General features: G+C 39.4%; 39 protein-coding genes, 2 pseudogenes and 1 CRISPR repeat array (1 of these 42 running past the window's edge). Of the genes and pseudogenes, 23 read left to right on the forward strand and 18 right to left on the reverse strand.

Annotation, left to right across the window (positions count from 1 at the left end):
- Positions 1 to 276 precede the first annotated feature (276 nt).
- Positions 277 to 747 (forward strand): hypothetical protein, encoded by a 471-nt coding sequence (locus tag KG708_RS09920; RefSeq protein WP_213609391.1) that lies wholly within the window; start codon positions 277 to 279, stop codon positions 745 to 747.
- A gap of 508 nt (positions 748 to 1,255) precedes the next feature.
- Here KG708_RS09920 and KG708_RS09925 read toward each other — a convergent pair.
- Positions 1,256 to 2,299, reverse strand: a complete 1,044-nt coding sequence (locus KG708_RS09925) for an IS110 family transposase (RefSeq protein ID WP_213609393.1) — start codon at positions 2,297 to 2,299, stop codon at positions 1,256 to 1,258.
- 175 nt (positions 2,300 to 2,474) lie between these two features.
- Here KG708_RS09925 and KG708_RS09930 point away from each other — a divergent pair, with 175 nt between their 5' ends.
- The 3 genes from KG708_RS09930 to KG708_RS09940 all read left to right on the forward strand — a co-directional run bounded on the left by KG708_RS09930 (position 2,475) and on the right by KG708_RS09940 (position 3,855).
- Complete coding sequence (locus KG708_RS09930; protein ID WP_213609395.1) at positions 2,475 to 2,864, forward strand: hypothetical protein; 390 nt, start codon at positions 2,475 to 2,477, stop codon at positions 2,862 to 2,864.
- 123 nt (positions 2,865 to 2,987) lie between these two features.
- The gene (locus tag KG708_RS09935) at positions 2,988 to 3,284 is read left to right on the forward strand and encodes a hypothetical protein (protein ID WP_213609397.1); all 297 of its coding nucleotides are present in this window, start codon (positions 2,988 to 2,990) and stop codon (positions 3,282 to 3,284) included.
- A 109-nt stretch (positions 3,285 to 3,393) separates the two neighbouring features.
- A complete protein-coding gene (locus KG708_RS09940; RefSeq protein WP_213609399.1) occupies positions 3,394 to 3,855 on the forward strand; it encodes a hypothetical protein in 462 nt (153 codons plus the stop codon).
- 487 nt (positions 3,856 to 4,342) lie between these two features.
- On the opposite strand, the pseudogene KG708_RS09945 reads toward KG708_RS09940, so the two are convergent.
- Together KG708_RS09945 and KG708_RS09950 are read right to left on the reverse strand one after the other, a co-directional pair.
- Positions 4,343 to 4,687, reverse strand: a pseudogene (locus tag KG708_RS09945) (IS110 family transposase); the annotation flags it as partial.
- Positions 4,612 to 4,902: pseudogene (locus tag KG708_RS09950) on the reverse strand (DUF1778 domain-containing protein). The pseudogenes KG708_RS09945 and KG708_RS09950, both read right to left, overlap by 76 nt.
- Positions 4,903 to 5,295: 393 nt before the next feature.
- Here KG708_RS09950 and KG708_RS09955 point away from each other — a divergent pair.
- A complete protein-coding gene (locus KG708_RS09955; RefSeq protein WP_301003376.1) occupies positions 5,296 to 6,873 on the forward strand; it encodes an L-lactate permease in 1,578 nt (525 codons plus the stop codon).
- A 422-nt stretch (positions 6,874 to 7,295) separates the two neighbouring features.
- Here the strand turns inward: KG708_RS09955 and KG708_RS09960 are convergent, their stop codons facing one another.
- On the reverse strand, positions 7,296 to 8,879 hold the full coding sequence (locus tag KG708_RS09960) for a sulfotransferase (RefSeq protein WP_213609403.1): 1,584 nt from the start codon (positions 8,877 to 8,879) through the stop codon (positions 7,296 to 7,298).
- Positions 8,880 to 8,989: 110 nt separating this feature from the next.
- Entirely contained in the window at positions 8,990 to 11,404 is a 2,415-nt protein-coding gene (locus KG708_RS09965; RefSeq protein WP_213609405.1) for a TonB-dependent receptor, read from the reverse strand.
- Positions 11,405 to 11,732: 328 nt separating this feature from the next.
- On the opposite strand from KG708_RS09965, the gene KG708_RS09970 reads away from it, so the two are divergent.
- Positions 11,733 to 13,997, forward strand: a complete 2,265-nt coding sequence (locus tag KG708_RS09970; RefSeq protein ID WP_213609407.1) for a patatin-like phospholipase family protein — start codon at positions 11,733 to 11,735, stop codon at positions 13,995 to 13,997.
- Positions 13,998 to 14,024: 27 nt separating this feature from the next.
- On the opposite strand, the gene KG708_RS09975 is transcribed toward KG708_RS09970, so the two are convergent.
- From KG708_RS09975 to KG708_RS09985, 3 genes are all read right to left on the reverse strand, one after another.
- Positions 14,025 to 14,885: a DMT family transporter gene (locus KG708_RS09975; protein WP_213609409.1), complete on the reverse strand. Its 861-nt coding sequence runs from the start codon at positions 14,883 to 14,885 to the stop codon at positions 14,025 to 14,027.
- Positions 14,886 to 15,077: 192 nt separating this feature from the next.
- Positions 15,078 to 16,079, reverse strand: a complete 1,002-nt coding sequence (locus KG708_RS09980; protein ID WP_213609411.1) for a Gfo/Idh/MocA family oxidoreductase — start codon at positions 16,077 to 16,079, stop codon at positions 15,078 to 15,080.
- A 37-nt stretch (positions 16,080 to 16,116) separates the two neighbouring features.
- Complete coding sequence (locus tag KG708_RS09985; RefSeq protein ID WP_213609413.1) at positions 16,117 to 17,118, reverse strand: AraC family transcriptional regulator; 1,002 nt, start codon at positions 17,116 to 17,118, stop codon at positions 16,117 to 16,119.
- An 89-nt stretch (positions 17,119 to 17,207) separates the two neighbouring features.
- Here KG708_RS09985 and KG708_RS09990 point away from each other — a divergent pair, with 89 nt between their 5' ends.
- A complete protein-coding gene (locus KG708_RS09990; RefSeq protein WP_213609415.1) occupies positions 17,208 to 18,806 on the forward strand; it encodes a GMC family oxidoreductase N-terminal domain-containing protein in 1,599 nt (532 codons plus the stop codon).
- Here KG708_RS09990 and KG708_RS09995 read toward each other — a convergent pair.
- The 3 genes from KG708_RS09995 to KG708_RS10005 all read right to left on the reverse strand — a co-directional run bounded on the left by KG708_RS09995 (position 18,798) and on the right by KG708_RS10005 (position 20,488).
- Positions 18,798 to 19,607 carry a class I SAM-dependent methyltransferase gene (locus tag KG708_RS09995; RefSeq protein ID WP_213609417.1) on the reverse strand — a complete coding sequence of 270 codons (810 nt, stop codon included), beginning with the start codon at positions 19,605 to 19,607 and terminating at the stop codon, positions 18,798 to 18,800. The genes KG708_RS09990 and KG708_RS09995 overlap by 9 nt on opposite strands.
- 1 nt (position 19,608) lies before the next feature.
- Entirely contained in the window at positions 19,609 to 20,001 is a 393-nt protein-coding gene (locus tag KG708_RS10000; protein WP_213609420.1) for a hypothetical protein, read from the reverse strand.
- A gap of 67 nt (positions 20,002 to 20,068) precedes the next feature.
- Positions 20,069 to 20,488, reverse strand: coding sequence for a DUF3429 domain-containing protein (locus KG708_RS10005; protein ID WP_213609422.1), 420 nt, complete (start codon positions 20,486 to 20,488; stop codon positions 20,069 to 20,071).
- 295 nt (positions 20,489 to 20,783) lie between these two features.
- On the opposite strand from KG708_RS10005, the gene ahpC reads away from it, so the two are divergent.
- Together ahpC and ahpF are read left to right on the forward strand one after the other, a co-directional pair.
- The gene (gene ahpC / locus KG708_RS10010) at positions 20,784 to 21,353 is read left to right on the forward strand and encodes an alkyl hydroperoxide reductase subunit C (protein ID WP_213609424.1); all 570 of its coding nucleotides are present in this window, start codon (positions 20,784 to 20,786) and stop codon (positions 21,351 to 21,353) included.
- A 162-nt stretch (positions 21,354 to 21,515) separates the two neighbouring features.
- Positions 21,516 to 23,093 carry an alkyl hydroperoxide reductase subunit F gene (gene ahpF, locus KG708_RS10015; protein WP_213609426.1) on the forward strand — a complete coding sequence of 526 codons (1,578 nt, stop codon included), beginning with the start codon at positions 21,516 to 21,518 and terminating at the stop codon, positions 23,091 to 23,093.
- Between the two features lie 86 nt (positions 23,094 to 23,179).
- Here ahpF and KG708_RS10020 read toward each other — a convergent pair whose 3' ends face one another.
- The 4 genes from KG708_RS10020 to KG708_RS10035 all read right to left on the reverse strand — a co-directional run bounded on the left by KG708_RS10020 (position 23,180) and on the right by KG708_RS10035 (position 27,249).
- Positions 23,180 to 23,371 (reverse strand): DUF3185 family protein, encoded by a 192-nt coding sequence (locus tag KG708_RS10020; RefSeq protein WP_013463077.1) that lies wholly within the window; start codon positions 23,369 to 23,371, stop codon positions 23,180 to 23,182.
- Positions 23,372 to 23,419: 48 nt separating this feature from the next.
- Positions 23,420 to 25,444, reverse strand: a complete 2,025-nt coding sequence (locus tag KG708_RS10025) for an ATP-binding protein (RefSeq protein WP_213609428.1) — start codon at positions 25,442 to 25,444, stop codon at positions 23,420 to 23,422.
- 385 nt (positions 25,445 to 25,829) lie between these two features.
- Positions 25,830 to 26,282: an NfeD family protein gene (locus tag KG708_RS10030; RefSeq protein ID WP_213609430.1), complete on the reverse strand. Its 453-nt coding sequence runs from the start codon at positions 26,280 to 26,282 to the stop codon at positions 25,830 to 25,832.
- A gap of 13 nt (positions 26,283 to 26,295) precedes the next feature.
- A complete protein-coding gene (locus KG708_RS10035; RefSeq protein ID WP_213609432.1) occupies positions 26,296 to 27,249 on the reverse strand; it encodes a slipin family protein in 954 nt (317 codons plus the stop codon).
- Positions 27,250 to 27,627: 378 nt separating this feature from the next.
- Here KG708_RS10035 and KG708_RS10040 point away from each other — a divergent pair, with 378 nt between their 5' ends.
- The 7 genes from KG708_RS10040 to cas6f all read left to right on the forward strand — a co-directional run bounded on the left by KG708_RS10040 (position 27,628) and on the right by cas6f (position 36,478).
- The gene (locus tag KG708_RS10040) at positions 27,628 to 28,641 is read left to right on the forward strand and encodes a J domain-containing protein (protein ID WP_213609434.1); all 1,014 of its coding nucleotides are present in this window, start codon (positions 27,628 to 27,630) and stop codon (positions 28,639 to 28,641) included.
- An 86-nt stretch (positions 28,642 to 28,727) separates the two neighbouring features.
- Positions 28,728 to 29,573, forward strand: coding sequence for a WYL domain-containing protein (locus KG708_RS10045; RefSeq protein ID WP_213609436.1), 846 nt, complete (start codon positions 28,728 to 28,730; stop codon positions 29,571 to 29,573).
- A 104-nt stretch (positions 29,574 to 29,677) separates the two neighbouring features.
- The gene (cas1f, locus tag KG708_RS10050; protein WP_213609438.1) at positions 29,678 to 30,658 is read left to right on the forward strand and encodes a type I-F CRISPR-associated endonuclease Cas1f; all 981 of its coding nucleotides are present in this window, start codon (positions 29,678 to 29,680) and stop codon (positions 30,656 to 30,658) included.
- Positions 30,659 to 30,706: 48 nt separating this feature from the next.
- Positions 30,707 to 33,640 (forward strand): CRISPR-associated endonuclease Cas3'', encoded by a 2,934-nt coding sequence (locus KG708_RS10055; RefSeq protein ID WP_213609440.1) that lies wholly within the window; start codon positions 30,707 to 30,709, stop codon positions 33,638 to 33,640.
- Positions 33,641 to 33,643: 3 nt separating this feature from the next.
- Complete coding sequence (cas7fv, locus tag KG708_RS10060; RefSeq protein WP_213609442.1) at positions 33,644 to 34,645, forward strand: type I-Fv CRISPR-associated protein Cas7fv; 1,002 nt, start codon at positions 33,644 to 33,646, stop codon at positions 34,643 to 34,645.
- 1 nt (position 34,646) lies between these two features.
- Positions 34,647 to 35,918 (forward strand): type I-Fv CRISPR-associated protein Cas5fv, encoded by a 1,272-nt coding sequence (gene cas5fv / locus KG708_RS10065; protein ID WP_213609444.1) that lies wholly within the window; start codon positions 34,647 to 34,649, stop codon positions 35,916 to 35,918.
- An 8-nt stretch (positions 35,919 to 35,926) separates the two neighbouring features.
- A complete protein-coding gene (cas6f, locus tag KG708_RS10070) occupies positions 35,927 to 36,478 on the forward strand; it encodes a type I-F CRISPR-associated endoribonuclease Cas6/Csy4 (protein ID WP_213609446.1) in 552 nt (183 codons plus the stop codon).
- A 130-nt stretch (positions 36,479 to 36,608) separates the two neighbouring features.
- A CRISPR array of direct repeats spans positions 36,609 to 42,336; the repeat unit is 28 nt; unit sequence GTTCACTGCCGCACAGGCAGCTTAGAAA.
- Positions 42,337 to 42,892: 556 nt separating this feature from the next.
- Here the strand turns inward: cas6f and KG708_RS10075 are convergent.
- Positions 42,893 to 44,305, reverse strand: coding sequence for a diguanylate cyclase (locus KG708_RS10075; protein ID WP_213610197.1), 1,413 nt, complete (start codon positions 44,303 to 44,305; stop codon positions 42,893 to 42,895).
- Between the two features lie 241 nt (positions 44,306 to 44,546).
- Here KG708_RS10075 and KG708_RS10080 point away from each other — a divergent pair, with 241 nt between their 5' ends.
- A complete protein-coding gene (locus KG708_RS10080) occupies positions 44,547 to 45,440 on the forward strand; it encodes a cation diffusion facilitator family transporter (protein ID WP_213609448.1) in 894 nt (297 codons plus the stop codon).
- 48 nt (positions 45,441 to 45,488) lie between these two features.
- Here KG708_RS10080 and KG708_RS10085 read toward each other — a convergent pair whose 3' ends face one another.
- Positions 45,489 to 49,985: an EAL domain-containing protein gene (locus KG708_RS10085; RefSeq protein ID WP_301003377.1), complete on the reverse strand. Its 4,497-nt coding sequence runs from the start codon at positions 49,983 to 49,985 to the stop codon at positions 45,489 to 45,491.
- 159 nt (positions 49,986 to 50,144) lie between these two features.
- Between KG708_RS10085 and KG708_RS10090 the strand changes: the two genes are divergently transcribed.
- From KG708_RS10090 to KG708_RS10100, 3 genes are all read left to right on the forward strand, one after another.
- Positions 50,145 to 50,699, forward strand: a complete 555-nt coding sequence (locus KG708_RS10090) for an isochorismatase family protein (RefSeq protein ID WP_213609450.1) — start codon at positions 50,145 to 50,147, stop codon at positions 50,697 to 50,699.
- 492 nt (positions 50,700 to 51,191) lie between these two features.
- Complete coding sequence (locus KG708_RS10095) at positions 51,192 to 52,658, forward strand: methyl-accepting chemotaxis protein (protein WP_213609452.1); 1,467 nt, start codon at positions 51,192 to 51,194, stop codon at positions 52,656 to 52,658.
- On the forward strand, positions 52,642 to 53,166 hold the full coding sequence (locus KG708_RS10100) for a DUF6436 domain-containing protein (RefSeq protein ID WP_213609455.1): 525 nt from the start codon (positions 52,642 to 52,644) through the stop codon (positions 53,164 to 53,166). Before KG708_RS10095 ends, KG708_RS10100 begins: the two co-directional genes overlap by 17 nt.
- 105 nt (positions 53,167 to 53,271) lie before the next feature.
- Here KG708_RS10100 and KG708_RS10105 read toward each other — a convergent pair whose 3' ends face one another.
- Positions 53,272 to 53,829 carry a TMEM165/GDT1 family protein gene (locus KG708_RS10105; protein WP_213609457.1) on the reverse strand — a complete coding sequence of 186 codons (558 nt, stop codon included), beginning with the start codon at positions 53,827 to 53,829 and terminating at the stop codon, positions 53,272 to 53,274.
- An 819-nt stretch (positions 53,830 to 54,648) separates the two neighbouring features.
- Between KG708_RS10105 and KG708_RS10110 the strand changes: the two genes are divergently transcribed.
- The 3 genes in view from KG708_RS10110 to KG708_RS10120 are tightly spaced (at most 17 nt apart) and all read left to right on the forward strand, a layout consistent with a single transcriptional unit that may run on beyond the window.
- Positions 54,649 to 55,575, forward strand: coding sequence for a response regulator (locus KG708_RS10110; protein WP_213609459.1), 927 nt, complete (start codon positions 54,649 to 54,651; stop codon positions 55,573 to 55,575).
- Positions 55,576 to 55,592: 17 nt separating this feature from the next.
- Positions 55,593 to 56,183 carry a cysteine hydrolase gene (locus tag KG708_RS10115; protein ID WP_213609461.1) on the forward strand — a complete coding sequence of 197 codons (591 nt, stop codon included), beginning with the start codon at positions 55,593 to 55,595 and terminating at the stop codon, positions 56,181 to 56,183.
- Positions 56,180 to 57,671, forward strand: partial view of an ATP-binding protein gene (locus KG708_RS10120; protein WP_213609463.1) — the 5' portion only. It continues 1,265 nt past the right edge of the window; 1,492 of the gene's 2,757 nt are visible here — the first part of the coding sequence; its start codon is at positions 56,180 to 56,182; the stop codon falls past the right edge of the window. Before KG708_RS10115 ends, KG708_RS10120 begins: the two co-directional genes overlap by 4 nt.

A 57,671-nucleotide genomic window follows, 5' to 3' on the forward strand; every position in this document is an offset into this window, starting at 1 on the left:
TATACAGAAGCCATGATCTGCCCCAGTTTTCACTGTATATATAAGCAGTAGTTGTATTTAGTTTTTTTCAACAACTCGCGGGGTTATTTCTTGTATTTTACAACAACAAAAAAACAACAAAAAAACAATAAAAAAACAATAAAAAAACAACAAATATAAATCCCTTGATTTACATTAAGATACAGAGTTAGACTGGAAATATTAAAAAACTAAAAGGATTTTCTGTCTGCAACTTGTGGGTTTATATCCTTTGAATAAGCTGTTAGCTGCACAAAGATGAAATTCGAACTAATTAAATATACAGACTTAAATCGGAAGTATTTCGAAGAATCTCTTACTTGGGCTCAATACTATGAGCCGGAAGACATCGATACTCTCGAAGAACTTGGTTTTGACCGTAAAGTGGTATCGGCGGAGTTGGAAAAAATTGGATGGTCTGACGAGTACTGGTTCGCCGTCCCAGAAGATACTAAAATTGGTTCATTTATGTTTGAGCACCGAAAGGCCGATTTCATAACCAAGTCAGGTAAGCATTTAAGTGGCTATGTCGTTAACTCGGGACATTGTGTTTGCATATTTGGTGCAGAAAGGGAATGGGATATAAATATAAACCTTCTTGATCTGCTTGAAGAGGAAATTGGTGAACTTAAAGATGATGTGGGTCTAGCAAAGAGTGAAGAGCTATTGCCTTTAGAGGTAAGAATTCCGTTTAAAGGTGTTCAATTTACATTCGCAGAGAGCAGCTAACACATATGAGCCTTAACTCTGTCAACAGGCACTAGTATTTTTTTTGACCGTTTTAATAAAGTGACGGTCAATTCTAAATCAATAAACAAATTCGTTTACTTCGTCTGTCGATGCGGCTGTTAAGCAAGTAGCTTACGGCAAACACATATAAGGTGCGTTACGCAGTAATCGCTTATTACGATCTCATCGCAGCCAGATTTTTCCCATATCCTTTTGGGGTTGCTGGGGCACTAGACATTCATCGGTTAACCTAATCATGGCACTATTCAAGGCGGCTGGTTTCATCATTGTGATCCAGTTAGATTAAGGTGCGTAACGCAGTTATCAAGTCAGGTGTAAGCGACTTTGTTTATTGTATTAATGCACGCGTACTGAGCGTCTAATCAAGGCAAGTGGCTTAGGTCTGTAGGCATATAATCAGGTTAAACCTTGTTGGTTATTAACTCACCCAATTGATTGATGCTCAGCCTTATATCCAGTTAGATGTTCAGCTCACTCAGTACCGTGACTAACTCTTTAAGAATTTCGCTTCATCGAATACCGTCTCTTTTTTAAGCATATAATAAACACAGCGACCAAGCTTATGTGCAAGCGCTGACAGTGCTTTGGCTTTGCTCATTCGCTTTTGTAGTTTTTCAAGGTATTTGTTGGCGTTGTGATTGTGACGCAGCAGCAATACAGCGGCTTCGGAGAACGCCCATTTTAGATGTGCATTGCCAATTTTATTGCCTTGTGTGCCGTAAGTTTTACCAGCTGACTCCGCTTTGCATTTGACTAACCGACTGTATGAAGCGAACTTTTGTACGCTTGAAAAACGATTGATGTCACCAATTTCGTAAATGATGGTGAGTGCTAGAATGCGGCCTATACCATTAATTGTTTGCAAAATATTAAGGTGGACAGGGTTGTGCTGCTTGGCCATTTGTTCAATATAATGCTCTAAAGGCTTAAGCTCCTTATGATAGCAATCAAGTATAGCCATGTTTAAATTAATAGAGCGTTGTACAACGGGATCAGGAAAGTAATAGCGCATTTTTTCTCTGTCGCAGACGTTCTTTAAATTGACATTATGGGCAGGTAAATTGTACTGGCTGGCAGTATTGGCGACATGGGCTTTTAAATCAGCGCCATGACGGACGATTTTAGTTCTGCGCCTTAATAAGTCGCGTGTTGCACGCATATCTTTGTCATAAACATAAGCAAGAGGGAAATTACCACCACGGATGAGTTTGGCAATTTTATGTGAATCTATTTTATCGTTTTTAGCTTTACCGCCATGAATCGCTTTCATATACAAAGCATGACCAAGGATAAAATCGATAGTGTGTTCTTTGCAAAAGTCAGCGACCCAATACCAACAGTGCATGCACTCTACGCCAACCACAATGTCACCGATATACGGTTTAAGTAGTTTTAGCAGTGCGTCAGGATCATCTTTAATTTTCTTGTGAACAAGGATAAGTCCTGTATTATCAATGATACAAACATAAAGTAATCGCGCGTGTAAATCGATTCCACAATAATATGGATGCATGTTATTGTAAAAGTTCATTGAGCTTTCTCCTGTAAGGTTGGTTGCCATTTCAGCGTAGCGAATAATCGCGATGCTGGGGAGGAGGCTCAATGAGTATCAAGCAAATTAATCAGGACTAAAAAACGTTGGCTAGTTTCGCTACGCTCACTATTTTAGCCAACATTTTTAGCCCATTATTTGGGCGTTATGAGCCATGAGCACTGATAGAGAAAATGCCAATTACTGGTACAACGAGCTAGTGGAAGGCCTACGCTTAATTGCTAGTGAGTTTGATGTTCAAGAAAGAGCGCTGCCAGACTTTGTTCACCTTCCCGATGAAGTCTTGAACGCTGTGGACCTTGATACCTTAAGCTTGGTAGTCGAGCTCGGTCTTGTAACTCAGGAACAAACCGAAAAAATCAAACAGCTTGATTGTGCTCTGGAGAATATCGAATTGCCTAGCAATTACGAGGCAATGATAGAGGATATGAAAAATGGAAATAGCTTTAATACTTTAAGGAAGATGGCGCATGAGGTGTTAAATAGCTTGGGTCAAACTTACAAAGAACCAGCTACGAGCGCGGTCTATGTCAAAAGCTCATAACAAAGCAAGTCAATCTGACAGCTTACACTCCGCTTTGTTTTATGCGGGAAAAGCATCGCATAAAACCAAGCTCCATTACAGCTGCAGTTGCTTGCGGCGTTATGTTTTTAAGGGAGTATACGAATGAATAAGTGGATGACAAAGAAAAGAATTATTACGTTGGCAACGTTGCCAGTGGCAGGCTTGAGTTTCACAATTCTTTTAAATTTTCTCGCCGGACCCGGATACTCAACTTCAATAAATCAGGGGGCAGTTGCTGTGTACCTCCTTGGTTCTGTCTTATGGTCTGTTGCCGCAATTACTGCTGGCGTGTATATGTATTCAAAGTGCAGCTCAATGAATACCAAAAAATTTATACCAGGAATTTTCTCAGTTTTTATAGGTGCAGGCTTGCCGTGGATAGTTGGCATGCAACTATGACAGCCAAACATAACAATCGCCATCAAAAACGCGCCCGTTGGGTGCTCGACTCGCAACAAGTTGCTCGCGTTTTTGGTGGCGTTATATTTCTTTAGCATGGAGCATACCTTTGAAGAATTTTGTTTTAATTATATTTTGTTTGTTTTTAATTAGTTGTAAATCAACTCAGTCTAAATCCGATAGCCTTCAGTTTGGAGTTAATTTAAATACGCATCCTGAACTTACAAAAGCTGAGAGATCTCTATGGTTTGGTTTCAGTTTTGGTTTAGGTACTTGTATTCAAAATGAGGGTGCCTCATATAATAACTTTCCAATTTCTTGTGAAGTTACAGCAAGAACAATTATGGCTCAAATGTATGAGAATGAACCTGATAAAAGTGCCTATAAAGATGTTTATGCTAGAGAGCTTTATTCCGTATATAAAGCTGGGTTCATAGAGCAATATGTGTGGTTCTTCCATAACCAAAAAGAATGGAACAAGCCAAGAAACATCGAAAAGTATAAAATATGGGCATCTAAAAATTTAACGACACATAATCAACAAACGAAGTTTGTGGGTAAATATCAATAAATATAACAAGCACCTCAAAAAAGGACGTAAAAAGCTTGGCTTGCGTCACTTCGTTTCTAATTTTAGCCAAGCATTTTACGCCTGTTAGGCGAACGTTTTGGTATGACTCCCACTGTCAAGTTAAGCACACTGATCCTTGCCTAACTTTTTAAGCCATAATTACTTCAGCTCGAATTAGAGCGAGTTAATACATAGGATAAAGCAAGTAATGTCGTCGGTTATCTTGCTGATATGACTATAGGCGTCCTGCCTTTCGTAAATCAGCTACGCTGTTCAAAATTGTTCCATACAATTTTGTCGTTGGTTATTACTATTTCTAGTAACAGAGCAAACCTTACTTAGTACGTCCTGTGGGGGTCACCGATGGCCCCTGTCTTCAGTCTATGTTCGTGGTTCAATGCAGTGTTAGCTGCATTGCCATCCTAACGCCGTCGGTGGTTGTGCCACATCCGATGCTTGATCCCATGCATTAACTCTAATTCGTTTATCATGCGGGTACTCTTGCCAATCTAAGTTTTGTATTCACTGGCGTAAGTACCACTTCTTTTGCAATGGTCTGTATGTACGCAATCATTTCTCGGGCAATTTCGGTGAAAACCAAGTTGTAGTGTTTTCCTTTGGCTATCATTTTTTTATAGCGCTTGCAGAGCCTAAGCTGTGCTTTCCACGCAATATCAATAATGTCTTTTGGTAAACCTTCTTGTCGTTTTTGCATATCTGTGGATATATTTGCTGCATACCGATAAGTGTGCACCTTCAAGAGAAGGCGTCTTGCTCGGCCGTTTCCGCACTTTGTGATGGCGCCAATATGGCGTTTGCCACCACTCGAGTATCAGGGCGGTCTAAAGCTTCCATCAGCAACATAGCATCCGCTTGGCTCAGTTTTAAAGTCTGTTCACGTTCGATGACTTGTTTAGCTTTTTAGATTGCAGCGCTTAGAACAAACGAGTTGATGTTAGACATGCCGGCGATCGCGGCGGCCTTATTAAGTAAGTCTTGTGTATCGACATCAACTCTAGCGGTGATGCGAAGCAAAGTAGTAGCCATAATTATATCTCCTATTGTGCCAAAATGTCACATAGGTATTAGGGTCTTAAAGTGTGTAATAAACAATTATTGTGTCACTTTGGCACGCAAACTAATCGGGTAGCCGGCGGTTTCTAAGCTCCACATCACCCATCATGGGCTTTTTATTTACAGGAAGCAAAACAGTAAGGTCAGGTCTTGCGTTTTATTATAAAAGTCAAAAAGAAAGATCTGATCCTGCCTCCGCCACAGTGCCAACTTAGCCTTAATGGTATATTTTTATTAAGATGCCAGTAAAAAACGGCTCTGGTTCTAAAATTGGTGTACGCTTGTCTTATTCGCTATTCGTAAGCTGCGCTTTAAACTGTTTTAGTTGCTGACAGTAAATAGATCGATATCACTAAGGATGTGTTGATGAATACCGTAATAGCGGCTTTGCCGATTATTATTTTAATTTGGTTAATGACTAAGCGCGATCCGCTTCCTTCATATATTGCGCTGCCAGCCATGGCGTTATTAACTGGGCTTTTACAGCTAGTTTATTTTCGTGCTGATTGGCAATTAGTCGCCGCTAATATGCTGGCTGGTGGTTTATCGGTTGCTACGCCTATTTCTATTATTGCCGGTGCTATTTTGCTCAATAGGTTGTTAGCTATTTCTGGTGCTGAAGCAACGATTAAAAGCTGGTTAGAATCAATAAGCAGTAATCCTGTTGCGCAACTAATGATCATCGGTTGGGCGTTTGCCTTTATGATTGAAGGTGCCTCTGGATTTGGCACTCCAGCTGCAATTGCAGCTCCTTTATTGGTTGGTCTAGGTTTTGCGCCGCTTAAAGTCGTGGTGTTTACGTTGATATTAAACTCTGTGCCTGTGTCGTTTGGTGCTGTGGGTACTCCCACATGGTTCGGTTTTTCGAGTTTAAATTTAGCACCAGAGCAAATACTGGCTATATCACAATGGACTGCGTTATGTCATGTTGTTGCGGCAATGGTCATTGTGCCCATTGCCTTGCGGTTTGTGTTATCTGCAGAGGTGATCCGTCGCAATGGGATCTATATTTACTTAAGCATTTTTTCCTGCGTGTTACCTTATTGGTGGATAGCGCAATGGAATTACGAATTTCCTTCTTTACTTGGTGGCGCTATCGGCCTAGTACTGAGCGTTGTGTTTGCTAAATTTAATATTGGTTTAAGCACCGCAGACAAACAGATAACGCACAGCGTGAACATTTCGCGCAAAACACTGCTTATTGCGTTATCGCCATTATTGTTACTGATAATTGTTTTGTTGCTCACGCGAATTCAGCAGTTAGGCATTAAAGACTGGTTAAATAACGACAGTGCCTGGTTAGCGGCCGATTTGAGCTTTGCGCAATTTCAACTTAGTGCAGCCTTAATAATCTCACTGCAAGATATTTTTGCCACAGGGGTTAGCTGGTCGTATAAAACGTTGTATGTACCTGCCATTATTCCGTTTGTACTTGTGGTGGCGGTGTGTTTGCCGTTATTAAAAATGAATACTAAACAAGTTAAACAAATGTGCAACGAAACAGCGCAACGAATCGTTTTACCTTGTGTTTCGTTATTGGGCGCATTGATTATGGTTAATTTTATGATGCTAGGTGAACACAACGCACCAATTTTTTATATGGCACAATCGTTTGCGCAACTGAGTGGTGAGAATTGGACCTTGTTTGCGGCTTTTCTCGGTGCTTTAGGAACATTTTTTTCCGGCTCAGCAACGGTCTCTAACCTAACTTTTGCTGGTATTCAATACAGCATAGCGCAGCAGGTGGGCTTACCGACTACATTAATACTTGCACTACAGTCCGTTGGTGCAGCAATGGGTAATATGGTCTGTATAAGTAATATTATCGCGGTGGCAAGTATTGTTGGTTTAAATAACCAAGAAGGCGTGGTGATCAAAAAAACAGTGCTGCCGATGCTGATTTATGCTGCAATTATTGGCATATTTAGTTATGTGTTTTTTTAATGTCTGTTAACCTGCTCGTGTCATGCTAATAACGCTTTTCGGTAGCTATAGGGGAAATTTTGATATTGACAACGTATTTGTGCATAATTTTTTTAAGATCTTATTTGCACAAAGAAAAGGCAGTGCGAGGTTTTAGGTTTGAGGTTTTAGGTTTTAGGTTCGAAGCCCGACGCCCGTAACCCTCTGTGTGAATAATTCCTTTGCGCGGCATAAAGCCCCGCCTACAATAAACCTCGATGTTGACCTTATCCGTAGGCGGGAGTTTACCTCGCGCATATTTGACAGTTCTAGGTGCGTTGCTCGATGCTCGATGCCCGTTGCTCGATGCCCGTTGCTCGATGCTCGATGCTCGTTGCCCGTTACTCGAGGCCCGTTGCTCGATGCTCGTTGCCCGTTACTCGAGGCCCATCGCCCTGAACTTTTTATCTAATTGATATATTTTGTTTTAAAAGATAAGCCTGTGCTTCATCTGTATGGGGTTTAAATTTTTTCCAGCGGCCTACGGCCTTGTTGTTAAGCGGTTGGCGCACTTGCATTTTGCTGGCGGTTGATACCGGTGCAGTGTTTAAATGAAAGTCTAGGCACTGTGGTTGCCAGCCTAAATCGCAATAGCTCACTAACTCTTTGATTATTTGCTCAGGTGCAGCCACGAGCTGTTCGTATTTTACTAGTTTAATATTGCTGTGCAGGGCGCTAAAGTGCTGCATTAGTTTATAAAAACGGCTGTAAAATTTAGCGGTGTCGAGTAAGTTTAACGAGTAAGCATAATACGGATTATTAATGGTAAATAGCTGACGATAGTTACCAATACAGGTGTCCATGGGGTCGCGCAGTAGGCAAATTATTTTGGCGTTTGGCAGTGCTTTGCTAATTAAGTCGATATAAAAAAAGTTAAATGGTAGTTTATCAATAAAGTGTTTATGAGTGCCGGTAACTACGCGGGTGGCTTGTAAATATAATTCGCCGAGCTGCTTATAATCTTGTTGGTAAGCATTAGTTAAGGTTTCTTCATCAAGCACATGCGGTGTTTGAGTTTGGGCAATTTTTTTTACGCTTAGGCCAAAATCTTGCAGCTCGCCCGCCGATTGTACGTCGCTGTGACTTGATAAAATTCGCTCAACTAATGTGGTGCCTGAACGTGGCATACCTAATACAAAAATTGGCTCACAGCTTTGGTTGCCAGCTGTTTGTTGGTTTTTGTACTTATCACTGAGCTGTTTAATATGTGCGAATAGTGCCTCAGACGCTTGATTATCAAACGCCTTATTAGCGAGTTTTGCTGCTTTACCTTGTTGTAACGCGGCAAAGGCTGCTGAAAATTCTCCTAGGTCTTGATATTCTTTTGCCAGCGCATGGCCAATATGTAGTTTAGCGTCAGGGTGATTAACCTGTTCAAATACGTTTTTTAATCGCGCTATGTGGTTATTTTGCTCGGTCACTTTAGTTAAATCGGCTAAAGCAAAATGGCTTTGATGATGAAGCGGATGCAGTGCTATGGCATGTTCAAACGCGTGTTGCGCTTTATCAAACTGGCCTAAAAATTTAGCGCATACTCCATAATTATAATAAAACTGTGGTTGGTTGCTGTTACTCGCCTTAGCTAAATGTAACGCGCATTTAAAATACTCAGCCGCTTGCTGATGTAAACCCGCTTGGGTGAGCGCTACGCCTAACGTATCGGCATCGAGTGCTTTACTAATATCTTCAAGTTTAACGCTGAGTGCGGTGCTTTTCGCTTTTTTTAAGTCACCCGTTAGGGCATAACATTTAGCAAGCTGCGCGGAATATTCAATAGATTGCGCTAAACTAAGTGCTTTTTCAATCAGCTTTATTGCTTTATAAATTTGGCCAACTTGTAAATTAACCATGGCGAGCAAAAAGTAGCCATCAGCAAAGTCAGGTTTTTGTGTTACTAGCTCAACCAGTGCTTTATGCGCTTGCTGAATATTGCCTTGGTTTAAGTTGTTTATAGCGCTTTGGTGAAGTTGCTTTAAGTTTGGCTGCATGAATACTCTTATAAATAATGTACTTATGAAATAAAAAGGCCCAAATTAATTTGAGCCTTTTGATTGTACTTAAACTTATCGTTTAATTACATTTCAAACTTGTTGCTTAATTATATTTCAAACATATAGTTAAATTTAATGCCAACAGTCAGCGGGCGATTAATATAGTAGCCATAGTTACGTTGTATTTCAGCACCATTGGCCGTGGTAATGTCTGCATCTGAGCGACGAACTGAGGTAACCGCATATTTATTAAACAGGTTATCTATATATAACGTAGTCGACCACGCATCGGCGGTTAATTTAGCTGAAATATTACTTAAGCTATAACCTGGGAGTACTTCACCGTTGTCACGTAGGCCTACTTTTGAAATTACATCACTTTGTGCAGTTAAACCGTAGTTAATATCTAAGGTTTTATCATTTAATATTTCTGTTTGGTAGTTAATCCCCATAGAGAACTGATGCTCTGGCGAGCCTGGTAAACGGTCGCCATCTTGCGCGCCATCAGTGCCGTCGGCATTAAATAAATACGGGGCGTCTGAGGTTAGTTCTGCCTTTGTATAGGCATAAGTGGCATAGGCTGTAAATGCGTCTGATAAAATGGCACGGGTGGCAATTTCAACCCCTTTCGCATTTGCGCTACCTGCATTTGACAGGTACGGTAATTGACCAACGGCGGTAGCGCCAGCAATTTGTGCGTTATCCCAATCAACATTAAATAGTGCGGCGTTAAAGTGTAATTGGCTTCTCATCCACGTACTTTTAAAGCCGAGCTCGTAGTTAGTGGTGGTATCAGCGTCGTACAGCATTTCGTCAGGTGTACCACAACCTGTTTGTTGATCTGTAGGCAAAGGAGTTGGGCAAGGTACTAGCCCATTTGAGCCACCAATTCTAAAGCCTTCGCTAATGGTTGCATACGCCATTACTGAATCTGTAAATTGGTACTTAGCATTAAATTTGAAAAGGTTGCCGCTATCACCGGCTTCGTTTTCTTCAAAGTTAACTGAAATTGCATCAGGAGCAGCACCTTCATACAAGGTATTTGCTAACGGAAAGTCAAAGGCCGCTTTTGATTCTACATCGTATTCGTAAAAACGTGCACCAATGGTAATGTCGAGTTTATCGGTTACTTGGTAACCCACTTCACCAAACAGTGCAGATTCAGTGACTTTGCTGCCCGTAATTTCTAAATACTCTAATGAGTCTGGTCTTAGTTGCGCACCGCCAAAGTTATCAACCGCGAATTGATCAAACCCTGGAGTGTACTCTCTGCTTGATGCATCCGTGTCGGTTTTGTTGTAAAAACCACCGACAATCCAGCTTACATCGCTATCACTTTGTGAGACTAAACGTAGTTCTTGGGTGAAGGTGTCTTTTTCGTCAATTTCACGGGTATACGCTGAAAACGAAGGGAACTCTTCGTAGCCATAATCTAAACGAATTAACAGGTCTGTTTGGTCGCGCTGCCCATCGGCGTCAAATTGTGAAATACCGGTAGCCGATACCAGCTCGGCAAACCCTAAGTCGGCTTTAAGTTCAAGGCTCAATAATTGATCTTCTTTTACCCGTGGTTCTGCATAACGGTACGCAGACTCGTATTTGCCAATACGATCACTTAAACCATTATTAGCATTAAGACTGTTATGATGAACAATAGAACGACCTTCGGTGTCTTGCTTTTGGTAGAAGTAATTTAATGTACCTTCGAATGACTCATTTGCTTTATAACGCAATGAAATACGGCCAGTTGTGGTTGTTTCACCGTTGGCGTCTTTTACATTTTTAAGATTGCTGTTTATCGCATCAGAGTTTGTCCAATCAGGATCGGTAATCGACACACCGGGTTCGCGCACTGTGTAGGCATAATCAATAAACCCGGGATCTTCATAAATATTTAAGCTGGTACGTACAGCAAGTTTGTCTTCAATTAATGGTAAATTTAAGATAAAGCCCGCTTCACCACCGATTGAATCACTTTCTTGGGTTTGAAAAACATCACCGTAAACTTCACCTGAGGTAAAATCAAGCTCTGGCTCTTTAAGCATGTAGCGAATAGCACCGCCTAATGTACCGGCTCCATAAAGTGTGCCTTGTGGGCCAATAAGCACTTCCACTCGCTCTACATCAACTAAGCGCATATCAACTGATACTGGAATTTCGTTAATATAAGTGGCCACTGTACCACCATCTGATGAAGGACCTGATGAATTTGTATTCAAACCACGCACTATAATAGGTGAGCCAGAACGACCACCTTGATCGGTTATGGTTAAACCCGGTACCCAACGTGCAACATCAGCCAGTTCACTGATGTTTTGATCTTTCATTACATCGGCATCAAGTGCAGTAATGTTTAATGGGGCTGCTTGAATAGAGCCACTTCGGCGAGTTGCTGTTACCTCAATCACTTCGAGTGATTTATTTTTTTCAATAACTTGCTCTTGCGCTACTGCATTAGCGCTAAATAAAACTCCGCTCAGTGCGCTTGATACAGCCAAGGTTAACAGGCTTGGTTTAAACATAAAAAATGATCCCAGTTAGATTAGATGTGTTTTGAATAAGCGATAATAATATCAGGAGGGGTGAGTGATTAAAATAAAAAAGTGAATTTTAATTCACCTTTAAAGAATAATAATTAAATTTGATGTGGCGCAACGTATATACATGTATTTTTAAATCCACTTGCTAGGTATTTTATTAGCACTTACTCTATGAGCTATGTGTGCTTAACACGTTTTTTATCTCGTTTTGTACCAATTTCATTAAATGAATAATTTTTAACGCAGATAGCGAATTACTCAATACGCTATTAATAAAATTGGTATTACTATGTTATTAAAAGGATTATCAATGACGCGCTTGGCATTAAGCATAATCATGTATAGCTTATGTTTATTTATTTGTATGTCTGTTGCTGCTGGGCAATCGCAACAGCCCCAATTAAATGAGCGTGCCAAAATTGGTTTAGTACTCAGTGGCGGGGGAGCAAAGGGCGCTGCTCATGTAGGTGTATTAAAAGTACTAGAGGCGCATAATATTGCAGTTGATTATATAGCCGGTACAAGTATTGGCGCTTATGTAGGTGCTATGTACGCACTTGGATATAGTGCTGATGATATTGAAACTATTATGTTACAAGGTGCTTGGGATACAGGCTATTCCGACTCAATACCCAGAGAGCATTTAAGCTATCGAGATAAACAGTTACGCGACCGCTATAATATTCCAATCAATATTGGCATTAGCGAAGGTAAAATTAAAATTCCTAAAGGGCTGATTCACGGGCAAAGTGTGTCGCAGCTACTTTATTATTCAACCGATAGAGTGAAACAATTCGATAGTTTTGACGATCTTGCTATTGGTTTTCGGGCTGTAGCGACAAATTTAGCAACGAATGAAGCCGTCATATTAGATAAGGGGAGTATAGTAAAGGCAATCCAAGCTTCTGCTGCTGTACCCGGTGCCTTACAGCCTATTGTTATTAATAATCAATTATTAGTTGATGGTGGTATCGCGAACAATTTACCCGTTGATGTTGTTAAAGCCATGGGGGCGGATATTGTTATTGCTGTTGACATTGGCTCGCCACTTGTTAGTACAGATAAGCTAAACTCCACCGTTGCTGTATTAGAGCAGCTATCAACTATGCTTACGCAAGCGAGTACCGCTAAACAAAAAAAATTATTAAATGACAGTGATATATTGTTACGTCCCGATATAGACGAGCTTAGCACAACCGACTTTAGCATAATGGCGCAAGCATTAGCACTTGGCGAACAAGCCGCACAGGAGCAGCTTGGTCAACTAACAAAATTATCGCTCAATGAGGGTCAATATCAGTATTATGTTAATAATAAAAAGCAAAAACGCGCACTATGGCTAACCTCCGTTGGTAAACCAATTTATAAAGTTGAAGTGCAGGGGGCTTCAGCAGTTAACGAACAGCTAATAAAACAACGTTTAAATATTAAAGACGGGCAAATTGTTAATAAAGAAGAGTTAGACGCAGCCATTATGCGTGTTTACGCTTTAAATCAATTTGAACGAGTTGAAGCTGAATTTATTGATACGCCTCAAGGGCGTAAACTGGTTGTTGCGCCTAAGCCTAAATCGTGGGGGCCTAATTATTTTTATGCTGGGTTTAACTGGGAAGACGATTTTAACTTTGATTCTGCAGTTTCATTAAATTTAGCCTACACAATGAGCGACATTACAGCAGATGGCGCACAATGGCGAAACGAATTAGAGTTTGGTTTTCAAAAGCGTTTATCAACTGAGCTTTATCAACCCCTTGATATAAACAAGCGCTTTTATGGTATTGCTAATTTTCAATACGAGAGACAGCGATGGGACTTTTTAGCATTAAATTCACTGGATTACGATTTGAAACATCGTTCATCCTCTTTACTTTTTGGATTAGGTTTTAATTATTCCCATTACACAATCTTTGAAGCTGGACTGATAGGTGAACGAGGCTCAGTAGCAAATAGCTTTTTATTTAACGATGACGTAGATTACAAAACACTAGGCGGATACTTTAAAATAGCGCATGACACCTTAAACAGCATTAGTTTTGCAACACGAGGTAATCGATTTAGCCTAACAACCTACTATCGCGATGAAACATACGAAACATCCACCTTAGATCTTGCCTTAAAATTAAATAACACCCGCGAAAAAACATGGCAAATTAATGCAGACTGGAAGGGCGCTTTTAGTATTGGTAACAACACTATTTTAGGTAAAGTGGAAATGTCTACGGTTGAGAGTGATGCCGGTCTATCGGTACACTTTAGCCAGCTTGGTGGCTTTTTAAACCTATCAGGGTTTCGTAAAAATGAATTGGTTGGCGCGCATAAACTTTTTGGTGCAGTGATTTATCAGCATAATTTAGGGCATAAAATGCCTTTATCTAATATGCCTGTTTATTTAGGTCTCAGCCTTGAGGCGGGTAACGTGTGGTACAAGCAAAAAGATATAGATTTAAATGATCTAATTTATTCTAGCAATCTTTATTTAGGGACCGATACCTTACTTGGTCCCGCTGGGTTAGGCTTTGGTTATACTGATAGCGGCGAAAGCGCGCTTTATTTTTTCATTGGTACGCGCTTTTAATACCACCTATACCGACAAAACTAACGCCTAAGCCTTTGGTTTTGAAGTCGATAAAGAGCTACCTAAAGAAGCAATAATCACTAACGCAATAGCCAGCCATTGTAAAATGCTTAATAGTTCTCCTAAAATAATGAGTCCCGCTAATGCTGCAATGGCCGGTTCAAGGCTCATTACAATACTAAAGTTTTGAGGAGACATATTACGCAGTGTGATCATTTCTAAAGTGTAAGGCAAAGCGCTTGAAAGCACGGCAATTCCAATACCCAACGGGATAATACCCCAGGTAAAAGCAGCACTTTGCGATATGCCACCATAGGGCACAAGTACAATAGCAGCAACGGTCATGCCCATAGCCACCGTTGCCCCCCCAGAGCTTTGGCTGCCAGTTTTTTTGCCAAATAAAATATAACCTGCCCAACACGCACCCGCTGCAAGGGCTAAAATGACGCCAATTGGGTCTAAACTTTCTTGGCCTTTCATATCAGGCAAAAGCAATAAAATACCAGCCACAGCACAGGCAACCCAAAATAAATCGCGTTTTCTGCGAGATGAAAATAAAGCAACAGCCAGTGGCCCGGTAAATTCAAGTGCAACACCAATGCCCAGCGGAATACGCTCGATGGCGTAATAAAATAGAATGTTCATGCCGCCTAGGCTCAAACCATAAATTAATATGGGTAAGCGTTGGCTTGCAACCGGAAAGTGTCTCCAAGGTTTAAAAATTAAACACAAAATAGCAGCAGAAAAACCTAAACGTAACGCGGTTGTACCCTCAGGGCCAACAATAGGGAAAAGCTGCTTAGCCAGTGAAGCCCCAGACTGAATAGTGATCATTGCAAGCAATATGCATAAAATAGCCAGTAATAGCTCTTTGGTTGATTTTTGCATGGTCGTCCTTAAATATTGCCATTTAATTGCGGCGCATATTACCTGCTTTTACCTACGCAGGTAAATGTAAATTAGCGTTTTACATGGAGTTCCCAGTGATGAGTGGCTATCACTGGGCTGAATAAAAACAAGCTTTACTCAGTTTTAAGATTGAGATTGCGGGTACTGAGGGCTGACTGATTGAGTAAAAATTTATAGTTCAGTTTTACTATCTGCAGGGTATATAACGCCCAATTGTGCGCGGGCGGTATCGAGTACCGTCATCACATCACGTGAAAGTTGGTGGTTGTTAATATGTGACTCTGATGTATTTTGCTCAATCATCTCAATAAAGTGCGCCACTTCATACTTCATAAAATGCTCATCAAAATCTGCACTTATTGTTTCTTTTTGGCCATTATTAGCGATGAATTCCACTTTTTTTAGTTGCGATACAGCTTCAATACGAATACGGCCAAACTCACCTTGTATTTCGGTTATGTTCTCGCCTTGCGATATTTTTGAATAACTAATTACCGCTTGTTTATCTGCATAATTTAAAAGTACATCGCCGGCACCATCAACACCGGTTTCTAGTAATACGCCACTGGCATGCACACTGTTTGGTGCGCCCCACAGTGCTATAAGTATATAAAGCGGGTAAATACCCAAGTCTACTAATGCGCCGTTAGCAAATTCAGGTAAAAAGGTATTAGGGCGCTCGCCGTTTTTGAGCTTATCGTAACGTGACGAGTATTGGCTAAATTGACCAATAAATTTACGCGGTGTACCAATTCTTTTTAACGCGTTTTTTAAAACAGCAAAGTTAGGTAAATGCGTTGTCATCATCGCTTCCATGTACAAACGTTGATGTTTTTGAGCAGCCGTTAAAATAGCAGTAAGCTCATGGCTATTTGCTGCTGAGGGTTTTTCGCCAAGTACGTGTTTGCCCGCAGCTAAACATTGCACAGCATAATCTTTATGCAGGCTATTTGGTGCGGCAATATATACTGCATCTACAAGCTCGTCTTGGCAAACAGCGTCAATGGAGGTAAATATTTTTGCTTGAGAGTGAGTGGGGTGCTTAGCTAAAAATCGCTCAGCGCTACTTTCTGCCCGAGAACACACACCGTATAAATTAAAATTACTCAGAGTACTTGCCGCATCGAGTAGTGTGTCGCTAATAAAATTGGTACCTACAATCACAAAATTCATGTTTAGCCTTTTTATGTATTTTACGCAGCTTTGCAGTTTAACAATGTTTTGCTCTAAATGCGCGGGCAGAGCAGTTAAACCAGCGTTTTACACTGGCACTTAATGTGGCTTGTTCTTGATAACCTAATAGCTCGGAAATATGTGAAATAGAAAATTGGTTTTGCATTAAATAGTGTTCACATAATGCGCGGCGAGTGGCATCTTTTAGTTTTACAAAACTGGTATTATGTTTTTTAAGCTCACGGTGCAAGGTCCGTGGATGCATATTAAGTGCCGCTGCTATCGTTTGGTTTGAGCATTGAAAAAGGGGCAGCATAGGTCGAATAAGTGCACTTACTTGCGCTGGTAACGACTGAGTATGCGCATTATTGGTGGCTAAAAAGTTTAACGCGGCTTGTGCTTTGTGTTGATCGGAAACATTAAGTGGCAGTAATAAATCGTTTTTGGCGATTAAAATACCGGCGCTGTTTCTGTGCTCAATAACGTTACAGCCAAAATGCTGATGGTAAGCCCGTAAATTTGCATCAAGCTTTTGCGGTAAAAATACCTTAATGGGTTTGCATTGATTTTGGCTCACTTTTTTTAAGGTGGCGAGCGCCAGTGCAATTGTTAATTCAATAACTTGATTTATAACAGGTAATGGCTTGAGTTTTATTTCGAATGATAAAAATATATTTTGGTTATCTTCAAGTGTATGCGTGGTTAAATTAAGTGCGGGTGTATGTAAGTGCAGGTATTTAATTACCCATGTAAGCGCTTCACCTAAATCAGTTCCACTTTTAGCGGCGATAGCGATATGCCCTAAAATATCAAAACTTTGTTTGCTAGCGAGTTTAAGACCAAAACTTGGGCAGTTTAAGCTATGAGCGCAGTATTCTAAAAGTTCGGCATAATGGCGATAAGTTAAGCTTTGGGTTTCAAGGGAGTTTAACGTTACCTCAATGGCGCAATGGCGCATAATGCTTGCTGTATCACCACCTAGTTCGGTAATTAATGTATCAATTCCCTGTAAAGAAGTGGCTTTAATTAGGCTGCTCATAACAATTGCATTAGTGAAAAGGTGTCTAAAAATATCAAGTTTTTAGTAGGTAATCCATGCAAAGTAGTTTTTTTAATGGGAGATATTTTATGCATACCACCTCATTTGATTACATTGTGATTGGCGCAGGCAGTGCCGGCTGTGTTGTTGCCTCGCGATTATCTGAAAATAAAAATGTGAGTGTGTGTTTAATTGAAGCCGGCGGCCGTGACCAAAGTGCCATGGTGCAAATGCCTGCGGGAGTTGCAGCTAGTGTGCCTTATGGCATTAATAGCTGGCATTACAACACGGTGCCACAAAAAGAGCTTAATAACCGCTGTGGATTTATGCCCAGAGGTAAAGTGCTTGGTGGTTCAAGTTCAATCAATGCCATGGTGTACATTAGGGGGAATAAAAAAGACTACGACAACTGGGCCGCTATGGGAAATACCGGCTGGGATTATACCAGTTTGCTGCCTTATTTTATCAAAGCTGAAAACAACAAAACCTTTACCAACAGCCCATATCATGGTGTAAATGGCCCCTTACATGTGCAAGAGCTAAGTTTACCAAGCCCGGTTAATCAGCTGTTTTTAAAAGCATGCCAAGAGCAAGGCGTGGCCCTTAATGAGGATATTAATGCGCAGCAACAGCTAGGTGCGCGGTTATCGCAGGTCACTCAACATAAAGGGGAGCGTTGCAGTGCGGCAAAAGCGTACTTAACACCTAATTTAGCTCGTAAAAACTTAACCGTGCTCACTGATGCGCAGGTTAATAAAATTAATTTTTGTGGGAAAGTTGCAACGAGTGTAACGCTAATAATTAATAATAAAACCTATGTGATAAATGCCCATAAAGAAATTATTTTAAGTGCCGGTGCTATTAACTCTCCCCAGCTTTTAATGTTATCGGGAGTGGGGCCTGCGGATCATTTAAAGCAGCATAATATTGAAATAGTAAACGAGCTTTGTGGTGTGGGTGAGAACCTTCATGACCACTTAACCGTTGTGCCATTATATAAAGCTAAATATACGCAGGGCACATTTGGTATAAGTGTGGCTGGTGCGTTTAATATTGCAAAAGGGTGCGTTGATTGGTTTGCCAAACGTGAAGGTCAACTTACGAGTAATTTTGCAGAATCACATGCCTTTATAAAACTATTTTCCGATTCAAAAGTGCCCGATGTACAACTTGAATTTGTGATAGGGCTGGTGGACGATCACAGCCGTAAATTACACCCTGGCCATGGTTACAGTATCCACTGCAGTATAATGCAGCCTAAAAGCCGTGGCACTATTCGTTTGGCCGATAGTAACCCTGCAAGTGCACCACTCATTGACCCCAACTACTTAAGCCATCCCGATGATTTAACAGTGATGCTAACAGGATTAAAAAAAACACTGCAGATCATGCAAAGTAACGCATTTGATGAAATTAGAGGTGACATGATTTACCCGCTTGATATTAACAATGATGCGCAGCTTATTGAGTATATTAGGCAAACGGCTGAAACGGAATACCATCCTGTAGGCACTTGTAAAATGGGGCAAGATGCTATGGCGGTAGTTAATAGTCAACTACAAGTTCATGGCGTAAAAAATTTGCGTGTGGTTGATGCTTCAGTTATGCCGCATATAATTACCGGCAACACCAATGCCGGCGTGATAGCCATCGCTGAAAAAGCAGCAGATTTAATTAAACTAACTTGACTTATAAAACGCCGATAACCATTGCTGCCAGTCTTGCTCTAGTTTGACCATTTGCTGGTGTTTTTTAGCGGCAAAGTGTTTACTTTTATCTTCATCCGCTAAAAATGGCCCTACTCGGCAAAGTGAGCAGTAATTATCTGTTAAGTATGCAGGTAAAGTTAATATATTAGTCAGTTCTGGTTGGCTTTTTTCACTAAATACGTAGGTAATGCCGCTGGTGTCTTTAACGTGTTTATCACGGTCAACATTGCGAATTTTATAACCATTGAAATAGCGAATATCGAATGGCATTTGCCCTTGATACTGCGCTTTTAAATGAGTATTTAAACTGCCTTCGATATTCCATTCACGATATGGTTTCACATCTTTAGAAGTGATGTAACACAATGCAGGCCCTTGCGGGTTTAAAGCAAACTCATTGGCATATTTTATAAATTGATGTAATAAAGCACGATTAAGAACATTCATGCTGGTATGGCGGGTATTTTGCTCAAACGCATCACGACCAACAAACGCAGGAATAAGCGGAAACTGAAAAATAACCACATCAAAACCATGTAAATGCTGGCCAAGCGTTTGCCAACATTGTGGATTGGTTACATCAAAGCTATTACGTATTTCTACCTTTTGCGACTTTAAAGCATTGAGCGCATTGTCTGGGTATTTTTGCTCAATAGTTGATTGGTCGTCGTAAGTGGATGCCACTAACTTTTTTGGCTTTATATGACGATAAAGCGCATTTGAAAACGATAAATCGCCATCACCTACGGTGAGTATGTTCCAATCTGGGTTTAAGTACATGTTAGCGCGAAGGTGTGTTTAATTTTTCGATGCTATTATCTTGCCCAGTTGTTTGGTGCAATCGATACATCGCTAAGCGCGTTTTTAATCCCTCAATGGCGACCTGTTTTAAAATTAGATTAAAGCTAATTAAAATCGCAAACATAATATGAATAGGGCCATAAGTAAAACCAGCATCAGGATTATAAACAGATAAACCAAATAAAATAAGCAAAACAACCATGAGTATTTCAATAAGTTGATTTGAATAAAACGAAAGGCGACCTTCGCTTTTGTGATCTTTTTTTATGCTAATGGCGCAAAAAAATGGGATCACCTTGATTTTAAAAACCGCGTTTTTTTCTACAAAGTTTTCGCCTAAATCAGTGAGCTGTTGGCGCAATTGGTCTATCATGGTAAATCCTCAAAAAGCAGAGCGCGGATATTACCCTATAACAGACCAATGGTTAAGTAATGACGGATTATTTTGGGTAAATACTCATACCAATAATTAATATATGACATACAAATACCACGGAGGTGAGTATAAATCGCATTTTTTGATAATCTTTATGGTAACCCTGCCAATGAATCGACGCTTTTTCGAAAATTAGTACCAACCAAAAGCTCGCACCTAACCAAGCAAGCATCCACTCAATGGGTAAAAATGATAAAAATGCAATAGGGATCACAGGCAATACTGCTTTAATTGCATCTGCAAAACTTTGCTGGCCTGCATGCCATAAATTACCCGCCATAAAGGCTAAAATGGCAATGCTGTAAAAACTAAAAAACTCTAAATTGACACTATTACTGCCAAACATGAGTGGCCATGCCACGCAGCCTAAAAAGGGCAATAAACCTAAATAACCTAGTTGAATGTGATTGACAAATTTTTCCATAAACGAAATGCCTTTGAAGGTTGTGTAGTGTTAACCGCGTTATTGTAGCAAGGATATGCAGAGTAATCTTATTAAAATCAATATAACGCAGCTAGCTATGTGTGGTAGTTGGTTAAAACTCTTTAACGCTTAAAAGCAGACAGTCGATCACTGTTTGATTTTCAATCTTAAAAAGCGATTGTTATAATCTAAACAATCAATTTTATTTAATTACTCAAAGGCCTTATTGTATTACTCAAGCAAACGCGAAAGGCGTTAACTTTTTTCTATACACTAAACATAAATGAGGAATACTATGAGCACTTCATTGATTAACACAAAATTACAACCTTTCAATGCAACAGCTTACCACAATGGTGACTTTGTAGAACTCACTGAAAAAGACGTATTAGGTAAGTGGTCTATCTTTTTCTTTTACCCAGCTGACTTTACATTTGTATGCCCTACAGAGCTAGGTGATCTTGCAGATCATTACGCACAGTTACAAGAAATGGGTGTTGAAGTTTACTCTGTATCAACTGACACACACTTTACACATAAAGCATGGCACGACACATCAGACACAATCGGTAAAATTACTTACCCAATGATTGGCGACCCAACAGGACGTATTACACGCAACTTTGGTGTAATGATTGAAGAAGATGGTTTAGCACTTCGCGGTACATTTGTAATGAACCCTGAGGGTGAAATTAAGGTTGTTGAAACACATGACTTAGGTATTGGTCGTAGCGCTAAAGAGTTAGTGCGTAAAGTACAAGCAGCACAGTACATTGCAACACATGATGGCGAAGTATGTCCTGCATCTTGGCAGCCAGGTGAAGACACATTAGCACCTTCACTAGACCTAGTTGGTAAGATTTAAACCTTATCACGTAATAATTTAGCGCAAAATATTGCGTTAATACCAGTGAGCCATTACTGGCTCACTGGGCACCTCCCACGCCATCACACGTTTCTAAAATTTCGCACATGCACTGATGGCATGGGAACCTTGCTGTTTTAATTTTCCTTGAGGGGCTAAGCCATGTTAGACAACAACATAAAGAACCAACTAAAAAGCCATTTTGAATCGCTGACTCAGCCTGTTGAGCTGCTTATCGCCTTGGACGACAGCAAAAAATCAACAGAAGTAGAAAGCCTAGCAAACGATTTAGCATCACTAAGCGATAAGTTTAGTGTAATAAATAACCCTGATATGAGCGCCCGCAGGCCTTCTATGGTGGTGCACTCACCAGAAAAAAACACCCATATTACCTTTGCAGGTGTACCTATGGGACACGAATTTACTAGTTTAGTGTTAGCGCTATTACATACGGGTGGCCACCCTAGTAAAGCAAGTAAAGATAACATTGAACAAATACAAACACTTGAGCAAACACTTAATTTTGAAGTGTACATTAGCTTGAGTTGCCAAACCTGCCCGCAAGTTGTACAGGCACTTAATACTATGGCAGCAACAAATAGCAATATTAAAGCCACCATGATTGATGGGGCATTATTTCAAGACGAAGTAGAACAAAGAAATATATTGGCTGTACCTGCAGTTTACCTAAATGGAGAGCCATTTAGCCAAGGGGCAATGAGCCTCACTGATATTTTAAACAAAGTAGATAGCAAAGGTGCAGAGCGCCAAGCAGCGTCACTCAATGAAAAGTCAGTATTTGACGTGCTCGTTGTTGGTGGTGGCCCAGCAGGGGCTTCTGCAGCTATTTATTCAGCTCGCAAAGGGCTTAATACTGGTGTTGTTGCAGAGCGGTTTGGTGGCCAAGTGGCTGACACCTTAGCGATTGAAAATTTTATTTCAGTTAAAGCAACGCAAGGGCCAAAAATGGTGGCTCAGTTAGAAGAGCACGTTAAAGAATACGATGTTGATGTAATGCACAATCAGCGTGCTGCCAGTCTTAAAAAAGGCAGTAATGGGTATGATATTACGCTAGAAAATGGCGCAGTATTACAAGCAAAATCACTCGTATTAGCAACCGGTGCACGCTGGCGCGAAATGAATGTACCCGGTGAGCAACAATATAAAGGCCATGGGGTAGCTTATTGTCCACACTGTGATGGGCCTTTATTTAAAGGTAAACCGGTTGCGGTTATTGGTGGTGGTAATTCAGGTATTGAGGCAGCCATTGATTTAGCTAACATTGTAGAGCATGTAACGGTGCTTGAATTTGCTGATACGTTACGCGCCGATGAGGTACTTATTCGTAAAGCTAATAGTTTAAAAAACATCACTATTATTAAAAACGCCCAAACCACAGAAGTATTGGGTGATGGCAAAAAAGTAACGGGGTTAAGTTATACCGACCGCCTTAGCAATGAGAGTAAACAGTTAAACTTAGCCGGTATATTTGTACAAATTGGTTTAATACCTAATACCGAATGGTTAAAAGAGAGTGACCTTGAATTAAGCCAATTTGGTGAAATACTCATTGATGCCAAAGGCGCAACATCGTTACAAGGCGTTTATGCTGCAGGTGATGCAACCACTACGCCATTTAAGCAAATTATTATTGCGATGGGGGCGGGTGCAACAGCAAGCCTAGGTGCGTTTGACTATTTAATTCGCCAAACGCCCGATGAAGAGCAAAGCGCAGCATAAATCATACAGTCTCTTGATATAACAGCTCTCACCCATAGCTGTTTGTTCACCCAAGCCGCCCTCTCCAAAGGCGGCTTTTTTGAGCGCTATTTAAGCCGGGTAATACCGACTAAAATACAGACTGCGCCACCAATAAAGCCAAGCCAGGCTTCCATAGGTGTTTCGCCGTTTAGTGCACGGGTAACCTGAGAAGCTGCTGAGTCATAAACGTCATAGCCCCATATTGCCAGTGCGATACCAATAACAATAAGTACAATACCAATAATTTTATTTGTCATAATGATCCTTTGTTTTCTAGTACAAGTTAATCTGAGCGATACTCGTTTTTATAATGTCGTTCCGCCCACTCTTTCTAGTGTATTTATAAGCGCTTGTTCTATTGCGGGAAGCTTAAATGGTTTCGCTATAAACATATTCATGCCCGCTTGATTACATGTTAGCTTATCTTGGGAGGAAGCATTAGCCGTCAGAGCGACGATATATGTGCTTTTGGGGCTACAAATGTTATTAGATCTTAATTGTTTGGTTGCTTCAAAACCATCAAGTATTGGCATAATACAATCCATAAAAATAAGATCGTAATGCTTTTGTTTGCACTTTAAAATCGCGTCTTGGCCGTCTATGGCAAAGTCAGGTTTTATGTCAAACTTTTCTAATGAGGCCTCAAGTACTAGGCGGTTTATTTCGTTATCGTCAACCACTAGTACAGAAAGTTTGTCACTATGACTATTGACGGCGTTAAAGTTAGATTCTTGGGTTTGTTCTATACCCAATTTAATCGGTATATTAACAGTAAAACAAGTACCTTTTGTTGGGGCGCTAGTTACTTCAATTGTGCCATGCATTAAATCTACTAGCTCTTTTACAATCACCAAGCCGAGTCCTGTACCGCCTTTTTTGTTTTTAACATCTACTTCTTGCTTAAACGGTTCAAATAGTGACTCTAGATAGGTTGCACTCATCCCACGACCAGTATCTTTGATCTCAATAGTTAATAATGACTGTTTTTCACTTGAAGATATCTTAGTATGGAGTGATACATAGCCTTGCTCTGTAAATTTTAAAGCATTACTCAGTAAATTAGAGACAATTTGTGTTAAACGAGAGGTATCACAATAAACCCAAAAGTCATTAGGGATATGGTTTGCACTTTTCAATTCAATACCTTTATCACTAAACAATACCGAATATAATGAAACCAGATCGGTAAAGACCATTTTGAGTAAAGAGTGATGAGGCTCAAGATTTAATTCGCCATGGCTTATTTTAGAAAAATCAAGCACTTCATTAACTATATTTAATAAAATATCGGCACTGCGCAGAGCTATTTTAACTTTTTTTGCACGTTTATTATCGTCGTGTTCATCAACAAGCGCGGCTAACATGCCAGTGATCCCATTGAGTGGCGTTCTTAGTTCGTGACTAATTTTGGCAAACAGCATACTTCGGTCTTGGAGGAGTTGTTCTGCAAGTGCTTTTTTTTGTTTTAACTCTTCGCGTAATTTAACGGCTTCAGTTATATCTTGAAAAGTTCCAAACAAGCGCACACATTGACCGTTATTAAATTCTGCTTCACCAAGCGTTGAGACCCAAATTTTTTGTTTCTTAGCAGTTACAATTTCAAGTTCAAGCTCCCACTTTTTCCCTTCACTTATAGCAAGTTCAACTGCTTTATTTATGCAATCGCGGCTTTCGCCTTCTTTGTAAAACTCAATGGCTGTATTAAGATCTGGGGTTAACCCCTTTTCAGCTTGATGTATTAGCCGTGTTTGTTCACTCCACAAAACTGTTTTTTGAACAAGGTCAACTTCCCAAGTACCAATATTGGCGATGCTCTCTAACTTTTGTAAAGTATTACTATTTTTTGTTAAATTAGCTTTATCTTGGTTGCTAGCAAACTCTGAGCCAAGCCATTGTGCAAACAATTCAATATAATCGTATGCTTCATCCGTAAAAGGAGGACACTCATTGGGTGATGAAAAGTTTACGGTGCCAAACACTTTATTGTCTATTTTTATTGGTGCACCAATATATGATTCCAGCTGAAAATTAGTATAGCAGGGGTGGTTTGCAATACGGCTTTGCGACGTTTTATGAAATGCCAGCGCAGAATTTGCTAATAAAGTGTGAATACAATAGGTACCACTTAAATCAAACTGTGTGCCAATAGCTAACGAATTATCTGGCGTGATGGCATAAAGAACCGTATACCGTTCGTTTTCAACTTGACTAATTATTGCTAAATCCAGCTGGAAAACATTTAGCCCAAAGGCGAGTAGGTTTTCAATTTTATCATTAAAATTGAGCGTCTGGTCTGAAACAATATTATGGAAACGTCGAAGAAAGTTCATTAATGCCACCCTATTTTCATTTTTATTCTTTGCAAAAATAAACGTCAGTTATACACCTATGTGTAATCGCTCTAGTAATCACTCCGTATCAATTAGTGTAAGTAAATACTATTTTATCACCATAATAACTGTTATATCGATAAGCGTAGCAGCATTAATGCATATTTTATAACTCAAGTTAAAGATGGTTTGTTGTTTGACGCACGAGCTTTTTTAAGTATTGTTGGTGCTGTTGCTCTATTTTTTTTTATTATAGCCTCTGTAACCGCTACAAAACCAATATATTTCAGGGAGTTTTTTATAACCAATAGGTGAGACACAAGGCCAGTAATTTAAGTAGGCAGCAATACTTATTGCTGCCCGCCTAATGATAAAGGTTATGCGTTTAAATTGCTTCTACCCACATAACGCCCACTTCTTTTTTCGTAACTCTAACATGAGTACCCGCTGGCAACGGCTGTTTACTTTTTAGCTTCCAGCTGATCCCAGAATAAAGATAAATAGTGAGTCCACGTTCATCAACGTCATCATCTAACACAAAGTCAAGTTCAGCAAAGTCACTATTAACCGTTTTAGCGTCAACATTTTCTTGCATTCGTTTAAGGGGTTTCCATAATAAGAATGCACAAGCCGCGGTTATCAGAGTATTGCTCCAAAGTGCCGTAGTTAATGAGTCATCAAGCAAGGCAAAGTTCATCATTAATCCGGTTGCAAATAACGAAATGCCTAAAAATAATAATATAAAAGTAGACATCCCCAACACGGCAACTTCAACTATAAGTGCTAATACACCTAAAACCATGAGTGTTTGCGCCATATTATTAGTAATGAACTCCATACTGTGCTCCAAATTAACCTTTTTGCTTTGTGTTTAAGGTATTAATAATCGACATAGCTTGCGCTACCATTGAGCTTGCATCGGTGCCGTTGTCGGGTAATAAAACAACCGACGACTCTTTTGCAATAGCCTGTTTGGCAGAAATAGCTTTAGTCGCAAGGTCTAACTGAATCGCTTTTTGGCCTTGCTCGGTGTCTGCAGCTTCACCGACTTTTCGCAGCGCATCGGCTTGGGCTTGTGCAACCGCTATAATAGCTTGCGCCTCACCTTCAGCACGCAAAATTTGCTCGGCTTTTTCAGCTTCAGCGGCCAATACTTGTGCCTGTTTTTTACCTTCAGCAACGTTAATATTTGCTTGGCGATCGCCCTCAGATTCTAAAATTTGCGCGCGTTTTACACGCTCAGCCTTCATTTGCGCTTCCATTGCTTCCATCACTGACTGAGGTGGCACAATGTCTTTAATTTCATAGCGCAGTACCTGAATACCCCAAGGCTCAGCCGCTTGGTTTATAGACGATACAATATTGGTATTAAGTACATCACGCTCTTCAAATGTTTTATCAAGCTCCATTTTACCTAGTTCAGAACGCATCGTTGTTTGCGATAGCTGCGTAACCGCAAACACATAATCGTCAACACCGTAAGTGGCTTTATAAGGGTCAAGCACACGAAAGTACAATACACCATCAACCGATAGCGAAATATTATCTTTGGTAATAGCCGACTGCGAGGGCACATCTTGCGCTTGTTCTTTCAAACTACGGTCGGCTGCTATACGGTCAATAAATGGCACAATAAAATTTAAACCTGCTTCTTTAGTTGATTGGTATTTACCAAAACGTTCAATCAACCAAGCGCGGTTTTGTGGTACAAATTTAACACTGCTTTTTAGCAGTACTAAAACAAAAATCAGTAAAAATGCTTCAACAGTAAAAATAATGTTGAGAATTTCTGCAATCGGATCCATGTATATTCTCCTTTAATGTAGCCTGTATGGCGGTCACTTATTGTTAATGTTATAAATAACGTAACCTGTTTAGACTACCACTTAAGCTAATTAATTTCCTAACAAAAAATAATCAAGTAATAAGTAAAAGGTTGCACGCTATTATTGTGAGTAAAACACATGGTACACTCAAAATTTGTATTTTAGCCTAAGCTTATGATGAATCCAGATACTACTTTTTTACAGCATGTAAAACATAAAACAAGTAAAAAGCCCACCTCAAAGCTCGAAGTGTTATGGTAACGAATTGAAAAACACACCAAACGTAATGCTAACTTTGTTATAAAAAAGCAAAACTTATTTGTACAATTTCAGCAGCAAGTTGAACCATACGAACATATGCAAGCACAGATGGTTGCAGAGCAAGTTGTTCATTTAAGTCAATTTATTATGCGAAAAAGCCTATCTGAGCAACAGCGTAATGAACTCATTGAATGGATAGAAGACGACATTGATTTTTTATCAGCACACCCCTTTATTGGCCCGATAAATGTAGCTGAGGTTATAAATGTGTTTCAAGCTCAACTAAAAGAGCAAAATCAAGCCACCATTAACGCCATACCGCCAGAAGAGCTAAATGAATTGCGTTTATTACTGCAACAAGACTTTGCGGGTCTTGAACTAACCGATGAGCAACTAAGAGACATCGCCCTTGAACCGCAAAAAGTGTATCAGTATCTTGATGAACAAGGATTCGTTGACAACGACCATGAGCAGCCATTTAACCACCACAACAGCGAAGATGAGCCGGATTGGGACGACTTTTTTGAAGACGAGCCGTACTTTAATCGCCAACAAGCTAAAAATCATAAAACCAACATAAAGCTGGAAAAACTATTTAAAGGGTCGCAACTTAACAAAATGTACAAACGCTTAGCGTCAAAGTTACACCCAGACAAAGAGCCTGATCCAGCCAAAAAAGCGCAAAAACACCAATTAATGCAACAATTAGGGCAAGCCCGTAAAACAAAAGACGGATTTAGTTTATTGCAGCTTTACATAACCTATATTGACGACGATGTTGATTTTGACGAACAAACCAAAGCAAACCTCATTCCACTATTAAAAAATAAAATAGCAGAACTAAATGAGCAGTACCGAGCGCAACAAACAGCAAACGATGAGCATTCATTCGTATGGCGAAAATTTAATGGCCGCAGCAAAGCACAAATTAAACAAAACTTTGCAGAGCACATAGCCGCCCTGCAAATTGAATGTGACGAAATAGCAACGCGACTAAACACCTGTACCACAGTAAACACACTCAAAAAAGAGCTAAACGAGCGCATTCAAAACAAACGCCACGCACCATTATCATTGCAAGAGGCATTAAATAGCATGTTTAACTTTTAAGCGCCACTCAACAAGGACGTGACTGTACTTGTAAAATATCGGGTTTCTGGTAATTTAAACAAAAATAAACACAATGCAGGGAACGCATGACACCGCAATTTGACTACATCACTAAACGCCGTTTTCACTTTCTTGAACTCATTGTTTACTGGGAAGGACGTTTAACCACCAATCATTTGCAAACGCACTTTGCCGTGAGTCGCTCTAGCGCCTCACAGAGTATTCAAGACTACTTACAATTTTACCCAAACAGCCTGTGCTATAACGCATCAATAAAAGGCTACGAAGCCACCAAGCACTTTAACCCATGCCAAACAGAACTTGACCTAAACACCTACTTAAAGCTTGCCTATCAAAGCGAAAACACATACTCATATCAGCACTTTACTCGGCTAAACTCACCCCTTGCCGACATACAGCCCGCTAAAGTAAAAGGCGTATTACAAGCCCTCAATCAACAAAAGCGTATTGATGTAGGCTATGCCTCGGTATCGAGCCCTGATTTTGAATCACGCATAATAAGCCCACATAATTTAGTGTTTGATGGCATGCGCTGGCATGTACGCGCCTATTGTGAAAAAAATCGCGACTTTAGAGATTTCGTACTAACTCGCTTTAATGGCGAGTTTGAATTTGAAGGCCCGATTCAATATGACCAAAGTCACGACACATTATGGCACACCCAGCTTGATGTAGTTATAGAGCCCGACCCACGGCTAACCCCAGAGCGCGCCCATATTATTGCGCTCGATCACCAAATGAGCAAACAACCCAATGGTCGTTACCAACGCACAATTAACGTACGCGCCGCGCTATTACTGTATCTTTTAAAACAACTGCGCCTCGATAGCTATCAAGCAAAGCCCGAAGCCCAACAAATTATTTTAAGCCCAGAATGTTTACAAACACTAAAACCTTACATGCAATGGTAGCGCTAATATGCGTAAAAACCCGACAGGTGATAAATGTACAGTGTTGTTGAGATTAATATTAACGGGTAGGGTTAAAAAACCACCCACGTTAAGGTAAATATAAAATGGATGACTTTAGCCCCAGCGACTTAAAAACAATTTTGCATTCAAAGCGTGCCAATATGTATTACCTTGAGTATTGTCGGGTAATGCAAAAAGATGGCCGTGTGCTTTATCTTACAGAAGCCAAAAACGAAAATCAGTATTTTAATATTCCGATTGCGAACACTACCGTTTTACTATTAGGTAACGGCACATCAATAACCCAAGCGGCTATGCGCATGCTCGCACAAGCAGGTGTATTGGTCGGTTTTACCGGAGGCGGTGGCACGCCCTTACACATGGCATGTGAAGTAGAATGGTTTACACCACAAAGCGAGTATCGGCCGACCGAATACCTACATGGCTGGTTACAGTTTTGGTTTGACGATACAAAGCGTCTCTATACCGCTAAATTATTTCAGCAGCAGCGCATTGAATTTATTGAAAAAGTATGGAAAAAAGACCGCGATTTAAAAGCAGAAGGGTTTGACTTTAATAGCGAACAAATACAAAACGCACTAAGCACATTTCATAGCCGTACCAATGCCGCTGTAAAACAATCTGACTTACTACTCACAGAAGCGCAGCTTACTAAACTGCTTTATAAATACGCAGCAAATAATACCAACGTAGCAGAGTTTAAGCGCCAGCATCAGCCTGATAAAAATAGCACAAGTAAAGCCAACGACTTTTTAAACCACGGCAACTATTTAGCCTATGGCCTAGCTGCAAGTTGTTTATGGGTATTGGGTATTCCTCACGGTTTTGCTGTTATGCACGGAAAAACACGACGTGGCGCGTTAGTGTTTGATGTAGCCGACCTAATTAAAGACGCCTTAGTTTTACCATGGGCATTTATTTGCGCCAAAGAAAACGCAACCGAACAAGAATTTCGCCAGCAAGTACTCCAAGCGTTTACCGATCACAAAGCACTCGACTTTATGTTCGACACAGTAAAAAACATCGCATTAACAGATGAATTTGGCGTTGATGAACATGCTTGATTTTATGGTAGGTCGTGCTTTAGCGCGTCAAAAAGAAGGCGCAGCATTATGATGGTTACGTTTGTTTCACAATGTGAAAAAAATGCCCTTAAAAAAACCCGCCGCGTGCTCGACGCATTCGCCAACCGCATAGGCGACAACACATGGCAAACATTAATCACCGAAGACGGCCTACTCACCGTTAAAAAAATGCTGCGCAAAACCGCCAGCCGCAGCACCGCCGTAAGCTGCCATTGGATCAGAAGTCGCTCACGCAGCCAGTTATTGTGGGTTGTAGGGAATAAATTGAAATTTAATGAACAAGGCATAGTGCCGGTTAATAGAACAGAAACAGAGGTTATTATGGATGTCATTACCGACAAACCCAAAAAAGGCGTACTTTATGCCAATACAAAGTTGCAACCATTGGCAGAGCATTTGTTTGCGGTAGGTTATTTTGCCGAGCAGTTACATAAAAATTTATTTCCTGAGAGCCTACAATTTTCGATGGTAAATTTTGTAGCTGGGTGTTTACATGATGTAGGTAAGATAGATCCAAAATTTCAAGAGTGGGTTACTAATCCCAAAAAGAAAAGTTTTGTTGCCGATGATGGGCAGCACATTGATGATGCAAAATTCAGTTTTGAGAAACACCCACGCCACAATGAAGTGTCTTTATTGCTTTACCATCTTTTAGACAGCGTAGAATTAAAAACAATCAACTCAAGCAATAAAGAGTCTATAAAACATGCCATTTATTGGCATCATGCTAAACCATACCGCAAAGATAAAGATAGTTTTACAACTTATAAAGAGATTGGGAAAAAGCTAATAGCTAATCAAAAAGGTGTTTTACTGCACGATATTTTAGGCCAAGCACAAGCCATATTAAGCCAAGTCATGGGGATAGACAAAAAGTATCGCTCAGCAGCAAGCTCAACGCTGAGTAAAGCTTACAATAATAAAGCAGTTGCAGAACAGGAGTTTACCATTTCAAGCTCATTACACACGCCCAGTTATAAAGAATATGAGCTAGAGGAGTCTGTATCTGCTAATCGTACTAATGTAAAAATAAACGCATTAAATAATATTATAAGGGCATGTGTTATCACTGCCGATAGAATTATTTCCGCAATGAGCGCAGCAGAATTACATGAAGCCATATTGCATCATACCCTTGATGATAAGGTGAATGAGCTACTGGAGGTTGACTCTACCCTTACCTCAAATATTGAAACTTGTTTAAGCGCGTTTTATCCCAATAGTGAGCGCAGTATTAAGCAAAGCGATATTGCCAAACAGCTAACCAGTGCTGAGAATGTTGCAGTATTAGCCGGTGCTGCAGGTTGTGGTAAGACTAAAATAGCGTTGGAGTGGGCAAAACTACAAGGCGCAAAACGTATTATTTGGGTTTGCCCGCGAGTACAAGTCTGCCAAGGTTTGTTTTATGAATTAACCTCAGAGCAATATCTTCCTAATAGTACGATCGAAATAAATACAGGTGAGTTTAAATTTCATAATCAATGGGATAATCCGATCCCTGAAGGTGAAAACTTCTCTGGTGATGTGGTAATTACCACCATAGATCAAATATTAGGTTCTGTAATTAGCCACACAAATGCCAATACACTCATCGATTTTTTAAATAATCATGTAGTATTCGATGAGTTCCATGAATACGTAAACATGCCAGCCTTTAACTTGCTTTTTGCTGAGTTGATCGCGGCTAAAAAAGTTAAAGAACAGCAAGCTAATACTTTATTGGTGTCTGCAACTCCTCATTATGTATTTGTTGAAGAATTATTGGGTATTCACCCCGACGACATCATAGAAATGCCATCGTTTAATCAAAGCCAGTACCAACTCGATTTTAAAATATTTGACGATACCAAGCTTGATGACAGCAACCCATTATTTACTCCGCAAAGTGACTGTACCTTTGTTATTAGCAACATGGCACTCACCGCACAAAATGGTTTTATCACAAATCAACATAATGAAAATGCGGTATTGCTGCACTCTAAATTTATTAAAAGTGATAAGCAAAAATGGTTCGAGGAAGTTTTTGAATCATATAAACGAGGTGGCACTAAAAAGTATGAAGTGCTGCGCAGCGGGCCTATTGTTCAGGCGTCATTAAACATTAGTTGTGATTATATGGTTGCTGAAATCACCAATGCTGAAGATTGTCTACAACGTTTAGGCCGACTAGATAGATTTGGTGAAAACGAAAATATCAATACTTATACTTTAGCAGTGCCAGAATCCATTGCAGCATCAAAAGGCAATAGCCCCGCATCACGATTTTTATCTAAGTTGTATGTGCTTAAGTCTGTGCGCGAGTGGTATCAGTTTTTATTAAATTCATTAGAGGATAAACCATTCAATTTACCTGAAATTTACAGGCTTTATAAAAACTTTCACCATCTAGAAAATACGAAACAATATATCGAAAACGATTTAGTAGCAGCATTAAAAGCCAGTGTAATAAAAATAAACGCGAAGGTCATCGATCCGATTGTTGTACCATCTAAAAAGAATAAAGAGAAAAAACGCAGTAAAATTAGTAAAGGCTCACTGCGCGGTGATAATCGTTTTGTGCAAATGGCAGTCGTAGACTTGAGTCAACAGGACCAGCAATACCTCGAACAATATGCATACACAATACCACTTGATGATGAAACAGATGTTGATAATTTGACCTATTCGACCAATGCGATTCGAGGCTTTGAGCAAAGCGATAAAGATTTACTTTCACACATGTTCAAAAAACACCACAACATACTAGGTGGCACTAAGCCATATAACGATAATGCGTTACTTAATGACGCTCGCGACCCAGAGTCCCCCATATATTTAAGTTATACCACTAATGACTTGCTTGCCGTTGGCGGCGAAAGTGCGCGACATCCGCATGCAATATATTACGCAATCTGCGATAAACAACCCATAGGCGCAATGTCTATAAAACAAATTAATCAAACCACAGAAGATGAGGAATAAATCATGGAAAAAGTAACTGGAATTAAAAGTGTTGATTTTAAAATTAAAGCAATTGGTCATGGTGTAGTTAATTGGAATGGCTCTCCCCAGCTTGAGTTCTGGAAGGATGGTGCATCAAAGCCGACTAAAGTAAGTAACCACAACATGCCTAAATTGCGAGGGTATAGCAATATTAAAGATTTCTGGGAGGATGGTTCTCCAAAATCGTACCAGCATCCAAGTAGTGTGGATTTTAGTAAAGTTAAACTCTACATAAGTCAAAATTGTATTCGTCACCACCTATTTCGATGTGAACCTTACAATCTTCAATCACCTGAGTTATTAAAACAACCAATAAAGCTACTTTGCTCACTAGTTGGGTTGTTACGTGGCTATGTTATCCCAAAAAATGAAAATAAACGAACAAGCCCTTTATTGTTAACTGATTTTGTTGATCAGTTAGGTAACGGTAATTATGAGCAAATGGGGCAGTCTGGCAGTAAAGAGAAAAAAGAAAATAAAGATGGCAAAGAATCAAGTAACTCTATTTTTTCAAAGACTACCTTTGGTGATACTGAGTACATTGCTTATGGTTCAATTAGCATAGAACAGCTTCAGTTCATTCCTCTTTGCGCTGACTTTGGTCGTCAGGCGTATATTGTTAATAACCATTCTGAAGGTAGAGAGGTTGCGAAAGCATTAACGAAGTATCTTCAAGAAACCTTAGGGCGAGAAAATGCATTGGCCACTTACCATGAAAACTATGTTCGCAGAGGTTCAATTTTTGATGAGGGCGAGCAAGGGATTTTATTAAATGATGATGCAATTGATGTTTTAGTTAACGAAATGGTTGATCTAATTAGAGATTTAAATATAAAGCAAGCTAAAGGGTATATGTTTGTAGAGGATGTATCTGTGGATTATAACGACGGTGTTGGAAAAGATATGCTGCGCATCAAACATTCACCCGAAAAGGTAAATCCAGAAAAAGGAAAAGAATACGCGGTCTATTATGAGGGTAAATAGTATGCGCATATTAATAGAATACGACTCATGTTGGCATATGAGCTTTCTTGGGGATGATGATAAAAAACCAATTGAAAAAGTAAATAGTAAAACCAACACCTCAAGTGATACAGGTTATATGCAGAAATTTGTTGCCACTTCAAAAGCTCAGGGGCAGAAAGAATCACATACCAGCGAGAGTACAGTATTAGGTGTTTTGTCTCGGCTCATAGGTGATCAACGGAAGCTATACCAAGCAAGAAATTCTAATAATTTTTATTTTTCAGATATTGAATCATGCATTTCATTTAAAGAAACAAAAACAGAAGCAGCAAATGAATTGGTTTATTTAACGAATAAATCGGATGATAGGTGTTCTCAAGGTAACTTTTTAGGCGTTATCTCAGATGATAATCCTTGGTTCTCTTCTAAAATAGCTCCTCAATTCTGGTCTGTTTTGTATTTGAATAAAAAAGATTTGTTGGAATTTATTTTATCTGGAAAACCAAACTCATTAATAAATGGTGGGTTTGGATATTCTAAGCCAATTAATTTACTTTCAAGATTAGATGAAATAACTGACATAAAAGGTGATATAGGTTCTCCTTGGTTTAGTGCTGAACGAGTGATGCTACAGCGAATCAATTTAGAAAAAAAATTAGTTGTTGAGAGTGGTAAAGAATCTGATTACAAAAATAAATTTGTAGCAGCACCTCCTAAAACAGAGAAGCAGAGATTGGTATATAAAAATAAGATTGAGCAATTTGAGAATAATTTAACAGGAATTAGTAAGCAATTGGAAAGCTTAGGTACTGTTGATGAGTGTTTGATTACTCAAGAGAAGCTTAATAAAGCTATTGCTTTAATATTGGGTGCATATCCTGATATTGAGTATTGGAAGGATGGTGTGTTATATCCGTATCGGTTATATGCTGTCGCTTTATATTTGCAAGCACAGAGATTAATAGATGAAGGGTGTGACCTAGGCTTCATGATTAATGCTAAACGTGAACTTCAAATACAGGGGTTTTCCAAGCGTGGTTTTAATGGTGTGAGGGACTGGCTCAATGCAATGACTGGAGGCCGCAAAAAAGCTGTAGGCACTCCTTGCAATATTAAAAAGCAATCTGGTTTTTTGGAAATTGAGTTGCAGTTAGATTCTCAGGCGAGAGGGCTTTATTTCAATAACATGAGTCGAGCCCAAGAAATAAAAACGCTCATTGAAAATGCTGGTGTGTCGAGTTTTTACCTAGGTAAAAAAGGGCTTGCTTATGTTTCAAATATTCGAGTTTAGGAGGAAGTATGGATTCTTATATTGAACTACAACTAAAACCTGATGCTGAAATGCGAGAAGCAGAGCTTAGCAGTAAAGTATTTACAAAGTTTCATAAAGCGCTTGTTCATTTAAAAACAAATCAAATAGGTATTAGTTTCCCAAAAGCGCATTTAAAACTCGGTAAGGTATTTCGTATTCACGGTGACGCAAGTTTGCTGAATGACTTTCAAGGTTTAAATTGGTTAGGGCCATTAAGTGGTTATTGTCAACAAAGTAATATTTTATCTGTCCCTGAAAATACCCAGTATCGCGTTGTTTCTGAAAAAAGAAGTAATTTAAGTAAAGCAAAACTAAGGCGCTTGATTGCTAGAGGTAGTATCGACAAAGAGGGTGAAAAACGATACAAGGTGAAAATGTTAAGTCAAGGCTTTGATAATCCTTATTTAGATTTGTTCAGCAGTTCAACAGAGCAGGTTCACCGAAAATTTTTTGCGTTTAGTGAGATTAAAGACAAACCAAATAGCGGTACGTTCAACACTTATGGTTTAAGTAATACCGCCACAATACCGTGGTTCTAACCCTTTATTTTTGCTCTTTAAAAATATGATATAAAAACAGTAAGTTACAATAGGTCGTTTTTTACAAGGTAAAATTAGCATATTTACCCTAACAACCTGTTGTAACATATTTTTTTGCTGATAAACTGTTGTTCACTGCCGCACAGGCAGCTTAGAAAACTAATTGAAATCCTATTGTAAACGCCTTTGAGTTCACTGCCGCACAGGCAGCTTAGAAATGTTCCGCTTGAGTCGTACTGCTCGCCACGCTGTTCACTGCCGCACAGGCAGCTTAGAAATAAGTCTAAACTATCTACAGCGTTGCTAATCGGTTCACTGCCGCACAGGCAGCTTAGAAATCTAGCTATTGATAAAACATTCCTTGGCTGCGGTTCACTGCCGCACAGGCAGCTTAGAAAAATCGCGCAGTGTTGTTACTGGCACATGGCACGTTCACTGCCGCACAGGCAGCTTAGAAAACATGAACAATCAGAGGCTAATCAGGCATGAGGTTCACTGCCGCACAGGCAGCTTAGAAATTAATCATTAGTGAGCTAGAGCCAACAGTAACGTTCACTGCCGCACAGGCAGCTTAGAAATTTCTGCCACCCTCGCTTACTCTAAATCTGTTGTTCACTGCCGCACAGGCAGCTTAGAAATCTAAAAGTGAAAGCTGCTATTGAATCTAATTGTTCACTGCCGCACAGGCAGCTTAGAAAATTCCCACACATTGCCGACCATGTCGTACACAGTTCACTGCCGCACAGGCAGCTTAGAAAGCAAACTCGGCGCAACTGGCAATCGTTGCATCGTTCACTGCCGCACAGGCAGCTTAGAAAAACTGCCGACAAATATTTTGCCGTCTGGGCGCGTTCACTGCCGCACAGGCAGCTTAGAAAAAAAAGGAAACTCACCATGCACCAACAAAATAGTTCACTGCCGCACAGGCAGCTTAGAAAATGAAATACTCATCCCGTTAGGTTTCTTTGTAGTTCACTGCCGCACAGGCAGCTTAGAAATCAAGCGTGTCACTCATTGTCTCAGAATCTAAGTTCACTGCCGCACAGGCAGCTTAGAAAGCCAACAAGCGTACCCGCCGTATATTTATTAAGTTCACTGCCGCACAGGCAGCTTAGAAATACAGTTGAGATTGTTAGCGCCAGTGGCCACTGTTCACTGCCGCACAGGCAGCTTAGAAAGTCAAGCATTATCATTTGACCTGAAAAGCCATGTTCACTGCCGCACAGGCAGCTTAGAAATAATTAGCGTGTCAGCGCTAGCTATCTGTATTGTTCACTGCCGCACAGGCAGCTTAGAAAACAGCAAAACCCTAACGACCCGCCATTTTAACGTTCACTGCCGCACAGGCAGCTTAGAAAATTTATAACTGGTGCAATGCGTATAAAGACAAGTTCACTGCCGCACAGGCAGCTTAGAAAAAACGTCATGGTTTGGATTAGCAAATTTAACTGTTCACTGCCGCACAGGCAGCTTAGAAATCATGGACTACAGCTTAAAAGGTAATTACAAGGTTCACTGCCGCACAGGCAGCTTAGAAATATGACGGGCGGCGTTCCCTTCTCTGGTGGTGGTTCACTGCCGCACAGGCAGCTTAGAAAATAAAGGGTATGTGGTCAGGGTTATCGATTAAGTTCACTGCCGCACAGGCAGCTTAGAAATATCTTTGGAGAGTCACAAGTTAAAAAGTCGTGTTCACTGCCGCACAGGCAGCTTAGAAAACTGCCCGTTTACACTACACCTTTTTCCCGTTGTTCACTGCCGCACAGGCAGCTTAGAAATATTGCTGATGCGTAATAACTAACCTCGGGAGGTTCACTGCCGCACAGGCAGCTTAGAAAGCCGTCAGGTGGTGGTTCTGGGGTTGGTTTGTGTTCACTGCCGCACAGGCAGCTTAGAAATGAATATATCGTCGATAAACTTGATGCTGGATGTTCACTGCCGCACAGGCAGCTTAGAAAAAAGATAGGTGTATTTGATGAAGCACCACCAGGTTCACTGCCGCACAGGCAGCTTAGAAAATTGCTAAAATAAACATCTTGCAACAATGTGAGTTCACTGCCGCACAGGCAGCTTAGAAAATTATTTCTGCAAGCTTGCCGAACGCAACAAGGTTCACTGCCGCACAGGCAGCTTAGAAATAATGAACCAGTTGTTGCTAAAGCTGCGTCGTGTTCACTGCCGCACAGGCAGCTTAGAAATGAGTTCTCTTTTTTGACCAACGAACCTGCACGTTCACTGCCGCACAGGCAGCTTAGAAATGTTTACTGCAAATAAGCAGCCTAGACAGTAAGTTCACTGCCGCACAGGCAGCTTAGAAAATTATCAGCGAGCGATTTCAGCCTACAGCATTGTTCACTGCCGCACAGGCAGCTTAGAAAGCTAACGTGAGTGAAAACGCATTTGCACTGCGGTTCACTGCCGCACAGGCAGCTTAGAAATCGTCGTCAGCACCAAATTTGGGATCAGTAATGTTCACTGCCGCACAGGCAGCTTAGAAAATCTGGTAATGGATAATAAAGTGTTGGCAGACGTTCACTGCCGCACAGGCAGCTTAGAAAACAAAATCGATTTGTACAGCGAGCTCTTTGCTGTTCACTGCCGCACAGGCAGCTTAGAAAGCTGGTATAAACCAGCGGAAAATCACGATAGAGTTCACTGCCGCACAGGCAGCTTAGAAATTTATTACAGGGCTGTTAATTTCAGTGTTCGCGTTCACTGCCGCACAGGCAGCTTAGAAATCATGGGTGGGTGGTGTGGCGTCATCATCGCCGTTCACTGCCGCACAGGCAGCTTAGAAAATCACGCCTTGGCGGATAACATCACCCACTAAGTTCACTGCCGCACAGGCAGCTTAGAAAAATAGAAACACCAAATCCTGATGGTTCTTTGTGTTCACTGCCGCACAGGCAGCTTAGAAATTCACCCGAAATTTGAAAATAAACAGTGTTGCGTTCACTGCCGCACAGGCAGCTTAGAAATTTCTTATATATCCTGACCAAATCAAAACATAGTTCACTGCCGCACAGGCAGCTTAGAAAAGTAAGTAGGCCATTTGACTTATCTTGACCTTGTTCACTGCCGCACAGGCAGCTTAGAAAGTCCAGCTTTATTTGAGTCTTGATTATTGCAAGTTCACTGCCGCACAGGCAGCTTAGAAAATATGCTAAACCGAGGTAAGTAACTGCCAGCCGTTCACTGCCGCACAGGCAGCTTAGAAAAATATTGGTAGCCGTGGCGCCAAGGTTTGAAAGTTCACTGCCGCACAGGCAGCTTAGAAATATTAACTAAGCTTGTTGGCCTGCGCAATAAAGTTCACTGCCGCACAGGCAGCTTAGAAATATTGGAGAAATTATGAATATTGAAGGCGCTAGTTCACTGCCGCACAGGCAGCTTAGAAAGCTAACATGTTTGAAGTTTTGGTAAACTCGGAGTTCACTGCCGCACAGGCAGCTTAGAAATATTAGCTAATGGGGTTATTGCTTCCCCATAAGTTCACTGCCGCACAGGCAGCTTAGAAAGTTTACTTGAAGCAGTCGATTTAAGCGGCAATGTTCACTGCCGCACAGGCAGCTTAGAAAAATAAAACAGTGAAAACAAAATTTCAAAAAATGTTCACTGCCGCACAGGCAGCTTAGAAAATTACAAACCAGATCGAGTGCGTGTTCAGTAAGTTCACTGCCGCACAGGCAGCTTAGAAACATTAGCATCTTCGTACTCAAATGCAATATCTGTTCACTGCCGCACAGGCAGCTTAGAAAATAGTCACAGGGTCAGCAATTGAGATAGAAAAGTTCACTGCCGCACAGGCAGCTTAGAAACTATTTTCTGGCGTCGTAAATTACGTAAAATCGTTCACTGCCGCACAGGCAGCTTAGAAATTTTCTACTTTTCTCCATGTTACGTCATCTATGTTCACTGCCGCACAGGCAGCTTAGAAAGTTAAGCCTAGCATAAACTTTACGGCCTTTTTGTTCACTGCCGCACAGGCAGCTTAGAAATTTAAGTTCTCCAGACTGAACTAATGAATCGAGTTCACTGCCGCACAGGCAGCTTAGAAATGCTACTGTAATTCCATCTGATATAGTTCTGTGTTCACTGCCGCACAGGCAGCTTAGAAATTAAAGGTAATCAACAAGGTATCTCAACTTACGTTCACTGCCGCACAGGCAGCTTAGAAATCAAGAACGCAAGCTTCAAGGAACTGCATATCGTTCACTGCCGCACAGGCAGCTTAGAAATAGCATTAGAAGTTCATCCCTAGTAAATGTATGTTCACTGCCGCACAGGCAGCTTAGAAAATAATTCGAGTGTCATTAATATCATGCCTATCGTTCACTGCCGCACAGGCAGCTTAGAAATATTTTGCTAAGATACAATTATACAAAACAAGGTTCACTGCCGCACAGGCAGCTTAGAAATGTAACAATTAGTGATACAGTAACCAGAAGCAGTTCACTGCCGCACAGGCAGCTTAGAAAGTTAGCTCCAGCGCTCGCTTGATATTTTGCATGTTCACTGCCGCACAGGCAGCTTAGAAAATCCATATAGACTAGGTATCTATCATCACTCAGTTCACTGCCGCACAGGCAGCTTAGAAAGTTTGGATCTTCGATAACGCTTTTAAGCTGCTGTTCACTGCCGCACAGGCAGCTTAGAAATTATTTAGTTAATTGATATTACCCTGTGTCTTGTTCACTGCCGCACAGGCAGCTTAGAAATGAAAGCACTACAGGTGGCAGTAGTAGCATATGTTCACTGCCGCACAGGCAGCTTAGAAATAGGGATTTAAGTGCGGAACTAAAAAATCTAAGTTCACTGCCGCACAGGCAGCTTAGAAAACCATCCCAGCTACCGAAATATGGACTTTCGTGTTCACTGCCGCACAGGCAGCTTAGAAAATTTATAACTGTTATTTTTGTGGCCTTGCCAAGTTCACTGCCGCACAGGCAGCTTAGAAAGCTATCAGTTACCGTGTGCAATAAGCGGAATAGTTCACTGCCGCACAGGCAGCTTAGAAAAAGTAGATGCACGTTCTGCGGCATCCGCTGGAGTTCACTGCCGCACAGGCAGCTTAGAAAGCACAAGTCAACATCAAAAAGGGGTCTTGATAGTTCACTGCCGCACAGGCAGCTTAGAAATTCATCGCCCACTTTCATGTGTGCCAAATTATGTTCACTGCCGCACAGGCAGCTTAGAAATGTCTCTTGTGGCATTAGGCTTTTCCTAGTTTGTTCACTGCCGCACAGGCAGCTTAGAAAGTTTTCATCTAAACCAAGAATCAATACTGATTGTTCACTGCCGCACAGGCAGCTTAGAAATTAAATAAATCATGGTGCAGACCTCACACCTAGTTCACTGCCGCACAGGCAGCTTAGAAAGCACTGGCGAGCTATCAAAATTAGAAGAGGGCGTTCACTGCCGCACAGGCAGCTTAGAAAACCAGCTTTAAATTAAACGACAATCCAAACCAGTTCACTGCCGCACAGGCAGCTTAGAAAATCAGTTCAGACAGTTGATCAATTTGTATATCGTTCACTGCCGCACAGGCAGCTTAGAAAATTGTTAACAGTAGCTTGCGTTACCTGTTTTGGTTCACTGCCGCACAGGCAGCTTAGAAATCAAATATTTTGATGTAGTTTTCGTAATTTTTGTTCACTGCCGCACAGGCAGCTTAGAAAAGTTCGAGCAATCATACCACGCTACCTATAATGTTCACTGCCGCACAGGCAGCTTAGAAATTAGATAGAGCGGTACCAGAACGAGTACGGCAGTTCACTGCCGCACAGGCAGCTTAGAAATGTAAGGAAATATAATAACATCGGCGTCTTGCGTTCACTGCCGCACAGGCAGCTTAGGTGACGATGGACCGAAACGAAGTTTCGCAGCCTGAGGAAGTGAGGTCATGGATGACCGATGTAACCAAGCTCCATGGATGGATTCAAACACCGATATTAATTTAACAAAGTTCACTGCCGCACAGGCAGCTTAGGTGACGATGGACCGAAACAAAGTTTCGCAGCCTGAGGAAGTGAGGTCATGGCAGATTTTTTGTTCCCGACAAAATCTAAGTACCTAAATCCATTTAGGCAATGACCGATGTAACCAAGCTCCATGGATGGATTCAAACGCCGATGTTAATTTAACCACGTTCACTGCCGCACAGGCAGCTTAGAAATTTTTAAAACCGTCGAATTCGACGGTATTAAAATTTACTGCCGCATGGGCAGCCTGAGGAAGTGAGGTTATGGCAGATTTTTTGTTCCCGACAAAATCTAAGTACCTAAATCCATTTAGGCAATGACCGATGTGACCAAGCTCCATGGATGGATTCAAACGCCGATGTTAATTTAACCTCGTTCACTGCCTTTCATAAAATACATTACGCGCTAAAGCACGACCTACAGGGTGGGTGGCTTAGGTGGTATAAACGTTTATTTGGTTGCGGTTGGCGTTTTTTGCTTGGTATAGGGCTTTGTCTGCGTTGTTTATCATTTCTTCTGCTTGGGTTGTTGAGTTAGGTATGCAGCTATAACAACCAAAGCTGAGTGTCAGTGATGAGGCTATGGGGGAGTATTCGTGGGCTATGTCTAATGAGGCTATTTTTTGTTGAACTAGATGTGCAAATTCGCTGCAGCGCTCTGCATCTACCAAGGGCAGTATGAGTGCAAATTCTTCTCCGCCGTAGCGCGCAGCTAGGTCGCCTTCGCGTTTGCATAAATTTTTAAGTGCATTTGCTACGGTTTTTAGGACATCGTCGCCTTTCTGATGGCCGTAAAAGTCGTTGTAATGTTTAAAAAAGTCGATGTCACACATAATAAGGCTTATAGGCTTTTTTTGACGGGCGCATCGTTTAAGTTCACTTTTTAGTACTTTGTCGAAGTAGCGACGATTTGCAATATTAGTTAGCCCGTCGGTATTTGCTAATTGATTGAGTTTTGTATTTGCGTTGATCAGTTGTTGTTGTGCATCATGAAGTTTTTGTTTGTATTTTATGTTTTTGAGTGCGTTGTTAATAATTTCACCCACTAATTTTATTCTGATCAGGTCAATGTCGCTCCACTGACGTTGTTGCTTAACGCAGTCGCAGCCAATAAACCCGACAAGCTCGTTATCAAAACGTAGGCCAATGCATAAAACCGATTTAATATTTTGTATTTCAAATTCAGTTTTTTCTGATTGGGCCTCAGCGGGTAGTTGTGTAATATCATTCACTTGAAATACATGAGTTAAATTCATAACATCAAAAAAATAGGGGAGCTCAGATTTAGGTACATTTTGTAGTCTGTTTTTATAACTCGTAATTCCGGTGTTTACCCATTCATGTGTGTTGGTTAAGGTTTGGTTATTAGCGTTAAATTCAAATAAGTAGCTTCTGTCTGCCTTACAAACAGTGCCAATGGCTTTTAAAGCAAAATCAATTTGCTGATCTATGTTATCATTTTGAATATCAATGAGTTCGGCGGAAATTTCAGAGATTATTTTATCAAAGTTGTATTCTTCACTACTGCCAATGTTGCTATGCTCTAGGGTAAGCATGATTAAATCATCACAAAATACAGTACGTGTAACGTTTAAAAGGGTGGTTTGGTGGTGGTGTTTTAATAAGATAGAAGAGCTATGATCTGCTAAAAACAGCTGTGAAATAGCTATAAAGGTATTGGTTTTCGAGTCAAGTAAGGTGATATTACTTAATGCCGCTTTTGTTATGGTATTGCTATTATTATCTATTGCAAGCAAGTGCTTAGCATAAGAGTTTATAATATAGCTATCTGCTTTATTATCATAAACAATAACAGCTAATGTAATACTATTAAAAACGTGTCGCATTATTTTTGTTATGTTATGGCCCACTGATTTCTCCGCATTACAATATGAAAAATAACTATATTTATGAATTAATTATTCTTTTTTATACATCAAATCTAGTACAGTTTTTTGTATTTTACTAAGTTTTTAGTGCGTTTAATTGAGCGACGTATTACAATTGTGATTGTATATCATTACGTGTTTTCTCATTAGCTTTATTCTATAAGCTTACTTTGTTTTTAGTGAAGGTTTATTATATTTCATGACAGAAATAACCACACATCATGCTTCTCGTCGTCGTTTGTTAATCGCACTTGCCATTACCTGTTCGTTCATGATTATTCAATTAGTGGGTGCATATTATGCAAATTCGCTTGCCGTTCTTGCTGATGCGGGTCATTTATTTGTTCACAATAGCTCTTTGTTTATTGCTTTAATTGCCTCTAGTTTTGCGATTCATTTGGCTAAAACGTATAACGATGGTCATCAAAAAGCGGAGTTAATTGGTGGGCTTATTAATGGGGTACTGTATTTAGTTATAAGCCTTGTTATTTTGTTTGAAGGGGCTGAGCGCTTTATCGAGCATAATCAAGGTCATTCTCATGCTATCAATAGTTACTTAATGTCGGTGATTGCAGCTATTGGTTTTTTATTTCATGGTGCGGCGGCATGGGTACTTTATAAGGGCCGAAAGGCAAGTATTAATGTGTATGCGGTATTTTTGCACTCATTTTTTGATTTAATATCAACGGTGTCTACTTTTGCGGCGGGCGTACTAATTTACATAACAGGCTGGAATGTGATTGATATTTTGTCGAGTATGCTTATTGCGTCCTTTGTGTTGTTTACCGGTATTAAGGTTATTATAAGCTGTATAAAGGGGTTGCGTTCAAACAAGGCGAAGCTACCTGAAGTGGCCGATATTGAAACAGAAATAACCACTGTGGAGCATGTCGCAAATGTGCATAATGTGACGGTTGTTCGCAAAAATAAAAAAGTGATAGTCGGGGCGCATGTAGTGCTTAAACAGCACTGCACCATAGAAAAACATGATGAAGAGTGTCGCTTAAAGGTAATAAAATTGCTTGCCGATAAATTTAATGTGAATGATAGTGTGTTACAAATTGAAAGTTATGAATGTAAGCACATACATTAACGCATTGATACAAAAGCGACTTAACTAAGTTGCTTTTTTGCTTCAGGTTTATATCATATCAATAATTTTTTCAAAGCACTCTGGGCTCACTAAATCGCTGGCACTCATAGGGCGAGCGAAGTAGTAGCCTTGCTGTTTATAGCAGCCTATATTACGTAAAAATTCAATCTGTTCACGGGTTTCTACTCCTTCAGCAATACAATACAAGTCTAAGTTTTCAGCAAGTGAGTGAATTGTTTTAATAATAGACTCATTACCTTTATCAACACCAATACTATTAACAAAGCTTTGATCTATTTTTATTACGTTAATTGGAAATTGGCTTAAGTATGTGAGTGATGAATACCCTGTGCCAAAATCATCAAGAAATAGTTTAAACCCCGCAGCTTGTAAACTTTTTAGTTGTTTTGCTGCCTTGTATTTATCTTCTAGCAGTGTGCTTTCTGTAATTTCTAAGCGTATTTGTTGCGGTTTTATATTTGCTTTTTCAAGTATTGAGCTAAATTTTTGTGCTATGTTGGCTTTTAAAATGTGTTTTGGTGATAGGTTCAGTGATATATAAAACAGCGGGTTAATTTTTAGAATTGGGGCAAGCTCGGTAATTGCACGCTGTAATGCTTGCTCAGTTAATAAATCAATTAGGCCTGTTTCTTCAGCAATAGGTATAAACATAGCAGGAGAAATCGTTTTGCCTTGATTTTCCCAGCGCATTAGCAATTCAACCCCGCTTATTGTTTTATCTTGTGTGTTAACAATGGGTTGGTAGTGATTAAATAGCTGGTTATCTTTAGTGGCGTCTTTTAAGTCATTTTCAAGAATAAGCTTTTGTTTTATTTGCTCATTCATTTCTTCATTAAAAAACTGAAACCCGTTTCGGCCTGCTTGTTTAGCATGCATCATGGCAATATCTGCGTTCCGTATGAGGACATCGGTCGATGTTGCGTCGTAGGGGTATAATGCAATACCAATACTGGCTGATATATTAATTGCAAAGTCTTCAATAATAACCTTGTTGGCTAGCTCCTTACTCATTTCGTTGAGGATGTGTTGTAAAGAGGCCATTGAGGTAACGTTTTCAATTAACACTAAAAATTCATCACCACTTTGGCGGCCAAATGAAGCGTTATCACCTAAGTATTTGCTCACTCGCTCGGTGATATTACACAGCAGTTTGTCACCTACAGCATGACCAAAGGAGTCATTTACGGGTTTAAATTTATCTAAATCTATAAATATAACAGCGCATTGCGAATCGTTTTTAGCGGCGCTTGTAATGGCATTTTCGATTTTTTGATTCATTAAACTACGATTTGGTAAACCTGTTAACGCATCGTAATTGGCAAGGTATCGCAACTCATTTTCAGCACGTTTTTGCTCTGTTAAATCTGTAATAACAATAACATAGTAACTTACTTTATCTTTTTCGTCGGCAATAGCTGTTACACTTAAATGAATCGGGTGTTTTTTTGCTTTTGTAGTTTTTACATAAGCATTTGTGCGCCAATTCTCTTTTGGTTTGAGTGTTTTTAAAATTATCGCAAATTCTTTGCATTTAGTCCGACCAAGGGCATTAATAAATAGTTTTGAATTTACAACACCCTTTTCACCTTTGTCAGAGAACACATCCATAAAGCTATTATTAGCTGAAAAAGGTATTAAATTTTCGTCTAAAATAAGTAAGTAGTCATTTATTTGGCTAAATGCTTCGCCTAATATTTTTGCTTGTTGTTCGTTTGCTAGCTGCTCAGTGATATTAGTAAAGATACCAGATACATAAAGGGGCTCTTTGGTATCTTCGTTATAAATAGTTTGTCCTAAGTCATGAAACCATAACCAGTGCCCGTCTTTGTGTCTTAATCTATAAGTGGCTTGCCAATGGTTATGTTGGGTTTGTGTTATAAAGGTATTCCATTTACTTTGTAATCTTCGGCGCTCATCAGGGTGCATAATATTAAAAAAACTGCTTATATCGACACGCTCCGGTAAATTATGGTAGCCAAGCTCTACTCCTCTATCTGTATTTACAGAGCTATCTGCAAAGCTATAGTTCCATATACCGCTTTTATTACTTTTTAGCGCTAAGTCTGTTTGGGTTTTAGAGTAAATTGCGGCGCGATGAGCTTGTTCAATTGCAACTTTTCGACTTCGATACTGCCAGAAAAACAAAAATAAAATCACTATAGTAGCAACAAAGTAGCATGCATAAGCAATAGGCGATTGCCAAGGGGCGTAGGCCACGCTAAATCTAAGCTTAACAGGGTCGCTAGTAATCACTCCATTACGCTGCTGAGTTGATACTGATAATACATAATCACCAGGTTGTAATTTTGTAAAAAACACCTCATTAGATCTTAAGTCGTTATAGCTTAGTGACGTTGGGCCTGTAAGCTCAACTTTATAGGCGGTTTTATCAATATTTTTATAATCAAAATTAGAAAACCGAACTGTTAAACCCATGTCGTCGTGTTTTAGCATCAACGAGTCATTACTATATTTTACTGGCGTGTAATCAAGCGTTTGTGAAAACAAACTAATATCTGTAATTGCTAAGTTATTATTGATTTTTCGCTGTTCATTATCAAATTGCTCTGGGTCAAACATTAGCACGCCGCTACGGTTACCAAACGCTAACTCGTTGTTATGTAACCTTAATGCTGCTAGTGCTGTAAAGTGATTGTTACTTAAGCCATCTTTTATTGTGTACGTGGTGATGTTAAGCGTATCTAAATTAAGTCTAGAGAGTCCATTATCAGAACTAATCCATAAAAAGTCATTGTCATTAATAAGTTCAAATATGGAGTTAGTATTTAATGAGTTATTTTTATTAAAAGTATGTACTTGCTCGTATGTTTCAGCGTTAACGGCAATTAACCCTTCTTGAGTGGTGGCTAACCAAAGTAGCTTTCGTTTGGCATCGTAATAATAATTTTCTACCGTATAGTAAAGATTATTTTTTGCTATTTTAGATTTAAAAATAGGCGTTAAAGTGCCAGTTGCTTCGTTGTATCGGTAAAACGTGTCAGAAGTACTTAAAAGTAGATCGCCAGGGAAAGCGTTAGAGGGGCTATGGAACGTATATGCAAGCATAGGCGATACCTGCTCTTTTAGTCCATTAATAACTCGGTTTTCGCCAGTGTTACCATTAAATATATAAAAGTTATCATTGTTAATGTAAGCAAATATATCGGGTGCAACTTGTGCAATGCCAAACGTATAGTCGGTGTTTAGCTTGTACTGAGTAATGTATTTGTTTTTTTCAAATGTAGCTGTTTTTTTATTAAAGAGATCGAGCCCGGAAAAAGTAGCTAGCCACAGATAGTTGTCGCCTTTGTCATATGCAGGAAAAATATCACCTATAGCCGATAGGCCATAGACCGCTTTGCTATCTTTAGATTGTAAATATAAGTCACTCTTTTGGGTTTTTGAGTCATAACGAACAAGCCCATCGTCCGTGCCTATCCAAAGTAGTTGTTCTTTATCTTGATGAATAATATTTACAATATTATTTTTAGGTAGAGTGATTTTTTTAAATTTCTTTGTTTGTGCTGCCCAAGTAAATATTCCATGTGTTCTAGAGCCTAACCAAAGTAAACCCGACTCATCATACATAATATCGTTGATAGTGTTCTCTGTTACGTTGTAGTTACTATCTTTGAAGTTTAAAATAGGGCTAATGCTTGTGTTTTTTCTATCGAATTCAAATAACCCACTTTCTGTGGCAATAAACTCACCATACGGTGTGTTCACATAATCCCAAATATTATAATCACTAATAAGTGTTGATAGCGCAGCAGGGTTTATATTTTTATTTTCATCTAAAGCAATCCGATACATCCCTTCAACCGTACCAACTAACAAGCCAAGTTCATGATCAATCGATAAAAATTTTACGTTGTTACTATCGTTAGTAACTTCTTGAGTATCGTTAAGTGTTATTTGTTGGAGGTCGTTATTGGCAAAGTTATAAACATACAGACCATGGTCAGCGCCAATGTATAAGGTGTTTTGGTAGAGTGACAATGTACGCACAAACATACTTTCATCTGGTAGAGAAATTGTGAGTGTTTTCTTTTTTGTTTTTTTATTAAAACGGTAAACGTGTGAATCAATAGAACAATAAAAATACTCCGCTTGTTCACTAACAGCAGATATAGGGGAAAATTTTTCTTTATTTTGGTTCAAATGACCTGAATATATTTGCTCAGCGTGTAAGTTATTTGGGTTAATTAAATAGCTACCAGCAAATTGTGTGCTTACTAGTATTTTTCCGTCGTTGGTTTTGTAAATATAAATAATGTAGTTGTTTTTTAAACCGGTTTGGCTTTCGTAAGGTGTAACTTGATAGCCGTCGAATCGAAATAAACCTTGAGTTGTAGCAATCCATACATAGCCAATATCATCTTGTACTGATTTTACTACAAAGCTTTGCGCCAATTGCTCGTTTTTGGATATACGTTGTAACTGTTCTGAATAGGTTTGCGTAGCAAAAGCGTGTGGTATGCAAACTAATAAAAACATAAAAACAATACAGAAAAGTTTACTCAAAAGTTCTTACCCTTTTTAAACTGACAAGGTTGGTATTAAATAACGGTGTAATATAACATGAGTTTAATTTAAAAATTACAAAAAGCATCAAATGTAAATTATTTGTTTCGATTTATTGGCGTGTTACAAGGTACCGTGCCCATAACGTAAGGACGTAGCATGAACTACTCAGAAAATATTAAAGCAGAGCAATGCATACTTTTAATTATCGACTTACAAAGTAAGCTAGCACCTGCAATTGTTTCGTTTAACGAAACACTTGCTTGTGCTCTGCAGTTAGCAAAAGCAAGCACTATTCATCAAATACCTTCATTAATTACAGAACATTATAAAAAAGGACTAGGTGAAAGTGATGAGAACATACAGTCTGCGTTACCTAATGCACAGTATGTTGAAAAAATAAATTTTAGTGCCTGCGCCGAAGAGGGATTTTTAGATACTCTTTCGCAATTACAGCGCTCTCATGTGGTTGTTATTGGTACAGAAGCACATGTTTGTGTATTACAAACATGTTTAGATTTACTACAACAAGGTTATGCAGTAACTGTTGCTACGGATGCAATAGCTTCAAGAAATGCCGAGCACAAAGCCATTGCAGTTGAGCAGCTTCGTCAAGCCGGTGCAGTAATATCATGTGCAGAAACAATAATATTTCAATGGACAAAAAAAGCAGGGACGTCTACTTTTAAACAAATACTATCAATAGTTAAGTAGCGCACTAAAAACATTTTTAAATCAAGCAGCACAATCATTTTTAGTTTGATTTAAGATAAAAAATTGCGAGTTGTTGTAGGTTATACTAGGGTCTGTTGACCTTTCAAGGTTGAATTTGCAGCAGTCTGTTTGGTATTTAGGCAAGGCAGAGCCTATGTTGTGTGGTTATTTCCCATAAATAGGCGATAACGCAGCATCAATGCCAAACAGGCGCTGCCCTTTGGGTTCTGCCTAGGAGCGATTTACTCTTTGTTGCCACCATGGATGGTGGTACGGGGCGTGAGCAGGACGCACACGCTTTGCTCGGTTTTTCTTATTCTTACAGGGATGTAAGCCAGTAGAATAACGCAGGAGCAGTTATCGAGCCCACTCGATTACAAACCTCTTGGGGCGATTAAACCGCTCCTAGTTTGAACAAATTGTAATCCGCAAAGGTCAACAGACCCCAACAATAAGCGTGTTTAATTTATTACAAAATTAATTAAGGTTTTTATGTCTAGTGTGAGTCGATTGTTTACAATCATATTCTGTTTATTATTTGTAGAGTCTATTGGTATAGGCCTTTATTTTGATACATTAACAGAGGCATTTCTGGTCGGCTTGCCCTTGTGCTTGCTTCCTATTTGGTTATTAAAAACCCAACCCGAAAGTAAAATTACACCGCACGTGGTAGCCGCTGCTATTATGATGTTTTCATTTTTGCATATTCAACAGGCTTATGGGCTTATTGAAGTGCATTTCGAAATATTCATTTTCTTAGCCATGCTAATAATGTTCATAGAGTGGCGAGTGTTTATTACCGCTATTGTGTTTGTAGCTATACACCATTTATCTTTTTACTACCTGCAGACTCAAAATACTGGGTTTTATGTCTTCGATCCAGACCGCCTTGCTTTTTCAACAGTGCTTATTCACGCAGCGTATGCCATTGTGGAAGCGCTTGTAGCCGGTTTTATTGCCGTTACATTAAAGCGAGAACGCCGTGCGGGTTTATCGTTAAGCTATGCCACAGAGCAAATAATGCAAGACCCTAATCAAATAAAGATTTCTATGCGGGCAGATGATACAACAAGCAAAGCGGTTGTTGGTTTTAATACTTTGCTTGAGTACTTATCAGATATAATAAAGCAGGTTCAAGTTCAGTCAGACTCTTTGAAAAGTAACTCTAAGGAGCTTATTCATGTTCATGATGAGTTGAACAGTAGTGCGCGGCGACGAAATGCCCAAACAGATGATATTGCTAATTCAGGCTCACAAGTGGCGCATGGGTTCAAGTTAGTTGAACAAGAAAGCGATACACTAAAACAACAAGTTAATAGCATTACTGAATCAGCCAATGTTGCGCTTGAAGAAGTATTACAAACCGACAGAAAAAGCACCGAGCTACTCACCTTGTTAACAAACACTGAAGAGCAGCTAAGCCACTTAGTGGCAGCTGGTGATGTTATTACTAGTTTACTCAATGAAATTTCAGGCATTGCCGACCAAACTAATTTATTAGCCCTTAATGCTGCAATAGAGGCCGCACGAGCGGGTGAGCATGGCCGAGGGTTTGCTGTTGTTGCCGATGAAGTACGCTCGCTTGCAAATAGCAGCCAAGCAACAACAACCAAAATAGCGTCTACGCTTACTGATCTGGTAAATAATAGTCGCACGTCAACTCAATCGATGAATCAATGTGTAGAATTTGTGGTTGATTTAACAAAAATAAGCGCAACGATGAAAGAGAATATTTCGTCAATGAGTGATCAAATTCAAGCGGTATCTGCCAGCACTAACTCAGTAGCTCAAGTGGTTGCCGAGCAGGCTGGAAATACAGAGCAAATAGCAATGAGCACAGATCAAATGCGCCAAAATCAGTATCAAGAGACTAAAATAGTTGAGCAGTTAACGGCTAAAGTGCAGCTGATAGACGTAAGTATTGATGTATTAGAGCAAAGTATTGCAAAATTTAAGTAAGTCTCGTTATTTCACCATTAGCTTAATTTGTATATGGCTTGTTTTTGTTGTGTCGGCACTTGTTTACTTTCAGCTAGGGCAGCTAAAGCCCTTTGATGAGGGTAATATGCTTAAAAAACAAAACTGGTTTTCGCAATTTAAAAACCAAGTACTGTGGCAAAACAAAGACAGTGCGCAACTTGTGATTATCACGCAAGAAAATTGCGGTTGCACAATTCAGGCACAGCCTCATCTATCAGCCCTGCAACGCTTTGCTACAGACCAAGGCGTTGAGGTACAAACTTTTACATTAAATAACGAGTTAAAGTCGGTGATACCTGCGACACCCGCCGCCGTTTTAATCGATAAAAATGGTGAGTTTGTTTATGCAGGGCCTTTATCTGAAGGGCTGGCATGCTCTCAAGGTAGTGGCTTTGTGGAAACCGTTATTAGTAACTTACAGGCCGGATTTAACTCATCATTATTAATAGCGGATACAAAAGGCTGTTATTGTGTAAATAACGCATAAATCATATACCCTTATATAAAAAGCGCTTACAACTAACTTGTAAAAAGTAGGTAAGCGCTTTTTATTATTTAACAATTAAAGGGTGATGTAAACGCTATTTAATCACTACATAGTCACTAAACCATAAATACCCAATAGTACAAAAACACTGGCTGCAATTGCTCTTACGGTATTTAATGGAATTCTTTTTAGTAACGCCTTACCGGCATAAATAACAGGCACATTAGCGATTAGCATACCCACAGTTGTACCAATTGTTACCCACAGAACAGACTGATATTGCGCGCCGAGCAATACGGTAGCTATTTGGGTTTTATCGCCAATTTCAGCAATAAAAAACAGGATTAAAGCGACCAAAAATGCACCATAACGATCGTATTTATGGCTCACTTCTTCATCTTTATCTGGAATAAGCAACCACAGCCCTACCACAATAAAGCTTATATTGACTATCCAAGGTAAGTATTCAACCGCAAAGTTCCCGCTTAACCAATCACCAAACCATGCCGATAAACCATGATTGATAATTGTGGCTGCAAAAATGCCTAAAATAAGCGCTATTTTATTATGAAAGCGAGCGGCTAATAGTAATGATAAAAGCTGCGTTTTATCGCCTATTTCAGCAAGGGCAACAGTGACGGTAGAGGTTAGAAAAATATCCATTAATATAATCTTCAGGCGGGAATACTAAACCAAGGCAAACAGCTATCTCCCGCCATGAGGATAGTGTCTGCCTAGGTCTCGCCGATAACGCTTGCTACAACATTACAAACTTACCATGCACATGAGGTGCAATTATGTTGATAAGTTTACTCATTACTGAGCGGGCTACTCCCCTAAGAGGATGGCAATTATTCCATAAAGTTTAAAGCAGGTAAATATGTAACGATAGCTTTTTAAGTTTAGGCTATGTTTTTGTTTTGTTGACTAGCATTAAACCTTTTCATACATCGATTTAGTCGTATAGCAAACGGATAAAAACCATAAAAATAAAAGCTAGCTAGGCCTTTATAGGGGTTAAGGTATTAAAACATGACTATGGCAGTTGGCTTAAGTGTTGGTGCTATATTGAGTGAGTTCATATGGCTAGAGACTCATTTTCCGAGATTGAATTTGTAAGTAGTGTGCTTGGATTTTAGGAAAGAGAGTAGGGCGCGGCAGTTTTGCTCGGTTTTTATTTAGTCTAAGCCTACTCGATTACAAACCTGGCGACTAAACCGCTCCTATTTTGAACAAATCTTATTCTAAAAACCGAGTTTTAAAACTTTTTAATGTGCAAATTATAAAAATAATACTATAAATTAACTGTACAACATTTTTGATGATAAGAGTTCTACAATATTTTAAACGGTTTTTACTTAAGCTAATTCAAAAAGAATTACACTGGAATAGGCTGAAATAGTTTTGTTAAAGTTTGATTCCAGAAATAATAATATTATCGAGTAGTATTTACCTAGATCGTCCATATTTGTAAGGGCACATATGCTTAATATATTTGATGTAATTAGGAATATAATTGCAGAGCAAAAGATAATATTACCCAGTTTTTTTTATATTAAAAATTTATCTGGATACCATCAATGTTTACTTCACCCATCTAAACTAGAAAAATTATTGCCCGGTTTAAGTGAAGCTCTAGTTAATGCTCACAAAAAAGATATAAGAGGGCATTTATGTCTGGTAAAGAAAAATAATAGCCTTGTTCTTAAAATAAACTCCATTGTTATTTTTAATTTTGATGAAGAATGTGAGTTTGTGTCTCCTTATTCTGCGGTGGAATCTCAACAACAATGTGAGGTAGAAACAGTCGATGAATTAATTGAAGTTTTAGAATTAAATTGTAACCAAGCCTACAGCGGACAAGATTGGAAATGGCAATGGGTTGATATGAACTCTAATAAACTCAATGTGGTTAATATCATACCCGTTAACACCAAACTAAACGCAGATTTTCATGCTGATTATTATGCTTTTTATCCTTTTTTGGATAGCGAGATTCAAACCGTCATAAGTTCCTTATCTAGTTCTATGTTAAACGTGTTGTTGGCTGATGACAGTACTGTAAGCTTACTAACCACCAAAGCCATGATTGAAAATATAGGTGCGCATGTAACAACTGCTGAAAATGGAATGCAAGCGCTAGCTATTTGTCAAAAAGAAGATTTTGATGTGATTATTTTAGATGAAAAAATGCCTGAAATGTTTGGAAGTGATGTCTTCTTTAATATGAAAAGTAATAATTTGAATTCAAAATCATTAAAGGCAATTTTATCAGGTGTTACTAACAAAAAAGAAGTAGATGGCTTTATTAATAAAGGTGCAGATATCCACTTAGATAAGCCTGTGACTAAGTTAAAATTACAAAAGCTACTTGAAATTAGTAAACAAAAAAAGTTTGATGTTTTATAAAACCTGTAGGAGTAAATATGGCTAATTCAGCGTTATTGTTAATTGGTTTCCAAAATGACTACTTTTCAAAGCAAGGTATTCTTAACCCTCTTATTAATGAAAGTTCGCATATAACCGGTGTACTAGATAACACCTTTAAGCTAATTGAATCCCATGGCGACAAGTTCAAGGCTATTATAAGTACACCTATTTGCTTTACAAATGACTATAGTGAGCTGATTAACCCCGTTGGTATTTTGAGCGCAATAAAAGAGGCAGGCGCATTTAAAGAGGGGACTTTTGGCGCACAAGAAATAGATCAAATAAAAGCACTGAGTCATATTATTACTACAATACCTGGTAAAAGAGGGTTAAATGCTTTTTCTAATACTAAGTTAGAAAACTTTTTAAGAAAATTAAATATTGATCATATTGTACTGTCCGGCACAGTGACGTCTATTTGTATTGACTCAACTGGCCGGTCAGCTCATGAAAAAGGTTTTAATGTAACTGTTTTAACTGATTGTACTTCAAGCAGAACGCCTTTTGAGCAGCAATTTTACTGTGAAAATGTATTTCCACTTTATGCTAATGTGATTGATTCACATGATGTGATCATAAAATTATGAAAAAAGACTCAACAATAAATGAAGAGCTTCAATTACAAATTCAATATGCTTTGTTAGAGAAAGCAGCACAATTTCACCAAAAGCAAAAAGAGTTTGTTTCAATACTTAAAGAGTGTGTATTCGAATTAAATGAAGAGTTTATTATTAAATATTTTAATAATGCATGGAAACAAGATTTAGGCTATTCAACTCCACAAGTTAAAAATCAGCATTTATTGCAGTTTATTTATTCACCTCACTTTCAAATTTATCAAGATGCAAAAAAGTTACAGTTAGGGTCATCTATATCAGAACATGTCATAGTTACAAAAAATGACGGTAGTTCATGTTGGTACCAGTTGTCATTAGTAAGATCACAAGATGGTTTTATAGGCTCATTATTTAGTATCGAGCACATGATAAAAGAGCAACTGCGATTGACTCAAAAAAATGAACTTGCTGAAAGGTTGTCTCTAGTTGCGAAACACACAAAAAATAGTGTTGTAATTACTGATCCCTACGGAAAAATTGAGTGGGTTAATAATAGTTTTGAGTTACTCACCGAGTATCGGCTTGATGAAGTGATAGGGAAAAAGCCGAAAGACTTTTTGCATGGCCCTAAAACAGCCAAAAAAGAACTTAAAGTGATGGCTGACTCATTAAAAAAAAATAAAAACTTCAATATTGATATCATTAATTATAAAAAGTCCGGGGAGCCATTTTGGGTTAATATAGATGCATTTTTTGTATTTGAAGAGGATAGAATAAAAAATATTGTTGCCATTGAAACCGATATCACAGCTAAAATGGAGGCTAAATTCAAAGTAAAGGAAATTGAAAGAAACTACAAATTTGTGACTAATTTTATTCAAGAGCCTATTTTAAGATTATCTGTTGAAGGCAGTATTTTATATGCAAGTGAGAGCTGGTATTTACATTTTAAAGGTGAAGACTCAGATAGCTTTTTAAGCTTTGTTTCTGCTGACTCTCTAGACGAATTTAATCAAGTGCTTGGCTCTAGTAAAGCGTCATTACAAAAAGATTTATTGTTGAGAAGCCAAAAAGGACCTAGGTGGTATGAATCTCATTTTGAGATCTATGAAAGTGAAATTTCGCCTTATAAAAAAGAAATTGCCGTTAGCCTTATAGATATAGATAAACGAGTTAGAAATAATGAATTGTTAAATAGGCAAAAACATAAGGCAGAAGAGCTAAATCAGGCAAAATCTAGGTTTATAGCCAATATAAGTCATGAAATAAGAACCCCACTCAATGCTATTTTAGGCTCTTCCGAGCTGCTAAATGATACCGGATTAACTCGTGAACAATATTTATTTAATAAATTAATAAGTACGAGTGGTGAAGCACTTTTAGGTATTCTAGACGACGTACTTTTATTTTCACGTAATGAAGAGCACTGCATCGAGCTGCAAAGCGATGAGTTCAGTATTGAAGAATGTATTAGTGAAGTGTTCAGTATTGTTGAATCGTCAATTTATGACAAAGGGC

The sequence above is a fragment of the Pseudoalteromonas sp. genome (assembly GCF_018402495.1).
Classification (GTDB): domain Bacteria; phylum Pseudomonadota; class Gammaproteobacteria; order Enterobacterales; family Alteromonadaceae; genus Pseudoalteromonas.

Bases quoted from the DNA above. Each gene is read 5' to 3' on its own strand.
- KG708_RS09920 (WP_213609391.1), top strand. From the start codon at position 277: ATGAAATTCGAACTAATTAAATATACAGACTTAAATCGGAAGTATTTC.
- KG708_RS09925 (WP_213609393.1), bottom strand. From the start codon at position 2,299: ATGAACTTTTACAATAACATGCATCCATATTATTGTGGAATCGATTTA.
- KG708_RS09930 (WP_213609395.1), top strand. From the start codon at position 2,475: ATGAGCACTGATAGAGAAAATGCCAATTACTGGTACAACGAGCTAGTG.
- KG708_RS09935 (WP_213609397.1), top strand. From the start codon at position 2,988: ATGAATAAGTGGATGACAAAGAAAAGAATTATTACGTTGGCAACGTTG.
- KG708_RS09955 (WP_301003376.1), top strand. From the start codon at position 5,296: ATGAATACCGTAATAGCGGCTTTGCCGATTATTATTTTAATTTGGTTA.
- KG708_RS09960 (WP_213609403.1), bottom strand. From the start codon at position 8,879: ATGCAGCCAAACTTAAAGCAACTTCACCAAAGCGCTATAAACAACTTA.
- KG708_RS09965 (WP_213609405.1), bottom strand. From the start codon at position 11,404: ATGTTTAAACCAAGCCTGTTAACCTTGGCTGTATCAAGCGCACTGAGC.
- KG708_RS09970 (WP_213609407.1), top strand. From the start codon at position 11,733: ATGACGCGCTTGGCATTAAGCATAATCATGTATAGCTTATGTTTATTT.
- KG708_RS09975 (WP_213609409.1), bottom strand. From the start codon at position 14,885: ATGCAAAAATCAACCAAAGAGCTATTACTGGCTATTTTATGCATATTG.
- KG708_RS09980 (WP_213609411.1), bottom strand. From the start codon at position 16,079: ATGAATTTTGTGATTGTAGGTACCAATTTTATTAGCGACACACTACTC.
- KG708_RS09985 (WP_213609413.1), bottom strand. From the start codon at position 17,118: ATGAGCAGCCTAATTAAAGCCACTTCTTTACAGGGAATTGATACATTA.
- KG708_RS09990 (WP_213609415.1), top strand. From the start codon at position 17,208: ATGCATACCACCTCATTTGATTACATTGTGATTGGCGCAGGCAGTGCC.
- KG708_RS09995 (WP_213609417.1), bottom strand. From the start codon at position 19,607: ATGTACTTAAACCCAGATTGGAACATACTCACCGTAGGTGATGGCGAT.
- KG708_RS10000 (WP_213609420.1), bottom strand. From the start codon at position 20,001: ATGATAGACCAATTGCGCCAACAGCTCACTGATTTAGGCGAAAACTTT.
- KG708_RS10005 (WP_213609422.1), bottom strand. From the start codon at position 20,488: ATGGAAAAATTTGTCAATCACATTCAACTAGGTTATTTAGGTTTATTG.
- ahpC (WP_213609424.1), top strand. From the start codon at position 20,784: ATGAGCACTTCATTGATTAACACAAAATTACAACCTTTCAATGCAACA.
- ahpF (WP_213609426.1), top strand. From the start codon at position 21,516: ATGTTAGACAACAACATAAAGAACCAACTAAAAAGCCATTTTGAATCG.
- KG708_RS10020 (WP_013463077.1), bottom strand. From the start codon at position 23,371: ATGACAAATAAAATTATTGGTATTGTACTTATTGTTATTGGTATCGCA.
- KG708_RS10025 (WP_213609428.1), bottom strand. From the start codon at position 25,444: ATGAACTTTCTTCGACGTTTCCATAATATTGTTTCAGACCAGACGCTC.
- KG708_RS10030 (WP_213609430.1), bottom strand. From the start codon at position 26,282: ATGGAGTTCATTACTAATAATATGGCGCAAACACTCATGGTTTTAGGT.
- KG708_RS10035 (WP_213609432.1), bottom strand. From the start codon at position 27,249: ATGGATCCGATTGCAGAAATTCTCAACATTATTTTTACTGTTGAAGCA.
- KG708_RS10040 (WP_213609434.1), top strand. From the start codon at position 27,628: ATGCAAGCACAGATGGTTGCAGAGCAAGTTGTTCATTTAAGTCAATTT.
- KG708_RS10045 (WP_213609436.1), top strand. From the start codon at position 28,728: ATGACACCGCAATTTGACTACATCACTAAACGCCGTTTTCACTTTCTT.
- cas1f (WP_213609438.1), top strand. From the start codon at position 29,678: ATGGATGACTTTAGCCCCAGCGACTTAAAAACAATTTTGCATTCAAAG.
- KG708_RS10055 (WP_213609440.1), top strand. From the start codon at position 30,707: ATGATGGTTACGTTTGTTTCACAATGTGAAAAAAATGCCCTTAAAAAA.
- cas7fv (WP_213609442.1), top strand. From the start codon at position 33,644: ATGGAAAAAGTAACTGGAATTAAAAGTGTTGATTTTAAAATTAAAGCA.
- cas5fv (WP_213609444.1), top strand. From the start codon at position 34,647: ATGCGCATATTAATAGAATACGACTCATGTTGGCATATGAGCTTTCTT.
- cas6f (WP_213609446.1), top strand. From the start codon at position 35,927: ATGGATTCTTATATTGAACTACAACTAAAACCTGATGCTGAAATGCGA.
- KG708_RS10075 (WP_213610197.1), bottom strand. From the start codon at position 44,305: ATGCGACACGTTTTTAATAGTATTACATTAGCTGTTATTGTTTATGAT.
- KG708_RS10080 (WP_213609448.1), top strand. From the start codon at position 44,547: ATGACAGAAATAACCACACATCATGCTTCTCGTCGTCGTTTGTTAATC.
- KG708_RS10090 (WP_213609450.1), top strand. From the start codon at position 50,145: ATGAACTACTCAGAAAATATTAAAGCAGAGCAATGCATACTTTTAATT.
- KG708_RS10095 (WP_213609452.1), top strand. From the start codon at position 51,192: ATGTCTAGTGTGAGTCGATTGTTTACAATCATATTCTGTTTATTATTT.
- KG708_RS10105 (WP_213609457.1), bottom strand. From the start codon at position 53,829: ATGGATATTTTTCTAACCTCTACCGTCACTGTTGCCCTTGCTGAAATA.
- KG708_RS10110 (WP_213609459.1), top strand. From the start codon at position 54,649: ATGCTTAATATATTTGATGTAATTAGGAATATAATTGCAGAGCAAAAG.
- KG708_RS10115 (WP_213609461.1), top strand. From the start codon at position 55,593: ATGGCTAATTCAGCGTTATTGTTAATTGGTTTCCAAAATGACTACTTT.